This is a genomic window from Chishuiella sp. (genome assembly GCF_032109125.1).
GTDB lineage: Bacteria > Bacteroidota > Bacteroidia > Flavobacteriales > Weeksellaceae > Empedobacter.
On sequence record NZ_DAMCLZ010000001.1, the window covers coordinates 115,344 to 173,014 of the forward strand.

General features: G+C 27.4%; 46 protein-coding genes (2 of these 46 cut by a window edge). 29 read left to right on the forward strand and 17 right to left on the reverse strand.

From position 1 onward, the window contains the following. The 17 genes from RT575_RS00535 to RT575_RS00615 form a co-directional block, all read left to right on the forward strand. Positions 1-45, forward strand: partial view of a hypothetical protein gene (locus tag RT575_RS00535; RefSeq protein ID WP_313577969.1) — the 3' end only. The gene continues 309 nt to the left of window position 1, outside the view; 45 of the gene's 354 nt are visible here — the last part of the coding sequence; the start codon falls outside the window, past its left edge; the stop codon is at positions 43-45. Positions 46-178: 133 nt separating this feature from the next. Continuing rightward, positions 179-481 (forward strand): urease subunit gamma, encoded by a 303-nt coding sequence (gene ureA, locus RT575_RS00540; RefSeq protein ID WP_313384548.1) that lies wholly within the window; start codon positions 179-181, stop codon positions 479-481. Between the two features lie 16 nt (positions 482-497). Then, positions 498-866: an urease subunit beta gene (gene ureB, locus RT575_RS00545; protein WP_313577971.1), complete on the forward strand. Its 369-nt coding sequence runs from the start codon at positions 498-500 to the stop codon at positions 864-866. A 2-nt stretch (positions 867-868) separates the two neighbouring features. Further along, complete coding sequence (ureC, locus tag RT575_RS00550; protein ID WP_313577973.1) at positions 869-2,590, forward strand: urease subunit alpha; 1,722 nt, start codon at positions 869-871, stop codon at positions 2,588-2,590. Positions 2,591-2,668: 78 nt separating this feature from the next. Beyond that, a complete protein-coding gene (locus tag RT575_RS00555) occupies positions 2,669-3,310 on the forward strand; it encodes a hypothetical protein (RefSeq protein ID WP_313577975.1) in 642 nt (213 codons plus the stop codon). Beyond that, positions 3,307-3,819 (forward strand): urease accessory protein UreE, encoded by a 513-nt coding sequence (locus RT575_RS00560; RefSeq protein ID WP_313577977.1) that lies wholly within the window; start codon positions 3,307-3,309, stop codon positions 3,817-3,819. Before RT575_RS00555 ends, RT575_RS00560 begins: the two co-directional genes overlap by 4 nt. 2 nt (positions 3,820-3,821) lie before the next feature. Continuing rightward, positions 3,822-4,511, forward strand: coding sequence for an urease accessory protein UreF (locus RT575_RS00565; protein ID WP_313577979.1), 690 nt, complete (start codon positions 3,822-3,824; stop codon positions 4,509-4,511). A 20-nt stretch (positions 4,512-4,531) separates the two neighbouring features. Beyond that, complete coding sequence (gene ureG, locus RT575_RS00570; RefSeq protein ID WP_313577981.1) at positions 4,532-5,170, forward strand: urease accessory protein UreG; 639 nt, start codon at positions 4,532-4,534, stop codon at positions 5,168-5,170. Between the two features lies 1 nt (position 5,171). Then, on the forward strand, positions 5,172-5,954 hold the full coding sequence (locus RT575_RS00575; RefSeq protein WP_313577983.1) for an urease accessory protein UreD: 783 nt from the start codon (positions 5,172-5,174) through the stop codon (positions 5,952-5,954). Between the two features lie 16 nt (positions 5,955-5,970). Next, a complete protein-coding gene (locus RT575_RS00580) occupies positions 5,971-6,846 on the forward strand; it encodes an urea transporter (RefSeq protein ID WP_313577985.1) in 876 nt (291 codons plus the stop codon). Between the two features lie 78 nt (positions 6,847-6,924). After that, the gene (locus tag RT575_RS00585) at positions 6,925-7,836 is read left to right on the forward strand and encodes a helix-turn-helix domain-containing protein (RefSeq protein ID WP_313577987.1); all 912 of its coding nucleotides are present in this window, start codon (positions 6,925-6,927) and stop codon (positions 7,834-7,836) included. A gap of 211 nt (positions 7,837-8,047) precedes the next feature. Further along, positions 8,048-14,104 (forward strand): alpha-2-macroglobulin family protein, encoded by a 6,057-nt coding sequence (locus tag RT575_RS00590; RefSeq protein WP_313577989.1) that lies wholly within the window; start codon positions 8,048-8,050, stop codon positions 14,102-14,104. Between the two features lie 373 nt (positions 14,105-14,477). After that, positions 14,478-17,414 carry a hypothetical protein gene (locus RT575_RS00595; RefSeq protein ID WP_313577991.1) on the forward strand — a complete coding sequence of 979 codons (2,937 nt, stop codon included), beginning with the start codon at positions 14,478-14,480 and terminating at the stop codon, positions 17,412-17,414. Positions 17,415-17,425: 11 nt separating this feature from the next. After that, positions 17,426-17,929 carry a hypothetical protein gene (locus RT575_RS00600; RefSeq protein ID WP_313577993.1) on the forward strand — a complete coding sequence of 168 codons (504 nt, stop codon included), beginning with the start codon at positions 17,426-17,428 and terminating at the stop codon, positions 17,927-17,929. A 347-nt stretch (positions 17,930-18,276) separates the two neighbouring features. Next, the gene (locus RT575_RS00605) at positions 18,277-19,479 is read left to right on the forward strand and encodes an ankyrin repeat domain-containing protein (RefSeq protein ID WP_313577995.1); all 1,203 of its coding nucleotides are present in this window, start codon (positions 18,277-18,279) and stop codon (positions 19,477-19,479) included. 6 nt (positions 19,480-19,485) lie between these two features. Continuing rightward, complete coding sequence (locus tag RT575_RS00610) at positions 19,486-20,817, forward strand: ankyrin repeat domain-containing protein (RefSeq protein ID WP_313577996.1); 1,332 nt, start codon at positions 19,486-19,488, stop codon at positions 20,815-20,817. Positions 20,818-21,008: 191 nt separating this feature from the next. Beyond that, positions 21,009-21,572: a DJ-1/PfpI family protein gene (locus tag RT575_RS00615; RefSeq protein WP_313577998.1), complete on the forward strand. Its 564-nt coding sequence runs from the start codon at positions 21,009-21,011 to the stop codon at positions 21,570-21,572. A 7-nt stretch (positions 21,573-21,579) separates the two neighbouring features. Here the strand turns inward: RT575_RS00615 and RT575_RS00620 are convergent, their stop codons facing one another. Further along, positions 21,580-21,963, reverse strand: a complete 384-nt coding sequence (locus tag RT575_RS00620) for a hypothetical protein (RefSeq protein ID WP_313384521.1) — start codon at positions 21,961-21,963, stop codon at positions 21,580-21,582. Continuing rightward, positions 21,963-22,184 (reverse strand): VF530 family protein, encoded by a 222-nt coding sequence (locus tag RT575_RS00625; protein WP_313384519.1) that lies wholly within the window; start codon positions 22,182-22,184, stop codon positions 21,963-21,965. The genes RT575_RS00620 and RT575_RS00625 overlap by 1 nt, the downstream gene beginning before the upstream one ends. 296 nt (positions 22,185-22,480) lie before the next feature. On the opposite strand from RT575_RS00625, the gene RT575_RS00630 reads away from it, so the two are divergent. From RT575_RS00630 to RT575_RS00645, 4 genes are all read left to right on the forward strand, one after another. Continuing rightward, positions 22,481-23,371: a DnaJ C-terminal domain-containing protein gene (locus RT575_RS00630; RefSeq protein WP_313578001.1), complete on the forward strand. Its 891-nt coding sequence runs from the start codon at positions 22,481-22,483 to the stop codon at positions 23,369-23,371. Positions 23,372-23,374: 3 nt separating this feature from the next. Then, positions 23,375-23,632, forward strand: coding sequence for a chaperone modulator CbpM (locus tag RT575_RS00635; protein WP_313384516.1), 258 nt, complete (start codon positions 23,375-23,377; stop codon positions 23,630-23,632). 66 nt (positions 23,633-23,698) lie between these two features. Further along, entirely contained in the window at positions 23,699-24,613 is a 915-nt protein-coding gene (gene rlmF / locus RT575_RS00640) for a 23S rRNA (adenine(1618)-N(6))-methyltransferase RlmF (RefSeq protein WP_313578003.1), read from the forward strand. 87 nt (positions 24,614-24,700) lie between these two features. Beyond that, positions 24,701-25,177, forward strand: coding sequence for a c-type cytochrome (locus tag RT575_RS00645; protein ID WP_313578004.1), 477 nt, complete (start codon positions 24,701-24,703; stop codon positions 25,175-25,177). Between the two features lie 46 nt (positions 25,178-25,223). Here RT575_RS00645 and RT575_RS00650 read toward each other — a convergent pair whose 3' ends face one another. Next, complete coding sequence (locus RT575_RS00650) at positions 25,224-25,760, reverse strand: NAD(P)H-dependent oxidoreductase (RefSeq protein ID WP_313384511.1); 537 nt, start codon at positions 25,758-25,760, stop codon at positions 25,224-25,226. Between the two features lie 74 nt (positions 25,761-25,834). Continuing rightward, on the reverse strand, positions 25,835-26,641 hold the full coding sequence (locus tag RT575_RS00655) for an AraC family transcriptional regulator (RefSeq protein ID WP_313384509.1): 807 nt from the start codon (positions 26,639-26,641) through the stop codon (positions 25,835-25,837). A gap of 197 nt (positions 26,642-26,838) precedes the next feature. Between RT575_RS00655 and RT575_RS00660 the strand changes: the two genes are divergently transcribed. The 3 genes from RT575_RS00660 to RT575_RS00670 are packed head-to-tail and all read left to right on the forward strand — an operon-like array spanning position 26,839 to position 30,785. Continuing rightward, entirely contained in the window at positions 26,839-28,167 is a 1,329-nt protein-coding gene (locus tag RT575_RS00660; RefSeq protein WP_313384508.1) for a TolC family protein, read from the forward strand. 4 nt (positions 28,168-28,171) lie between these two features. Next, entirely contained in the window at positions 28,172-29,218 is a 1,047-nt protein-coding gene (locus RT575_RS00665; protein WP_313376461.1) for an HlyD family secretion protein, read from the forward strand. Positions 29,219-29,225: 7 nt separating this feature from the next. Next, complete coding sequence (locus RT575_RS00670) at positions 29,226-30,785, forward strand: hypothetical protein (RefSeq protein WP_313384507.1); 1,560 nt, start codon at positions 29,226-29,228, stop codon at positions 30,783-30,785. A gap of 20 nt (positions 30,786-30,805) precedes the next feature. On the opposite strand, the gene RT575_RS00675 is transcribed toward RT575_RS00670, so the two are convergent. From RT575_RS00675 to RT575_RS00715, 9 genes are all read right to left on the reverse strand, one after another. Further along, on the reverse strand, positions 30,806-31,525 hold the full coding sequence (locus RT575_RS00675) for a formyltransferase family protein (protein ID WP_313578008.1): 720 nt from the start codon (positions 31,523-31,525) through the stop codon (positions 30,806-30,808). Positions 31,526-31,534: 9 nt separating this feature from the next. Then, entirely contained in the window at positions 31,535-32,392 is an 858-nt protein-coding gene (locus tag RT575_RS00680; protein ID WP_313578010.1) for an ATPase, read from the reverse strand. Between the two features lie 113 nt (positions 32,393-32,505). After that, positions 32,506-32,979 (reverse strand): DUF4625 domain-containing protein, encoded by a 474-nt coding sequence (locus RT575_RS00685; protein ID WP_313578012.1) that lies wholly within the window; start codon positions 32,977-32,979, stop codon positions 32,506-32,508. Between the two features lie 31 nt (positions 32,980-33,010). Then, positions 33,011-33,346 (reverse strand): hypothetical protein, encoded by a 336-nt coding sequence (locus tag RT575_RS00690; RefSeq protein WP_313578014.1) that lies wholly within the window; start codon positions 33,344-33,346, stop codon positions 33,011-33,013. Between the two features lie 9 nt (positions 33,347-33,355). After that, positions 33,356-35,740, reverse strand: coding sequence for a TonB-dependent receptor (locus RT575_RS00695; RefSeq protein ID WP_313578016.1), 2,385 nt, complete (start codon positions 35,738-35,740; stop codon positions 33,356-33,358). A 45-nt stretch (positions 35,741-35,785) separates the two neighbouring features. Then, positions 35,786-36,094, reverse strand: a complete 309-nt coding sequence (locus RT575_RS00700) for a hypothetical protein (RefSeq protein WP_313384498.1) — start codon at positions 36,092-36,094, stop codon at positions 35,786-35,788. A 23-nt stretch (positions 36,095-36,117) separates the two neighbouring features. Next, positions 36,118-36,756 (reverse strand): hypothetical protein, encoded by a 639-nt coding sequence (locus RT575_RS00705; protein WP_313578018.1) that lies wholly within the window; start codon positions 36,754-36,756, stop codon positions 36,118-36,120. After that, positions 36,756-37,256 carry a sigma-70 family RNA polymerase sigma factor gene (locus RT575_RS00710; RefSeq protein WP_313578020.1) on the reverse strand — a complete coding sequence of 167 codons (501 nt, stop codon included), beginning with the start codon at positions 37,254-37,256 and terminating at the stop codon, positions 36,756-36,758. The genes RT575_RS00705 and RT575_RS00710 overlap by 1 nt, the downstream gene beginning before the upstream one ends. A 72-nt stretch (positions 37,257-37,328) precedes the next feature. Then, positions 37,329-38,522, reverse strand: coding sequence for a Pycsar system effector family protein (locus RT575_RS00715; protein WP_313578022.1), 1,194 nt, complete (start codon positions 38,520-38,522; stop codon positions 37,329-37,331). 24 nt (positions 38,523-38,546) lie between these two features. Between RT575_RS00715 and RT575_RS00720 the strand changes: the two genes are divergently transcribed. Beyond that, the gene (locus RT575_RS00720; RefSeq protein WP_313578024.1) at positions 38,547-42,260 is read left to right on the forward strand and encodes a metallophosphoesterase; all 3,714 of its coding nucleotides are present in this window, start codon (positions 38,547-38,549) and stop codon (positions 42,258-42,260) included. A 58-nt stretch (positions 42,261-42,318) separates the two neighbouring features. Here the strand turns inward: RT575_RS00720 and RT575_RS00725 are convergent, their stop codons facing one another. After that, positions 42,319-44,604, reverse strand: coding sequence for a hypothetical protein (locus RT575_RS00725; protein ID WP_313384489.1), 2,286 nt, complete (start codon positions 44,602-44,604; stop codon positions 42,319-42,321). 256 nt (positions 44,605-44,860) lie between these two features. Between RT575_RS00725 and RT575_RS00730 the strand changes: the two genes are divergently transcribed. After that, positions 44,861-48,592, forward strand: a complete 3,732-nt coding sequence (locus tag RT575_RS00730; RefSeq protein ID WP_313578026.1) for a metallophosphoesterase — start codon at positions 44,861-44,863, stop codon at positions 48,590-48,592. On the opposite strand, the gene RT575_RS00735 is transcribed toward RT575_RS00730, so the two are convergent. Then, positions 48,593-49,474: an AraC family transcriptional regulator gene (locus tag RT575_RS00735; RefSeq protein ID WP_313578028.1), complete on the reverse strand. Its 882-nt coding sequence runs from the start codon at positions 49,472-49,474 to the stop codon at positions 48,593-48,595. An 89-nt stretch (positions 49,475-49,563) separates the two neighbouring features. Between RT575_RS00735 and RT575_RS00740 the strand changes: the two genes are divergently transcribed. Then, on the forward strand, positions 49,564-50,622 hold the full coding sequence (locus tag RT575_RS00740; protein ID WP_313578030.1) for a patatin-like phospholipase family protein: 1,059 nt from the start codon (positions 49,564-49,566) through the stop codon (positions 50,620-50,622). 360 nt (positions 50,623-50,982) lie between these two features. Here the strand turns inward: RT575_RS00740 and RT575_RS00745 are convergent, their stop codons facing one another. Further along, complete coding sequence (locus tag RT575_RS00745) at positions 50,983-53,997, reverse strand: SMC family ATPase (protein WP_313578032.1); 3,015 nt, start codon at positions 53,995-53,997, stop codon at positions 50,983-50,985. A 257-nt stretch (positions 53,998-54,254) separates the two neighbouring features. Beyond that, a complete protein-coding gene (locus tag RT575_RS00750; RefSeq protein ID WP_313384480.1) occupies positions 54,255-54,872 on the reverse strand; it encodes an N-acetylmuramoyl-L-alanine amidase in 618 nt (205 codons plus the stop codon). Positions 54,873-55,060: 188 nt separating this feature from the next. On the opposite strand from RT575_RS00750, the gene mnmE reads away from it, so the two are divergent. Both mnmE and RT575_RS00760 read left to right on the forward strand, forming a co-directional pair. Then, on the forward strand, positions 55,061-56,458 hold the full coding sequence (gene mnmE, locus RT575_RS00755) for a tRNA uridine-5-carboxymethylaminomethyl(34) synthesis GTPase MnmE (RefSeq protein ID WP_313578034.1): 1,398 nt from the start codon (positions 55,061-55,063) through the stop codon (positions 56,456-56,458). 183 nt (positions 56,459-56,641) lie between these two features. Further along, positions 56,642-57,671 carry the 5' portion of a site-specific integrase gene (locus RT575_RS00760; protein WP_313578036.1) on the forward strand. 113 nt of this gene lie beyond the right edge of the window, so 1,030 of the gene's 1,143 nt are visible here — the first part of the coding sequence; the start codon lies at positions 56,642-56,644; its stop codon lies beyond the right edge, outside the window.

The window sequence follows — 57,671 nt, forward strand, 5'->3', positions numbered from 1 at the left end:
CCAAAATACATATTATTTCATTCGCTTCAAATTGATTATATATAAAAGAACCTTGGTGACTTCATTCAAGGTTATACTTTAATCAAATACTTCTATAAATATTTATTGAAAAAATACACACACACTCATTATATCATTGAGTGCAGGTCAATAATATCTAATTTTTAAAAAATACAAAATGCATTTAACACCGCGTGAGATAGAAAAGCTGATGTTACATACAGCTGGAGAACTTGCTTTGAAGAGAAAAGCAAGAGGGGTAAAATTAAATTATCCAGAGTCAATTGCTTTAATTAGTCATTTCTTATTAGAAGGAGCTAGAGATGGTAAAAGAGTAGCTGACTTAATGCAAGAAGGAGCAAATTTACTAACTGTAGATGATGTAATGCCAGGAGTAGCAGAAATGATACATGATGTACAAATTGAAGCTACATTTCCTGATGGAACTAAATTAGTAACTGTTCATAATCCTATTCGCTAATTCTAAAAAAAAGAAAATGAAACCAGGAGAAATTTTTGTAAAAGAAGGAATAATTGTTTGTAACGAAGGACGCAAAACAATAAAATTAAATGTAATCAATACAGGAGATAGACCTATTCAAGTAGGATCTCATTTTCACTTTTTTGAAGTGAATAAAGCAATGAGTTTTGATAGAGAACAAGCTTTTGGTATGAGATTAAATATTGTTGCAAGTACAGCTGTACGCTTTGAACCAGGAGAGGAAAAAGAGGTAGAGTTAGTAGAAATTGGAGGAACTAAAAAAGCAATGGGATTTAATAATCTTGTTGACGGACAAACAGATTCTGAAGATCAGAAAAAAGCAAGTCTTGCTAAAGTTGAAGAGTTAAACTTTAAAAATAATTAATCATGAGCTTAAAAGTAGATAGAAAACAATACGCTAATATTTTGGGACCTACAGCTGGAGATAAAATCAGATTAGGAGATACTGAAATAATTATAGAAATAGAAAAAGATTTTACACATTATGGAGACGAAGCTGTTTTTGGCGGAGGAAAAACAGTACGTGATGGAATGGGGCAAAACGTTACAGCAAAACGTAATGAAGGAGTTCTTGATCTTTGTATTACAGGTGCAGTTATTATTGACCATTGGGGAATTGTAAAAGCAGATATTGGTATTAAAGATGGTAAAATTGTAGGCATTGGTAAAGCAGGTAATCCAGATACTATGGATGGTGTTTCACCAAATATGATTATCGGTGCATCAACAGAGGTTCACGGTGGTAAAGGTTACATAGTAACTGCGGGAGGTATAGATACTCACATTCATTACATTTGTCCGCAACAAATAGAAACTTCATTATATAGTGGTATTACAACTATGATTGGAGGAGGTACAGGACCAAATGATGGAACTAATGCTACAACTGTTACTCCAGGTTCTTGGAATATGCAAAAAATGTTAGAAGCAGCAGAAGAATATCCAATGAACTTAGGTTTTTTTGGTAAAGGAAACTGTTCTGCAGAAGAGCCAATTATAGAACAAGTGGAAGCTGGTGCATTAGGTGTAAAAATCCACGAAGATTGGGGGGCAACTCCAGCAACAATTGATACAGCTTTAAAGGTTGCTGATAAATATGATGTACAAGTAGCTATCCACACAGATACATTAAATGAAGGAGGTTTTTTAGAAGATACAATGAAAGCTATTGATGGTCGTGTAATCCATACTTTCCATACAGAAGGAGCAGGAGGAGGACATGCTCCAGATATTATCAAAGCCGCAATGTATCCTAATGTTTTACCAGCATCTACAAATCCAACTCGTCCTTATACAGTGAATACAATTGATGAGCATTTAGATATGTTAATGGTATGTCACCACTTAAGTAAAAATATTCCAGAAGATGTAGCTTTTGCAGATTCTCGTATTCGTCCAGAAACTATTGCAGCTGAAGATATTTTACACGATATGGGAGTATTCAGTATTATGAGTTCAGATTCTCAAGCAATGGGTAGACCAGGTGAAGTTATTACTAGAACTTGGCAAACTGCAAGTAAAATGAAAGACCAAAGAGGTTTATTAGCAGAGGATGAAGGTACAGAAAGCGACAATTACCGTGCAAAAAGATATGTTGCTAAATATACTATCAACCCAGCTATAGCTCATGGTATTTCTGAGTACGTAGGTTCAATCGAGCCAGGTAAATTAGCAGATTTAGTAATTTGGAAACCATCATTATTTGGTGTTAAACCAGAAATGATAGTAAAAGGAGGTTTTGTAATCGCAGCTAAAATGGGTGATCCTAATGCTTCAATTCCAACTCCACAGCCTATCGTTTATAGAAATATGTTTGGTGCCCATGGAAAAGCTAAATTCGGAATTTGTGCAAACTTCGTATCTCAAATTTCTATTGATAATGGAACTATAGCAAGTTATAATTTAGAAAAAATGGTTCTTCCAGTTAAAAACTGTAGAAACATTGGTAAAAAAGACTTAATACACAATGATAAAACTCCGTTAATTGAAGTAAATCCAGAAAATTATAAAGTAACAGTAGATGGTGAATATGTAACATGTGAACCAGCTGATAAATTACCTTTAACACAGTTGTATTATTTATTTTAATAGTATTTATAAGGCTCAGGTTAGTCTGAGTCTTATTTAAAAAAATTAATTATTAAAAATAATATTTCTCAATATAAAATGAAAAATTTAAATAAAGTATTGATCTCTTTGGCATTCACAGGAATGTTTGTAATATCTGGTAAGATGTATGGTCAAACAATGGGAGGTTTAAGATTAAAAGATAGTGATGATGGTCCAAAAGGACAATTTATGTTATATGGTTCTTTTGATTATTCAAAAAGCTCAACACCAACTAGTAGTGGTAGTGCAGTATCAAGTTCTCCAATTGGAGCTGGATATTGGATAAATAACAATGATCTTATAGGGGTTAATTATGCATATTCTCAAGATAAATTGAATAAGAATGTGATTAGTAAACAAAATGAAGCTGGTTTATGGTATAGTCCTTCAGTACAAATAGGAAAATACTTTTATTTAATAGCTCAGGTTGATGCACATTTTGTATGGGGACAACAACAATCTACTATTGATGGATCAATGGAAAACTTCAATGGATTTCGTTTAAGAGCATATCCAATGATTGGAATCGTTGTAGGAAGTGGATGGGCATTAAAATTCAAATTTGCTGAACTTTCTACATTACAAACTAAAGCTAAAGATGGTTGGTCAAAAAGTTATGTTGCAGGTGTAAGTGGATCAACTTTCGGCGTTGGAATTTCTAAAAACTTTGATTTTAGAAGAAAAAATAAAAAGTCATGATAATTCATGAAGCCATAGGAAATATTCGTCAAAATCAAATTGAAGATAAAATAATTGATTTTCTTGATTTAGAATGGTACGAGACTTTTCGTAGAATTCAAAGAAAGAAAACTAGAGCAGGTAAAGATATTGCTATAAAATTTTTAAAAGAGAAACAGCGCATTTTAGATGGTGATATTCTTTTTATTGATAATGAATTAGCAATTGTTGTAAATGTTTTACCTACAAAATCTATTATTCTTACTCCTCAATCAACTATAGAGATGAGTGCTGTTTGTCATGATATAGGAAACAAACATTTACCTCTTTATTTTCAAGATGAAATATTACTTATGCCTTTTGAATTAACAATTTATAATTGGCTGAAATCTAATGGTTTTAATCCTATTGTAAAAGAAGAAAAACTTCTTAATTTACTCAATGCTAACGTAGATCATCACAAAGAAAGCAAAATAGGAACATCATTATCCACAAAAGGTTTGAAAATAAAATTATCTAAAGAAGATTAATTATGAAACAAGATTTTTTAGCAAGTTTATTGCATTTATCTGATCCTACATTACCTATTGGTGCTTATACTCATTCAAATGGTCTAGAAACATATATACAAAATAAAATTGTGCATGATAAAAAAACAGCGCAAGAATTTGTAGAAAATATGGTACAGTACAATTTAAAATACAATGATGGAGTTTTTGTAAAGCTTGCTTATGAAGCAACGCAGAATAATGATTTGAGTGAAATTTTGAAATTAGATGAAGAGTGTTCTGCACTAAAAGCTCCTAAAGAAATAAGACAAGCTAGTAGAAAATTAGGTTTACGTTTAATCAAAATTTTTAAACGTAGAGTTGATTCAGATTTGGTAAAAGAATTTGAACTGAAAGTAAAACAAAACGAAGCTAATTCAAATTATGCAATTGTTTATGGAATATATGCTAGCTTATTAAATATTCCACTTTTTGAAACATTATTTTCATTTTATTATACTTCCGTATCAGGAATTGTAACAAATGCAGTAAAATTAGTGCCTCTAGGTCAATTGGATGGTCAAGATATATTATTTGATTTATACCAATTGATTGAAAAAACAGCAGAAGAAACAATAGAATTAAATAGAGATTATGTTGGTCTATGTAATACATCATTTGACATAAGATGTATGCAACACGAAAGATTATATTCTCGTTTATATATGTCATAATTTTTTTTAAAATAAATAAAATGGAAAATAGAAAATATATAAAAGTTGGTGTTTGTGGACCTGTGGGTTCAGGTAAAACAGCTTTATTAGAAAAATTGAGTAGAAAAATGCTTAATGATTATAATTTAGGAGTAATCACTAACGATATTTTTTGTCAAGAAGATGCAAAATTCATGGCTAAAAATAGTTTATTACCAGAAGATAGAATTATAGGTGTAGAGACAGGAGGATGCCCTCATACAGCAATTAGAGAAGATGCTAGTATGAATTTAGAAGCTGTTGAAGAATTAGCTGATCGTTTTCCAGATATCGAATTAATTTTAATAGAAAGTGGGGGAGATAACCTTGCTGCTACTTATAGTCCTGATTTGGCAGATGTTACAATTTTTATTATTGATGTAGCTGAAGGAGAAAAAATTCCTAGAAAAGGAGGTCCTGGTATCCAACGTTCAGATTTATTAATTATAAATAAAATAGATTTAGCTCCTTATGTTGGTGCAAGTTTAGAAGTTATGGAAAGTGATACAAAACGTATGAGAAATGGTGCTCCATTTGTGTTTACAAACTTAAAAACTGAAGAAGGCTTAGACAGTGTAATCGGTTGGATTAAAAAATATGCACTTTTAGAAGATATCGAAGAACCAAATCTTGTAAGATAAGATGGAATGTAGACTAGATATTGTTGCAGGATACAAAGAAGGCAAATCCTACGTAAAAAATTTATACGTAGGAAAACCTTTTCGTGTTGTATCTGTAGCACAAAGAAAAACAGATAATAAGCTTTATCAAATGATTATGACTTCTTCTCCAGGTATTTTGGATGGAGATGAATACGTATTAAATATTGATGTTGAGGATAACGCAGCTTTACAGTTACAATCTCAATCTTATCAAAGATTATTTAATATGGGCGATGAAGCAACTCAACAGTTAAGGATTAATATTCATGATAATTCATCGTTTACTTATGTGCCACATCCTGTAGTTCCACATGAAAATTCTAATTTTAAAAGTAAAGCTTCAATAAGTATTGGAGATCAAAGTCAACTTATAATTAGTGAGATTATTACTTGTGGTAGAAAGCATTCTGGAGAAGTATTCAAGCTAAAATGTTTTCAGAATCTTACAGAGATTTATCATCATAATAAATTGGTTGTAAAAGATAATATATTAATTCAACCAGATCTTATTCCAATAGAAAGTATTGGTATTTTAGAAAATTATACTCACCAAGGAAGTTTAATTTTTTATAGTACAAAAACAAATGTAGAAAAAGATGAATTAGTCAATAATTTATTTGAAATTTCTAAAAATCATACAAATATAGAAGTTGGAATTTCTGCATTAGATGATAATGGTTTTATAATAAGGTCTTTAAGTCAAGGAGGAGAAGCAATGTATAAATATTTCTTAGAAGCACAAGATTTGCTTTGGGAATTGTAATAACTATTAAATAATCATGGAAAAAATTATAGCAAGAGTTCCATTTGTAGATAATGTCTTAAAAGGGATTGGACAAATTATGTTACAAGAAAATAGTGTTACAGGTTTACTATTTTTAATTGGAATTTTCTTAGGAAGTATAGAGGGAGGTATTGCAGCATTTGTAGCGACATCAGTAGGTACATTAACAGCAATACTATTAAAATTTGATAAAAAAAATATAAACGCAGGGTTGTATGGTTTTAGTGCAGCATTGGTCGGTGTAGCATTATTATTCATTTTTCAATCAACATTTATATTATGGATATTGTTAGTAGTAGGATCTGCTTTGGCCGCAATTATCCAAAATTTTTTTATTAAAAAGAATATTCCAGTTTTTACATTACCTTTTATTCTTATTACTTGGGTATTATTTTTTATAATTCACCAGTTTAATATTGTAAGTAATGCAATTTCTACAGATTCAGAATCAATTTTAGAATTACATGATTTATGTACTTCAACAAATGGATTTGGAGAAGTAATATTTCAGGGTGGATCAATATCAGGAATTATATTTTTTATAGCAGTTTTTATTTCTTCTCCAATTGCAGCTTTATATGGTCTAGCAGCTTCAATATTTGGAGCCGAAATATCAGATTTTTTTGGAGAACCAATAGAACAAATACACATGGGATTATTTGGTTTTAATGCGGTTTTAACTGCAATTGTTTTTGCAGGGCCAAAGAAAATAGATGGTCTTTGGGTATTTATAGGACTTGTAGTTACCGTTATAATTGATATATTACTTGTAAAATCTAATGTTTTAAGTATCTTCGGAGGTGTATTTACATTTCCATTTGTAGCTGGAACTTGGATTACATTATTTTTAAAAAATAAGATAAAAATTTAATTATGTTTAATATATAATTTTATTAATCTTAATTTCTGTCGCAATATTAGACTTTTTATAAAATCTCATTATCAAGATATGGAAGTATTATCAAATTCTCAATATAAAGAACTTTTTCTGAATAATCTTACAGATCAAGTTTTAGGTAATAATGAAGATATACAATTATATCGATTGGAATACTACTTGAGAGGTATTTTAATGCCTGTTATTCCGTATAGAACAACTTTTAATTTTATTATTTTTGTTACAAAGGGAAGTATTAAGCAATATTTAGAAAATAAAGAATATCATGCTGAAGCAAATGAAATTATTTTTATAAAACAAGGAACAATAACTGCAACATTAGAAATGTCTGAAGATTTAGAAGGTTTTTACTTAGCTTATGAAAATCATATATTATCTGAGCAAGAATTACCAAAATATAAATCAAGTATTTATTTAATGTCTCCATATTTGAAATTTGATAAACTTACTTTTACAATGATTGAACAATTATTAATTTTAATGGAGAAAGAAATTTTTTTGAATAATCTACTTTTAAATGATATTGTAATTGCAATGTTACATGTTGTGTTACTTAAATTACTTAAACATGAGAATAAAAAAATTCCTAATTTCTCTACACGTCCAATGGAATTATCTCTACAGTTTAAAGATTTATTGTTTAAACATCATATAGAAGAAAAAAAAGTAAGTTTTTATGCAGATAAATTAAATGTTACAGAAAATTATTTGAATAAATGTGTTAAAGATGTCACTCAAAAAAAACCAAAACAATGGATTAATGAGACAGATATTAATTATAGTAAAGCACTACTACATTCCAGTAGAAGAATAGCAGAAATAGCTTATGAGCTTAATTTTCAAACAGCATCACATTTTACACAATTGTTTAAAAAAATAGCAGGAATTACTCCAACAGAATATAGGGATAACATTTGGTTAAATCAACCAGATAGAAATGATGGTATTCCATCAAATCAATAAAAAAATAAAATATTATATAAATTGTATAAAATCATTTAAGCAGGAGTAATCCTGCTTTTATAGTTTAATGAATTTTAATTTTATTAATTAAGATTATTTTTTATAAAATATAAGTTTGTAAATCAGATGATTAATCAATAATTCATGTTTTTTTTATACTGTCAGGCAACCATTTTTCCGTATATTGCATCTATTCATAAAAGAACAAACTATGAAACAGATTCTGTACTTAGTATTTATATTAACCAATACAATGCTTATGGCTCAGTCGCAACAGATTGATCAAAAGTGGAAAGAAATTGATAAGGAATTGGCAAGTGGTCAATTTAAATCAATTCAACCTAAAATAGATGTAATAAAAGATTTATCACGCAAAGAAAATAATGAACCAAGCTATTTGAAAGCTTTATTTTATGAGTCGAAGATAAAAGTTGTAACATCAGACGAAAAAGATGATGTAAATTTTGTATTCGATTTATTCAAAAAAGAATTAAATGGAAAATCAAAAGTAAATGATGCAATTGTAAATTCTTATTTAGCACAATTATATAGTTTATATTTTGACGAAAACAGATGGGAAATACAAGGTAGAACAAATGTAGAAAATCAATCTACAAATGATGTTCGCTTTTGGACAGAAGATACTTTTCATAAAACAATTAATAATTATTTTGAAAAATCAATTGATCAAAAAAATGAATTAATTACAACAAAAGCAATTAATTATAAATTGATTTTAAATATATCAGATGAACTAAAAACAGCGAATAAACAATTAGATATTACACCAACTGTTTATGATATATTAGTTAATGAGTATATAAATTATTTGAATACAGATGATCAACAAAACAAAGTAAATGCTTTTTATTCTGATTTGTCATCGATTAATCAAAAAAGCAATCACCTAAATGCTGTTTTATATAATGAACTGAATCTGTTGAATGCAAAACGTTCTACACTTTCTTCAGATGAATTTATAAAACAAAAAGAAGCATTGGCAAAAAAGTATACTAGTGCATGGTATTCAGCTTATGTATATTTATCATTAGCAACAGATTTATATGCTTTGCAGGATAATAAATTAGATAACATCAATCATATTTTTGCGATTCAGAAAATAGTTGCACAAACTTATCCAGATGCTACAGATAAGAATGCAATAGATAGTTTGGTAGAGAAAATAAAATCAAAAGAATTTAGTGTCGATGCAGAGAAATATATTTCTGTAAATCAAAATACACCAGTTAAAGTATCACATAAAAATTTAGATAAAATTTATGTAAAAATTTTAGCATATAATGTTGGTTTTGATAAAGACTCTAAACAACAAGCATTATATGTATATAATGATAATAATGTAAAAAAAGCACAAGATTTTTTGGATAGCTTAAAAGTTGTTGAAGAATATTCGATTGATTTAAAATTGTTTGATGATTATCAATTTCATTCTACAGTAGTAAAATTGAATCCATTAGTTAATGGAAGATATATTGTTTTATTCTCTAACGATCCGTCTTTTAAGATTGCAAAAAAAGAAGATATAGATTATATTGATATAGCTGTTTCTAATTATGCTTTAAACTCTCTGAATGGAAAAATATCTGTAGTCAATAGATTAACTGGAAAACCAGAAAAAAATGTTGCAATAGAGTTTTTAAATACAACGAATTACAATAGCAAAGAAACTAAAGTTTTAACATCAGATAAAAATGGAGAAATTAGTGTACCACAAGGATGGAGAAGTTTTAGTTATAGAGTAAAAGATGAAAATGCAATTTATTCATCATCTTATTATAATGACAGGTATATTAAAGATGTAGATTTCACAAACTCAGTAAAACTATTTACAGATCGTGCAATCTATCGTCCAGGACAAACAGTTTATTTTAAAGGAATTTTTTATAAATCTACAGATAAAAACAGAAATGTTATTCCAAATAAAAAATTAAAACTTGTTTTAAAAGATGTAAATAGAAAAGAAGTATCTCAAGTAGAATTAACAACAAATGAATTTGGTTCTGTGAATGGAAATTTTGTTTTACCAGTTTCTGGTTTAACAGGTAATTTTAGAATTTATGTTACCGAAGGAAATGATGATGTAGGAAGTTATTCTTTTAAAGTAGAAGAATATAAACGACCTAAATTTGAGGTTGAAATCGAAAAAAATAAAGGCGTTTATAGTTTAAATGATAAGGTAAAAGTAGAAGGAAAAGCAATTGCTTTTTCGGGTGCAAATATAGATAACGCAAAAGTAAGTTACAGAGTTTATCGACAAGAAATATTTACTTTTTGGCCTTGGTATCGTACTATTCCTAGTAATCGTGGACAACGTGAAGAAATATCATTTGGAGAAGTTACGACAGATTCAGAAGGTAAGTTTTCGTTTGATTTTGTTGCTAAACCAGCATCAGAAAAAAAGAAAGATGAAACAAGAGTATATTCTTATTCTATAGATGTTTCTGTGACAGATATCAATGGAGAAACTCAATTTACGTCTTCAACTGTAAAAGTAGGAGATACAAGAATGGTATTGAGTGTAAATTTAGGAAATAAGATAAATGTTGATGAATTAAAATCATTTACAGTTAATGTTAAAAATTTAAACGATGAAAAATTAGATGGAAAAGGTCATTTAGAAATATATTCATTAAATGCACCTAAAGAAGTTGTTCGTCGTCAGAAATTTACAACAGATTATAATTTTTATTCAAAAGAAGAATTCAGAAAATTATTTCCTCATGAACCTTATGGAGACGAAATGAATCCAAAAACATGGGAATTGAATAAAAAGGTTTTTGAAACAGATTTTGATACAGCAATTTCTGATGAAATTAAATTTAATCAAGCAAATAATCTAGAAGAAGGTTATTATGTTGTAAAAGGCTATGTATTAGATGGAACACAAAAAGTGGAAGTAGAACGATTAATTTATATTTCTAATGAGAAAAAAGCAAAAGAAATAAAAACAATTTTAACTGTTTCTCAAGATAAATCATCTTATCAGCCAAATGATATTGCAAAAATAGATTTTAAATCTGGTTCAAAAGGAACATATGTTTATTATGAAATAGAAGCTAATCAAAAAATTATAGAAAAAGGATTTTTAGAAATTGATAAAAAATCAAGAATAGAAATTCCAATTAAAGAAGAATATCGTGGAGGAATTTATATGAATTATGTAATGACAAAATTCAACGATGTTCAGTCTGGTAGTTTAACATTAGCTGTTCCTTATACCAATAAGGATTTAAAAATTACAACTGAAGTTTTAAGAGATAAATTAACACCAGGAGAAAAAGAAAAATGGCAATTAAAGATAGAAGGAGCAAACAAAGATAAAGTTTCGGCTGAGGTTTTAGCAGGAATGTACGATGCTTCTTTAGACCAATTTGCATCAAATTCTTTTGATTTTAATGTATACAACATTACAAATCCTCGATTGAATTATCAATATTATTTAGCAGGAATTTATTCAACAAATGGTTCAAGAACAATATATTATCAAAATAAATATGATTTTTATAGAGATGATTACAGAGGATTGAATCTTAATTTATTCGATTTTGGTTTTAATAATTACAGAATGAATTTCATGAGAATGAAGGTTGCTGCTCCTATAGTAAATGCTGAAGGAAGGGAAAGTGCTTTGTCAGGAAGTGTTTCAGGAATAGCATTAGAAAAATCTGCTGATTTAGGAGAAGCTGTAATTACTGATAAATTCGCTATTCGTGGTTCATCTTCATCAGAAGTAAATGAAAATGCAATTTATGTTATTGATGGAGTTGTATTTGATAAAATGCCAACAGATATCAATCCAACGGATATTCAATCTATGAATATTCTAAAAGATGCAGCTGCAACATCATTATATGGTGCTAGAGGAGCAAATGGAGTAGTAGTTATTACAACAAAAGCTGGTGCAAACAAAGCCTTAGATAATGTGCAAGCACGTACAAACTTAAATGAAACAGCATTCTTTTTTCCAAATCTTAAAACAGATGCAGACGGAAATGTAATTATAGAGTTTACAGCACCAGAAAGTTTAACAGAATGGAAATTTATGGCTTTGGCTTATACAAAAGACCTTAAAACGGGTTATTTAGAGCAAAAAGTTCGTACACAAAAAGAATTAATGGTTGTACCAAATATGCCAAGATTCTTAAGAGAAGGAGATAAAATTTCTATCTCATCAAAAATTAATAATTTATCAGATAAGGTACTTAATGGTTCGGCAAAATTAATGTTATTCGATGCATTTACAAATCAACCAATAGATGCAAAATTTAATTTAACAAATGCAATTCAGAATTTTACGGCAGCAAAAGGAAATTCAACACAAGTTACTTGGACAATAGAAATTCCTCAAAATATTTCTGCTGTTGTTTATCGTGTTGTAGCAACTGCTGGAGAATTTTCAGATGGAGAAGAATCTGCATTACCAATCTTAACAAACAGAATGTTGGTAACAGAAACATTACCAATCTATGTAAAAGAGGGGCAAAACAAAACATTTAAGTTTGACCACTTAATCAATAATCAATCAAAAACGTTAGATAATTACAAGTTAACGTTCGAGATGACGACTAATCCAATTTGGTATGCTGTTTTCTCATTACCTTATTTACGTGAATATCCTTACGAATGTGCAGAACAAGTGTTTGCTCGTCTATATGGAAATATGGTTTCAGAAAAAGTGATAAATTCTAATCCAAAAATAAAAGCTGTTTTTGATGATTGGAATAAAAAAGGGGAATTGAAATCTAAATTACAATTGAACCAAGAATTAAAAAATATTATTTTAGAAGAAACACCTTGGTTAAGAAATGCAGAAAGCGAAGAAGAACAAATGAAACAAATTGCAGTTTTATTTCAATTGAATCAAATGCAAAATGAAATGAAAGCTGCTTTCCAAAAATTATCAGATAAACAGCAAAGTAATGGAGGATTCTCTTGGTTCGACGGAGGAAAACCAAACGAGTACATTACAACTCATATCGTTGCAGGATTCGGAAATCTGAAAAAAATGGATGTTAAGTTTGATGCTTTTGGAATAGATGTAAATCCATTAATCAAGAAATCGATTCAATTTATCGATAGCGAAAATTTAAAACGTTTCAATGAATTTAAAACAAATGAAAAAGCATTTAAAAATGTAGTTTATTCAGATGGATTACATTATTTGTATGCACGTTCTTTCTTCTTGAACGATGTTCCAATGTCAAAAGAATTGGATGAAATGAAAAATGCAATGTTGAAAAGCTTAAACGATGAAAAACTAGATTTATCATTACAACAAAAAGCAATGGCAGCAATTGTAATGAATCGTTTTGGTATGCAATCTTCAGCTAAGGTAACATTAAATGCTGTGAAAGAAAAAGCAGTTCTTTCAGATGAAATGGGAATGTATTGGAAAGAAAACCAAGCTGGTTGGTTCTGGTATCAAGCTCCAGTAGAAACACAATCTATTTTGATAGAAGCGTTCGACGAAGTTTTAAAAGACGAAAAATCTATCGAAGAAATGAAAGTTTGGTTATTAAAAAATCGTCAAACAAATCAATGGAATTCAACAAAAGCAACAACAAAAGCAGTATATGCATTAATGAACTTTGGTAAATCTTGGATAGATGCAGACAAAGGAATTGTTGTAAAAGTAGGAAACCAGACTATAGATTTAGATAATAATCCGCAAGCTGGTTCTGGTTATGTGAAAACATCTTGGAACAAAGAAGAAATAAAACCAGATATGGGGAAAATAGAAGTTACAAAAACTTTTCCAGGAGTTGCTTGGGGAGCAATGTATTGGCAATATTTCGAAGATTTAGATAAAATAAAATCTGCTGAAACAGGAATCCAATTCAATAAAAAATTATATCTAAAACAGAACACTACAAATGGACCAGTTCTTAAAGAAATTACAGCTCAAACGCCAATAAAAGTAGGAGATGTAGTAACAGTTCGTTTGGAAATTTCTATCGATAGAACAATGCAGTTTGTACATATAAAAGATATGCGTGCAAGTGGTTTCGAGCCAGTTAATGTATTATCTGGTTATAAGTGGAAAGGAGAATTTGGTTATTACGAAAGTACTCGTGATGCAGCAACTAATTTCTTTGCAGATTCTATGCGAAAAGGAACGTATGTTTTCGAATACGATTTAAAAGCAAATAATGCAGGTAATTTTTCTAACGGAATAACATCAATGCAAAATATGTATGCACCAGAATTAAGTGCACAAAGCGAAGGAATTCGTGTTGAGATTAAATAGTAATTAGCTCAACAATTTTTAGAAAAATCAGTACAATATATTTTGTACTGATTTTTTTTTGATAAAAATGCAACAAAAATGTTGCTTCTCGTGCGAGTTGTTATCTCAAAGTACCTAGCAATAGCAACTTTCCAAGATTGCAATTGTTAGCTAAATCATTCAGTGACAAACAATGTTTTTTCGGATTACTACAAATCCTTTTAGTTTTTTTATTGAATAAAAATATTTTCATACACTATATTGTTTTTTTTGTAAATTTGATAAAATCAAAAAAATATAGATATTATTATTTTGTAAAGTTTTAATAAATAAACTTTTATATAATATTTAAATTCCAGCTATAACTAAAAAAACTAATTAAAAACTAATTTATATGGAAAAAAGAATTAACTATTTATTGCTGTTTTTTTTTACATCAATTAACAATATACTATTTGCACAAACAAATTGTTCTTTACCTATTTCTTGGACAACTAATAATTATAATGTTGCTGTTACCTCCTCCACAGCACTTGGGGTAGATCGGTTTAGTAATAAAAACGTTATAATAGATAACGATTTAAATAATGCTTCTAGTTGGACATCAGCACTTCTTCCTGCAACTGAATATGTAGAAGTACAAAATAATTCAGGACAATTTCCAGCAGGAACTTATGCAGGTGTAGTTTTATCTGAAACTAGTCTTGCATCTATTTCCACAACTTATAAGGTAGAGACATTTTTAAATAATACCCCTACTAATGATGTTATATCAATGCAGGTTCCAATAAATTTAGCGAGTGCTACAAATAGGAATTTAGGATTAATAACAACAAAACCATTTAATAAAATTAGATTAACTGTAAGTACAATTGGAATAACAACTACTTCCGTGAATAATTTTTATGCAATTACACCTTGTACCAATACTCAAAGTTTGCAATGTAATCAGGATACAAAGATTTCACAAGGTAATTCTGCAGTAATCAATTCACAAGATAATTTTTCTGCAGTAATCAATTATAGTGATAATAAAACCAGTCTAAGTGGTTTATCTGTAGGTAAAATGAATAATCTTGGAAATATTGTTAATAGTAATTTGAATGATTATGGAACAATAGATTTAGGTATTTCAGCATTTGGTACTGCTCAAGTTTCAGTAAGAGATTTAAATCAAACTTATAGTATAGGTAATTTTGCAGGTTTTGAAATATCAAACAATAATTTGTTAGATTTAAGTATACTGAGTGGTATTACAATAAAAACTTATTTAAATGGTACATTACAAGAGGAATCTAATTCTAATACATTATTATCAAATGTAACAGCTTTAGGTACTAATCCTCGTTCTGTAATTGGCTTTATTACTACAAAACCTTTTAATGAGGTACAATTTAGTTTATCAAGTTTATTAAATGCTAATCTTGTAGGAGAAACAAGAATTTACAATATGATTGTTAAAAAATATTGTAAAGGAGAAGATCCTGCTTGTAATATAGATACTAAAATAATAAATCCTAATTATCCTGCTTTTGTTCAACCTTTAAGAACTGGTACTTCCGGTATTACATCAGCTTCTATTAATAATCCAAGTAATTTAATTAATAGTAATACAGATGATTATGCGTCATTGAATATCACAGCATCTGTTTTAGGAAATGTTTCTTTATCTGTTGGACTTGTAGAACAAGTGTTTAATGCAGGACATTTTGCAGGTTTTGAAATATCAAACAATAATTTGTTGAATTTAAGTTTATTAGGGGGGATTACAATAAAGACTTATTTAAATGGTTTATTACAAGAAGAATCTAATTCTAATACACTATTATCAAACGTAGAAGGCTTGGGAGGAAATCCTCTTTCTATAGTTGGATTTATAACAACAAAAGATTTTGATGAAGTTCAGTTTAATTTATCAACTGGATTAAGTTTAGATCTTATTGGTGAAACAAGAATTTATAATATGATTGTTAAAAAATTGTGTGAAGGACCGTCAATAGCTTGTAATCAACCAACAATAATTAATAAAAATGAATATCCTGTAAATATAGGAAAAAACACAAATCTTCAAGGAATATCAATTGGAGGAGTAACAAATTTAAATAATATTTTAGATGGTAATTCAGATACTTATGCAACTATAAATATCCCTGTTGGTATACTTAGTACTGCTACTATAGCAATAGAAAAACAATTAAGTGCTATTAGTGCAGGAACATATGTTTCTTTTGATATAGAATTAACTAGTTTAGTAAATGTTAGTGCTTTACCGAAGTTTAAATTAAAATTATTAAAAGATAATGTACAAACAGAAATAATAGAAGGAGGAAATTTCCTTTTAGGTGCTAACATAGCATCTCGTATTCGTAAAACTTTAGGGTTTAAATCTACTAAAGATTTTGATGAAATACAGTTTATCTATGAACAACCTGTAGGAGTATCTTTAGGTGAAGTAAGACTCTATGATTTAACAATTCTTAATCCTTGTCAAAAAGCAATAGACTGTAGTGTTGAGAATACAATTGATAATACATCTAATCATCCGGTTGTTATTAATCAATTCAGAACAGGTATCGAAGGTTTGGTTTGTGCTCAATGTTCTGTAACAAATGAAATGAATCTGATTACAACATCTGAAACAGATTTTACAACTTTAAATTTAGGTATAGGTGTTGCAGGAAGGGCAGGAATAAGTATTCTAGATCTTGCTAATATATTTCCAAGTGGTACTTATTTAGGATTCACAATTGAAGATGTTCAACAAATAATACAAGCAGATCTTTTAGAAACTTTTTACATTAAAACTTACTTAAATGGTATACAGCAAGAAGTAGCAAATAGTACAAGTTTACTTGATTTATCATTAATTCTTTCTATCGGAACGGGAAAAAAGAATTTTGGTTTTCGAGCGACAAAACCTTTTAATGAAATAAGATTAGAAGTAGGATCATTAGTTAGTGCTATAAACACAATTAAATTATATAATTTGAAAGTAGATGCTAGTAATCCTACAAACAATGATGGTAATTTAATCTGTAACAATAGTATTTGTGTAAAACCAGGATATTTTAATACTAATGAGGCTATCTTAAATTCTGATACTGGTATTTCTTCATTGCAAAAACCTAACTCTACATGGCCAAAAGAAATACCAAATGGTTTCCTTGTTTTAGAATCAAAAAACAAAGGATTTGTAATATCAAGGATTCCAAGTTCATCAAATATATTAGATCCAAAAGAAGGAATGATAATTTATGATTTGGCTGATAATTGCACAAAAATTTATAATGGAGATAATTGGAAATGTATAACACAATCTTGTAACGAATAAATGTATTAATTATGAAAAAACTTATTTATATAATTTTATTATTTGGTATTTATTCTAAAGCGCAAATATCTATAGGAAAACCAAATGTTGACGGAAGTAGCACAATATTAGATTTTGACCAAACCTCTACAAACTCAAAAGGAATTATTTTACCTGCTGTAACTAATACTACAACTGTTATTCCAACAAATGGAACATTTTTATTTGATACTCAAGAAAAAAAAATTCGAATGTATGAAAATAATTCATGGAAAAATTTGAGTGAGACTGGGGATGATTCAAAAATTTTTATGAATAGTTCAGAAGATATAGGTAATGGAGTAATTATAGGATCCGAGTCATCATCTGCAATTGGAATACTAGTTTTAGAATCAGTCGATAAAGCAATGATTTTGCCTAAAATAGAAAATCCTCATTTAACAGTTAAAAATCCTTACGTAGGAATGATATGTTATGATACAACTAGTAAATCAATGGCTGTTTTTGATGGTTTAAATTGGAATTATTGGAAATAACCTTAACCATTTTACAAATTTTCATAAAAAAGATAGGATTAATCCTATCTTTTTTTATGATTATATATAAATTTATTGAAATAAAATTACAATAAATTTAACTTTTTAAAATTCATTTAATAAAATGTATTGTTTATCAATTAACTACATTTTATTTATTACTATTTTTTTCGGCTTTTTATTTGTAACAAAGAATTTTACATAAAAAGAAATTAATATTCTTTTGTAAATTGCATAGACTTCATTCATAATAAATAATGATTTATTGAATGAATAAATTGATTTTAAAATGGTTATGATTTATTTTTTTTTCGCCATTTTTTAGTAAGAATATAAAATAAAAAACAATGTCAACATTTGATCAACAGATATTTTTTGATGCTATATATAAATTCACAGAAGAAGAGTTAATTGTTTATTTAAAAGAAAATTTTAACGTTATTCCAAAACAGAAAAGAGAACAACTTTTAAGTGCTGTTATGCAAAATAAAAAATGGAATGTTTTTGATTATATGGTAAACGAAGAATTAATTAATACAGAGTTGTTTGAATATGATTCTTTTAATGATTCTTTATTAAATCCTATTATTTCACAAACTAAATTCTTTAACTCAGAAGAACTAACTGAATATTTACCACATTTCGAAAACTTTTTAGAAGCATTAGATGATATTGATGAAGAATTAGCGGGATATAATTTATTATCTTATTCTCTCGAAAATGGATTTCCAAAAGAAATAATAGAATCAATAATTAATAAAGGAATCAAACTTGAATATTATAATAAAGCTGAACAAAATTATCTTCACATAGCTCTAGGACAAAGACAAAATAGAGTAGAAGGGTACACACATGATATTGTTAGTTTTTTAATTGATAGTGGAGTTGATGTTAATAAACAAGATCTTGCAAAAAAATCACCATTATTTACAGCCTTAGAAAATAGTTTTATTGTAAAATCAAATACAATACAATTATTATTAGATAACGGTGCAGATGTAAACTCAGTCGATAATAAAGGAATTACACCTTTATTTTTTGTAACAGCATATAATAAAAATTTAGATTTATTACGCTTGTTATTAGAATATGGTACACCAGATTTTTACCAATTAAATAACGAAGGAGAAAATTTGTTGAACAGTTTTTTAAAATATTCACAAGCAAGTGCAGCAGATCAAGAAATGCTAACTGTTCTATTGGAGAATGGAGCATCTCTCTCTACAACTTCCAAATATTATGACAAAGAAAAATCAGGTCTTGATTGGGTTGTAGAAAAACCTTCAGAATTATTGAAATTTTTATTAGACAAAGATTTTATTGATGTCAACGAAATAGATAATGATGGACAAACAGCTTTAATAAAAGTTTGTAAAATAAATCCAAATTTTGAAGAAGCAGTAGCAAAAGATTTATATAGAAAAGTAAAATATTTATTAAAGGCTGGTGCCGATGCTTCCGTAGAAGATCGTTTTGATAAAAAAGCAATAGATTATGCGATGGAAGATAATATGAAATCAAAAATTGTAGAAACTTTATTCGAAAAGTAGAAAAATATGTCACAATCATTTTTAGTAGCCTGCGAAGGAGGAAAAAGAAAAATAGCAGAAATTCTTCTTGAAAATAATCAAGTAGATGTAAAATATACAGATGAAAAAGGTCGTACAGCCTTGCATTATGCAGCCTATCAAGGATACACTGATGTTGTAAAAAAACTTGTAGAAAATGGTGCAGATATTAATTATGAAGATCATCAAGGAGAAACACCATTATTTTTTTCAATAATTAACAAACAAAAGCAAACTTCAAATTATTTATTAGACCAAGGAGCAAATTGGGATATAAATGATTTTAAAGGTAACTCATTATTACACATTGTAGCCGAAACTGGTCAACAAGATATTGCAGAGAAATTAATTTCGCTAGGATTAGATGTTAATGGATTGAATCAAAATGCTATTTCACCATTGTTAGTTGCCATTGAAAATAAATTTGTTCCAGTTGTAAAAGTTTTAATTCAAAATGGTTCAGATAATAATTATACAGATAAAAACGGAAATACGCCTTTAAATTTAGCCATTCAAAACAATAGCATTCCAATCGTAACATTGCTACTAGAGAGTGGTTCACAAGTAAATCAATTAAATGATTTAAACGAAGGTCCATTATTGTTAGCAGCAAAATTGGGTAATCGTATTGTATGCGAACGATTAATAGAACAAGGAGCAGATATTTTTACAGAATCTAATGAAGGTATTTCGCCTGTTTGGTACGCAGTAGGGGCAAATTTAAAAGAATTAGTAGCCTTGTTTCTAAAGAAAGGTTTGTCTCCAGATTATGCTAGAAGTGTTGATGCATGGGATGGAAAAGATGGACATTATATGCAAAAATTAATAGCAAATACAGGAACTAGAACTTTTATTTTAGGTTTCGAGCCACATTATGCAGGAGAAACACTATTGCAAACAGCATCTAAATTAGGTTATCTTTCATTAGCAAAATTATTGCTAGACAGTGGAGTAGAAATAGACAAACAAGATGCCTCTGGTAACACAGCATTACATTACGCTTCTGCTTATGGTAAAAAAGATATTCTACGCTTTTTATTGACAAATGGGGCAAAAACAGATATAGCAAATGTTCTAGAACAAAAAGCAATAGATTATTCTAATATGAATGGATTTAATGAAATTACAAGTCTTTTAATAGAATTTGGAGCAAAAACAAATGCAATAGAGGACGGAGAAGTAAGTAAACCTGTTCAACCTACAATAAAAGATATGGCAGATAAAAAGAAAGCTCTTTTAGATATGAAAGAACTTTTAGACGCAGGAATTCTTACTCAGGAAGAGTTCGATGCCGAAAAGAAGAAAATTTTAGAAGCATAATAGTATAATCCTTACCTTTATTTGGTAAGGATTTTTTTTGGCAATCCCTTTCAGGTCGCGCTTTTCACTCTCAATCTTTTTACTTCGCTAGTACGCTTCGCAAAAAGGATTTCCGCTACAATCACTATTGCAAATTCATTTTTAAAAACAAATTGAAAATAATTAATTTTACTTTATTAATTCAGAATAAAATGAAAATAGGATATATAGTTTTCGAAGGAATAACTTGGTTGGACTTTATAGGTGTTTATGACCCAATTAGTCGATTAAAATCATTGAATTATATTCCAGATTTATCTTGGGATATTTGTTCTTATACTGATGAGGTCTCAGATAATTTTGGACTTAAAATACAGCCTACAAAAATATGTGAAACATTAGAAAATTATGATGCTATAATAATTCCAGGAGGTTTTGGAACAAGAAGTTTACAATTCAATAATGAATTTATAGAATGGATAAAAACTTCTAAAGATGTAAAACATAAAATATCTATATGTACCGGAAGTTTAATCTTAGGTGCTGCTGGATTTTTAAAGGATAGAAAAGCAACTACAAATTATCAGGAATATGAAACTCTGAAACCATATTGTAAAGAAGTTATAAAAGATAGAATAGTAGAAGATAACGATATTATTTCCTCTGGAGCTGTAAGTGCATCAATAGATTTGGGATTGTATTTATGTAATGAATGGGTAGGAGAAGAAGCTAAAAATAAAATAAAAAAACAAATGGATTATAATTGTAACCAATAGCTATTAACTAATCTAAATTGATGTGGTATACATCTGTTTTATTTCTAGGTATTTTTCTGTATTCAAAACCACCTGCTTGTGGTATTATCTCTACCAAATCAAAAGATTTACAAGATTTTGGTAACCCTCCAAAAATAAGCGTAAAATTGAGAGAAGAAAATTCTTTGATATATGTCCAAGTAGGATACATAGTTATTCCATCAGCAAATAGTAACTGATTTCGTTGTCCACTTTGATTATCTATAATATATGTAGAAGGCCAAATTCTCGCTGCATTAGAATATTCATCGGCAATCATGTGACAATGTATGATAACTTGTTTTTCTTCTTCAATTTCATGAAGAAGTTCATGCTCAATAAAAATTTTTTCTTCAACAATAGTTTGTGTCATTATTTAACAATCTTTTTAATGTATAATTCTTCAACTTTTTTTCTTGCCCAATCAGTTTTTCGTAAGAATTTTAGAGAAGACTTTAAACTAGGATTATCATTAAAGCATTTAATACTTATTTGGTTTCCCAATCCTTCCCATCCACCATAAAATACAACTAATTCTTCTATAATATCATCTAAGCGTTTTCCGTGTAAAGGATTATTTTTTTGATTTTCCATTCTGCAAATTTACAGATAAATCTTTTTAAAGTTCTTATAAATTATAATATCGAGAACCTGTTACAAGTTTTGAATTAAAATTCGTCATTTTAATTTTTGTTTACAAATTCAAATTGTATTAAGATTAGAATTTTAATTGAATAAATATTTTATTAATAAATAAACAAAATACACAATATGTAATAAATATTATTTTTAGAATCAATATGTTACTTTATATTTTATAAATACAAAAAGCTAATGATTATTTACTTTATTTTTACTAAATTAGGGTATACAAAAAAGTATAAATTATCATGGCTTTTATAGATTATTATACAGTTTTAGGTATATCTAAAACAGCAACTCAAGACGAAATAAAAAAGGCTTATAGAAAATTAGCCCGTAAGCATCATCCAGATTTAAATCCTAATAATGAAGAAGCTGCTCAAAAATTTAAAGAATTAAATGAAGCCAATGAGGTATTAAGTGATCCAGAAAAGCGTAAGAAATACGATAAATATGGAGAAAATTGGCAACATGGTGAGGAATATGAAAAGGCTCGTCAGCAACAGCAAAGTCAACAGCAATATAGCGATTTTGATGCTGGACAAGGTTTTGGTGATTTTGATGGTTATTCTGATTTCTTTGGTTCTATGTTTGGACGTGATGGAAGAAGTAAATCAACTGGTTTTAAAGGACAGGATGTAAATGCAAGTCTTTCTCTTAATTTGACTGATGTACTTACTTCTCAAAAACAAACTTTTGCTGTAAATGGTAAAAACATTAGAATTACAATTCCTGCTGGGGTTCAAGATGAACAAACTATAAAAATAAAAGGTCATGGAGGAAAAGGTTATAATAATGGTCCAAATGGGGATTTGTATATAACTTTTCATATCAATAATAATACATCATTTGATGTAGATGGAGCAGATTTATATAAAACTGTTGAGGTTGATTTATACGATGCAATTTTAGGAGGGGAAGTAGTTGTTGATACACTTTCAGGGAAAGTAAAAGTACCAATAAAAGAAGGAACAGAAAATAGTAAAAAAGTAAAGCTAAAAGGTAAAGGATTACCAATTTACAAGAAAGAAAATGAATTTGGAGATTTATATGTTACTTTTTCTGTGAAAATACCAACACAATTAACTTTAGAAGAAAAAGAATTATTTGAAAAATTACGTGAAATAAAAAAAGGTTAAACCATGAAAAATGTTACAATTTCAGTCGTAAAATATTGCGAGTATCATAAAATAGAACCTAAGTTTTTAATCGATTTATACCAAAATGATTTGGTTATTCTACATGAGCGTAATCAAGAATATTTTATAGATGAGGAAGACTTAACAAAAGTAGAAAGATATATAGAATTTCATTATAATTTAGGTATAAATATAGAAGGCATAGAAGTTATTCACCATCTTCTTGACCAAATAGAAACATTACAAAAACAATTAAAATAATTAAAACCTAGACAACCTTTGTAATAAAATACAAAGGTTGTCTTATTTTTGCATAAATATTTTTGTATGAATACTCCAGAAAAGAAGAGTAAATTAAAAAAACTACACTCAAGAAATCGTCATATAACAGCTTATAATTTCGAGAAACTTTGTGCAGTTTATCCTGCTCTTACCAAATATATAAAGCCAAATAAAGAAAACGAACCGACAATCACTTTCTCTGATAGAGAAGCTGTAAAAGCATTGAATAAGGCTTTGTTAAAAACATATTATGATATTGATTATTGGGAATTACCAAAGGCTAATCTTTGTCCGCCGATTCCAGGTAGAGCAGATTATATACATTATGTAGCTGATATTTTAGGAGAAAAATTTGATGGAGTTATTCCTCGTGGTAAGGACGTTAAAATTCTAGATATTGGAGTTGGAGCAAATTGTATTTATCCTATTATTGGAAATTATGAATATGATTGGAATTTTGTAGGTGCGGAATTAGATTATGAATCTTTTAAGAATGCAGAAGAAATTGTAAAAAAGAATTCTAGATTACGTAATAAAGTTGATATCAGAATGCAATTTAATCCAAATAATATATTCAAAAATATTATTAAGCAAGGAGAAAAATTTGATATGACAATTTGTAATCCTCCATTCTTTAGATCAAATCAAGAAGTAATGGAACAAACAATGCGAAAATTAAAGAATTTAGGGCAAGAATCTGATCAAAAACCTATTCAAAATTTTGGAGGAAATAATTCTGAACTTTGGTGTAGAGGAGGAGAGAGATTATTTATTACAAAGATGATAAAAGAGAGTGCAGATTATAGAAATCAAGTAAAATGGTTTTCTACATTAGTTTCTAAAAAAGAAAATCTTAGAATTTTAGAATCAGTACTAAAAAAAGAAAAAGTAAGAGATTATCGTATTGTTGATATGCAACAAGGTAATAAAGTATCTCGTTTATTAGTTTGGAAATTTTAATAATTATTTAAAATTATTCCAAATTTTTAAAAAGTTATAATCTATAACCTTATTGTTTTAAATTGTGTGTAACAAAAGAGACACATAATGAAAACAAAAAAAATTACAATTACGTTAGCTATTTTAGCTTTTTTGACTGTGGTATTTTCTTTTACTAATTCTAGAAATATAGATACAGGTAAAGAATTAACTACATTTCAATGGAAAAATTTAAAAGTATTACCTCAAACTATTTCGGAAGATAGCTTAAAAGGATTGATGAGAGGATACAATGAGGCTTTAGGTGTTAAATGTTCTTATTGTCATGCTAGTGATGCAACAACTAAAAAAATGGATTTTGCAAGTGATGACAAAAAAGAAAAAGGTTTTGCTCGTCATATGATTTTGATGACAAGAGAAATAAATGCTAAAAACTTTAATTGGGAAAATTCAAAAAATCCTGAATTAATAAATGTTGTTACTTGTACAATGTGCCATAGAGGAAATGAAAGCCCTACTAAATCATTAGATGATACAGCACTATTAGAAATTAAATCTGCGACACAAGAAGCAGCTAAAAAATAATTATAAAAAAAGGTTGTCTATTAAGACAACCTTTTTTTATAGTATATTATTTTGATAAAGCATCTTGAAAAATTTCAATTTTTTCTAAGATTGTAGCTTTTAATTCTTCATTAGTAATTTCACCGTTTTGGAAATTATCATTAAAAAATGGGAAAGTAGAGCTTGCAATAATTTCACCTCCAGCAAACATACTGAAATATTTTGTAGCAACTTCCATTACATTTCCTCCACCATAACTTCCTGGAGAAGTACTTAATAATAAGATTTTCTTTTCTTTAAGAAATGACATATCTATTCTAGAAACCCAATCCAAAATGTTTTTTAATGCAACAGAAAAATTTCCATTATGCTCAGCTAAAGAAACAACGATACCATCTGCTTCTTCTATTTTTTTATAAAAATCTTCTGCTTCTTTTGGAAAACCATTTTCAATTTGTCTATCAATAGAGTAAATAGGCATTTCGTAATCATTAATATCAACTAAATCAATATCAACGTTTTTTAATTGTTTTAGTGCAAAATTTAATAATTCTTTATTGATAGATTTTTTGCTGTTACTTCCAGCAAATGCAAGTATTTTCATTCTTATTTGTTTTATTTTATACAAATGAACTACTTTTTTTTAAAATGATTCTTAACCTATGTTAAGAAAAAAAATTATTTCTTTTTCTGTGTTATTTTTGAATATTCTGTAGGACGTATACCTGTTACTTTATAAAATACATTACTAAAAGAAGAAAGAGAATTATAACCAACAAGCATTGCTATTTCGTACATATTAAATTGATTTTTACTAATTAATTCTAATGACCTTGTAATTCTTAAAGATCTTAGAAAGCGAACATAATTGATACCTAATCCATCTTTAAACTTTCTTGATAAAGTTCTAGAACTTAAACCAAATTTTTTAGCTATATCATCAATTGTGAGATTTTTTTCTAAATTATCTCTCAAATAATCTGCAATTTCTAATAATTTTTTGTCTTTTGGGAAAGCATGTTGTAAGATAACAGGAATTTTACTAGATTCCATTTCAGGGAGAATAGATTTTATAGTTTTTAAAAAATTATATTTAACGATGTCATTTGATGTAACAGCTCCATTCCATTTTTTGGTAAATAAGAACATTTCTCTTAATAAATCGTCAGCATAATAAATATTATATTCTTTGTAGAAATCACCTTCATCAATTTCTGTTTTAAAATAGAAGTTATACATGTCTACTGACTTACTGTAAGATAAAATAGAATGTGGAGTAAAAGCTGGTATCCAAATAAAACATCTTGCAGGTAGATACCAATGTTTTCCATTTATAAAAATATGTATTATACCACCTTCAGCATATAATAATTGAGATTTGTTATGTTCATGTGTGCCAACTTCAATTCTATAAGAATTTAAATTTCTAATATAGAAGTCAACTTCTTCATTATTAATATCAGGAAAATAATCAGTATTTAGCATGGATTGAATAATTATTACTTAAATATTTTAGATTAATTATAAATAAAAATGAATATTATTATTTTTATAACAAAGTAAGAATATTTGGCGAGAATGAGCAAATTATTTTCTTATTTTAATATTTATTTTCAAATTCTTTATTTGACATTTGCATTACAAAGAAATCAGAATAACAACCAGAATTGAATACAAAAACGATGTTTAAAGTTATTAAATATCAATTACTTGCGTTTTTTTTAATGTTAAGTGTAGATATTTATGCTCAAACTGAAATTGATTATAATCAGTTAAAATTGAGCGAAGCAATTGAAATAGGGATTAATAATAATAAAAAATTACAGATTAACTCTATTAAAAGTCAACTATCCGAACTAAAAGAAAAAGATCTAAAAAATGAAAGATACCCTGATGTTAATTTTTTGACGGGTTTTCATGTTTTATCTACTTTAAAACAGTTTGAACATGGACTTCTTCATCCAGCAACGGACTACAAAGTGCCTAATAAAAAATATAATTTTACTTTGTCTGCTGAGATTCCTGTTTATATGGGAGGAAAAATTAAAAATGAAGAGAAAAAGGCAGCAATAGAAACTGAGATTTCTGAATTAAGGGTTAAAAGGAATGTTCGTGAATTACGAATGGAAATTATTACAGCTTATTTACAAATTCTGCATTTGCAAGAACAAGAGAAGCTGATACAAGATAAAATGCATGAAGACTCTGCTGTAATTAAACAAACTCAACTTTTAAGAAAAAATGGATTGGTAACTAATAATGAAGTTCTTAGAACAGAATTACAATTGTCAAATCATAAAATGTCTTTTACAGAATTAGCAAATGATATTGCAATTGTAGAGCATCAAGTAAAAACTATATTGTCATTACCTGAAGATCAAGATATACATATTGATACAAGTGAACTATTTACAACGAATGATCAAATTGGTTTAGTTGATGAAATGATTTTAGAAGCTACAACAAAAGATGAGGAATTGAAAATAGTTAATCAAGATTTAGAACTTAAAAAATTAGATAAAAAAATAACCCAAGCGAATGTTCTTCCTAAAATAACAGCAGGAGGAGAGTATGGTTATAATTATCCTAACTTTATGTTTTTTCCTCCACAGCCACATATGTATCGTTTTGGAATGGTAGGTGTTAATGTTACTGTGCCATTGAGTAGTTTTTTTAAAAATAAACAAAAAATGAGAATGGCAGATACTAATATATCTATAGCAAAATTGGAAATTGAAGAAAAAGAAGAACAAATTAGACACGATGTTTTCGCTTCTAATAGAAAATTGGAAGAAGCTATAGAAAAAATTAAAATAGCAGAAGAGGCTATACAACAAGCTCAAGAGAATTATAGAATCGTGAAAACAAAGTATATTAATAAATTAAGTTTAATTACTGAGTTAATAGATGCAGATAATTCTTATTTAGAAGCTGAATCAAACATGATATCACTACAAATCAACAAACAATTAAAATACTATCAATTACAATACGTTTTAGGAAATTTATAAAACTATGGGAAAACAAATAACAAAAGGGGAGAGAAGACTTAATAGAACACTTTCTATAGTCGCATGGGGTTTCATATTAATTGGAGTTTCAACTGTTTTTTGGTTTTATTTATTTTCTAGAAGTCATGTCAATACAAATGACGCTCAAGTAAGACAATATATAACACCAGTTGCAAGTAGAGTTCCAGGTTTTATTGATAAAATAAATTTTGAAGAAAATCAATTTGTACACAAAGGAGATACGTTAGTTGTGATTGATAATAGGGAGTTTAAAAATCAAGTGGATATAGCAACTGCAAATTTAGAAAGTACTACACAAGCTGTAAAAACAGTAGAGGAGTCGGTTGTAACAAAAGCAAGTGATGTAAACGTAATTGATGCAAATATTGAAGCTGCAAAAATTGAAGTTTGGAGAACAGAAAAAGATTTCGATCGTTTTAAAAATTTAGTAAAAGAAGATGCAGCAACTGAACAACAGTTTGAAGAAATTGAAGCTACTTATAAGCAAGCAAAAGCTAATCTTAGTGCTTTAGAACAAAAAAGAAGATCAATTAATATCGGAACTTTTGCAGAACAAACAAAAGTTGCTCCAGCTAAAACAGAAGTAGAACAAAGACAAGCTCAGTTAAATAATGCAAAATTAACATTATCATATTCTTACGTAATAGCTCCTTATGATGGTTGGGTTGGTGTTAAAAATATACAAGTAGGACAGCTAATAAAAGAAGGACAAACTTTAGTACAAGTTGTTTCTGAAGAGAAATGGGTTATCGCTAACTTTAAGGAAACTCAAATTGGTGAAATTGATCTAAATAAGGAAGTTATTTTGAAAGCAGATGCTTTTCCAGATATAGAATTTAAAGGAAAAGTACAATCTTTATCACCTGCTTCTGGATCAGAATTTTCATTAGTTAAACCAGATAATGCGACAGGAAACTTTGTAAAAATAGAACAACGTTTTCCAATAAAAATCATCTTAGAAAAATCAAAAGATAATGAAAAGCTAAGAACAGGAATGAATGTCAATGTATCTGCAGGAAAATTAGATTAAAAGAATTATGTTAGAACAAGCTTCTATATTCAAAAAATGGGTTCCAGAAAAGTTAATTGTACCTTTTCTGGGAATAGCCATGATGCCTTATCTAATGGTGTTAATGATATTCAACATGAATAGTACATTTACTGCATCATTTTTAGATTTAGAGGTTGATGATTTACAATTTTTATTTTCTTTAGCTTATGCTACTATTGTTTGTGGATTTTTTGTTCATGAAAGGTTATTTCATTTTTTTAATATAAGAAATTACTTATTGGTAATGACAATGCTTAATATATTGGTATTGTTTGCAATGACTTTAACCAAAAATACAGAATTAATTCTAATTCTCAGATTTATTCAGGGTCCTATATCTTTATTTGAAGGAGTGATATTAGTTCCAATTATAATTTCAAGGATAAAGCACGAGAATGCTAAGCTAATTGCTTATTCTATGTTTTATTGTGTGATTTTATGCGGAGATAAGATAACTACATTAATGGTGAAATTCGCTATACAGAATTACAATTACAATATGATTATTTATACAATTATGAGTTTTCATGTTTTATCATTAAGTATTTATGTTTTATTCTTTAATCAAAATAGAATGTATCCACAGAAACCTCTTTATCAATTAAATTTGGGAGGAGTATTTTTAATGAGTATTACATTAATTTCAGGCGCATTTTGGTTAATTTATGGGAAAAAATATTTTTGGTTTGAATCTCCTTTGATTGTAATATCATTTGTTACAACCTTTATTTTTAGTGGATTATTTATTTATCATCAGAAAACATCAAGAAGACCATTATTTCATTTTGAAATTTTAAAATCCAAACGATTAGTTATTGGTTTGCTTTTATTTTTTGTATTTTATACTCTAAGAGCAAGTATGAGTAATATTTACCAAATAATGGCAGTTGTATGGAAATGGCCTTGGGAATATGTTCTTAATATTCAATTTTATAATGTAGCAGGAACTGTTACAGGAGTAATGATTTCTTTTCTATTAGTTAAAAATAAAATTGAATTTCGTTATATATTTTGTTTAGGATTTTTGGTACTATCTGCAAGTATGTTATGGTTTAGTTATTTGTTTTTTCCAGATACACGTACATCAGCAGTTGTTCCAGTATTATTTTTAGAAGGAGTAGGACAGGGAATGCTTTTTACACCTTTAATATTGTTTATTATAGGATCAGTACATCCAACATTTTCAGGTAATGCAGCACATGCAGGTATTGCAATACGTTTTTGGACTACTACAATAGCTTTCTCAATTATGCAAAATGCTGTTTTACATCTTACAACAAAGCATCAATTTTTGATGACAAAAAATTTGGATAAATCAAGTCCTATATTTCAAGAACAATGGTCTGCTTTATATAATAAAAATATTTCAAGTCATTTAGCGAATGAAGCAGAATTATTATCATTTGGAACATTGAAAAGTAGGCTTTTTAATCAAGCATTATTGGTTTCGAATATGGAAATATTCCGAGTTTTATTTATAGTAGGATTATCGGTAGCAATAATTTTAATTTTGAAACCATTAAAAACGAAAATTTATAATCGTTGATTTTTTTGTATTTACTTAATTTAAGTAATAGATAAGTAGTTTTTAATTTTAAATTTTTGCTTATAGTCTTCAAAAGCTATGAGCAAATTTTTTTCTATTAATTTGGGCATTCTTCGAGTAGCTGGATGTTCTGAAGAAGATAGAGATTTAAATTCTGTTATAGTAGGTATTATTTCTAAAGAATTGACTAACATTTCAATTTCCATTTCATATTGTCTTTGAGCAACAGAATGAAAAGTATCATTTTCATAAACAGGAACATGTTGCTGTTCTATTAAAAAACCAGCATCAGCTTCTTCATTAATAAAATGAGTGGTTACACCTATTTCTGTTTTATTAGTAATAGCCCATTTTAGAGAATCTAATCCGCGTGTAAAAGGTAAAAAACCAGGATGAGTATTAATTATTTTATATTTTTCTACTAATATACTAGGTAATAAACCAGCTCCAGCAATAATAATATAATCTGGTTGATAAGATTCTAATTGAGAATAAATTGTTTCAAAGGAAGTTAAATCAAAATCGTATCCAAAATTTTCACAATAATTTTTTGGTGTTATTTGTATTGCTTTATTTGGTCTATGCTGATAAATAGGAATAAAAGGATTTTCTCTTTTTACAAAAGGTAAAGCCAATAGCTTTACATTTTTATAACCTTTAGCTTTTAAACCATGTAAAACATCTTGTGTTTTACGATGAGGTACATTATAACTAATTACTGCAATTTTGGATACGATCATTCAATATTTTTAATTATTGATTAAATATTTTTTATGATAATCAACAATATTATCTATTGGCTTTCTAATAATATGACCTACATTCAAGTGATATTGAGCAGCTACAGAGCGTATAATATCTTCATAAATATAAGCAATTGATCCAATGAAATTTAATTCGGATTGACGAGATTCTTCGTAAGGAAGAATTTGATATTCAATAAATGAAGACATAGCATCATAAATTATTTTTTGAACAAAAGGGTCATTTCTATGTTCAAGAACAAATTTATTGAATGATGCTAAATAAGTGTTTGCAAACTTATTATTGTATACATTATGATTTAATTCTTCTACAGTAAGTTTGTAATAATCGTCAAATGCTTTAGCTAAGTGAGGAGGCATTTTCTTTGTGAAATAAGCTCTTAAAAGTCGTTTTCCTAAATCATTTCCAGATCCTTCATCTCCTAGAATATAAGCTAAAGATTTTGTTTCTTCACGAAGGCTAACTCCATCAAAATAACATGAATTAGAACCTGTACCTAAGATACAAACCATAGCAGGTTTTCCCATATATGATGCATAACAAGCAGCAAGTAGGTCATGGTCTACAACTAATTCAGCATTTGTGAAAAAATTGTGTAAGCCATTATATACAATTTCTTTTAATTTTTCACTAGATGTTCCAGCACCATAAAAGAATACTTTTTTAAATTCACCAGCGATAGGATTTAAATCTTCATTTTTTTCTAACTCAGATGAAATGTCATCAGCAGTTACAAAATATGGATTGAAACCTATTGTACTTGTTCTTAAAACTTCATTAAGATTATCATCTAAAATAACCCAATCAGTTTTTGTAGAACCACTATCAGCTATTGCTATCATTTTTTTGTGTTTTAATAAAAATTACTGCTAAAATAATAATCTTTTGTACAATAGACATAAAAAAAACGCTTGAAAATTCAAGCGTTTTTAAAATTTTGAAAGATAATTTTTTTTTAGTGATCGTGATCGTGATCATGGTCATCATCTTCATCATGGTTTACAACTTCAATTTCAATAAATTGCTGTGTTTGATTTCCTGCTTGATCAATTACATACAATCCTAAATGGTAATGTCCACCTGTAATACCTTCAGCAGGAATTTGTACTTTATGGCTTAAAGCAAATTCTTTTGTGTTTCCAGAAATATTAATTTCTTCATTATATTCCCAACTAATATTAGCTGTTTTATGTTGATGACCATCTTCAGCAGAATGGATGTCAATTTTTATACTTCCTAATGCTGTATTATCTTTTAATATAGCTTCAATAGATATTTCATCACCTAAATGGAAATGAGCATCATCTTTTGGAGATATTAATTGAATTTCTGGTTTTGTTGTATCTAAAGAATCATCATCACTAGAACATGAAGTTATAAGTAATGTAGATAAAACGATTAGTGTATATTTTAATATTGATTTTTTCATTTTTATAATTTTAATTAATTCAGATAAAATTCTAGGTATTGGTTGATAATATGAATAAAAAGTTATCTGGAGGTCCTCTAGTAAAACAATAGTTTATTGTAGAACTTTTTTCATTATTTTTTAGATACGAGTTATTTTCTTTATAATAATAATATTCTTCAACTATTACTATTATAGGTTCATCATGTGTATCAATAAAAATTGAATGAAAGGTATAATGATTACATTGATGATGTATAACTTCCTTCTTTTTAAGATCAATAGTTTCTTGATGATCTACTAAAATAAAATGAAGGAGATTAAAAATAGGTATAGCAATAAGTATAAGACCAAAGAAAAAACCAAAAAAAGATTTTTTACTGTTCATAGTCAACATCTATTTTCCAAATGGTATTCCTAACATAATTTGTATATTTCGAGCTTGTTCAGGTAATTGTAATGCTCTATAAAAACTAGTATGGTTATAATATCTTTTATTTAATAAATTAGAAGCTTGAATATTTAAATTTGCACGGAAATTATTTATTTTCAGAGATGTTTTAAGTCCCATTCCTAGTAAAAAATATGGAGAGGTAATATCTTCATTTTGTGCAATTTTATTTTGCTCAAATGTATATTTACCATTTACGAAAAAGTTTAGATTTTCAATAACTCCAATTTCTTTTTTTGTACTGTAATTTAATTGTCCGAAAATATTATTTGCAGGAGTAAAAGGTAAATAATTACCTAATTTATTATTGTCTTTAATTTGTCTATTATATAAATATTCATAGATAAAGTGAACATCAAAATTTCCATTAATTTTTTTTCTTATTTCAAATTCAAATCCAGTTAAAATAGCTTTACTTTGTGTATATTCATAGATTTGACCTCCATGAGGTAATATAGAAAATTGACCAGATGGTTTTAAAAATATGTAGTTACTAAAATAATAAGCATAAGGGCTTAAGGATATATTCCAATCATTTTTATGAAAAGTTGATTTAAAATCTAAAGCAATACCTTTTTCAGCATCTAAATTAGGATTTCCTCTTTCATGTCGAAAACTACCATGGTGTATACCATTAGAACCAAGTTCTATAGCTGTAGGTAAACGAAAATTAGTACCAATATTTAAATTGAAATCCCATATATTAGTTGGTTGATAGGTAGCACCAATCATTGCGTTAAGATTGTTAAATTTTCTATCAATTTCTGAACTTCTATTGGCATAATAATCTGCAATACCTATAGAATTTCCTTTTTCCAAAAGATAATTATATAAAAATTTATCAAAATATCCTTCAGATTTAAAAGTAGAATAATCATATCGTAAACCTACATTTGCTTTCCATTTATTTAAATGTTTAAACTCTTCAATAAGAAAAGCACTAAAAATATTTCTATTATATTTTGGTAATAAATAATTATATCCAGCAATATTATTTGATTGTAATTGACTTTGAACACCAACAATTGTTTTAAAATTTTTATTATGATTATGTTCAAATTTTAATTGCGAATCGTAAGTAGAAAGTTTAAAATCTAATTCTAAATTAGGATCTTTTTCAGGTGCTTTTTGGTTAGCATAGTGAGTGTGAAAAGCACTTATTTCTTGTCGATGATTGTTTTGATAACTACTAATAAATTTAATAATATTTTTAGAATTTATACGAAATTCATTCTCTGATATCACTTTAAAATGATTAGATTGTTGATAAGGAAAATCAATATTACGATAATTACCATCAGGTTGTAACCTGTCTACTGATGGTATTCCGTGAGAACCAGGAAAAAATCCCATTTTTTGATTTACGTTTGAAATTGTTAAAATAGATCGAAATTTTTCATCAATATAACCAACTTGAACTTCAGCATTAGCATCTCTTCCTGCTGTATTTTTTACTCGCTTATTATATATAGGTAAATATCTATTCAAATAATAAATACGATCTGTTGTTGTTCTATAATCACCAAAATTTCCGTAAGTTCCTTTTATTTTATAGAATAAATGATTTTCTCTAGACTTTACATTAAATCCTATTCTATAATCATCATTTACAGATTGATATAATCCTTTTACTTCTCCTGAAGTAGAATATTTTGCAGGAATATTATTGTTATTGATTCTTATAACACCGGCTATAGCTTCATTTCCATATTCTAATGCTGCAGGACCTTTTATAATTTCAACATCTTCTACATTTAATGCATCAATTTCTAAACCATGATCAGCTCCCCATTGTTGTCCTTCTTGTTTTACTCCATTTTCACTAACAATTAACCGATTAAATCCAAGACCTCTAATGATAGGTTTTGAAGCAGATGAACCTATTCCAGAGGCATTAACACCTGCAATATTTTCTAGAGATTTAGCAAATGAACCAGCATAATTTTCTTTTATGAAGGATTGATCAATTCTTTCAATATTTGCTGTTGTAAAATCATGATGATGACCAGCAACAGTAATTTCATCTAAATGGTAAGTCTTATGAAATGTTAAAGTAAATATATATTTTTTATTTGATTCAAAAGATATGGTTTGATTCAATGGTTCATAACCTTGCTCATCAATTTTTATTTGATGATTACCTTTTGCTAAGTTATCTATTTTGAATTTTCCTTCAGTATTTGTAAGTATTTCTTTATTATCAAAGAAAATAGTTACAAAAGGAATAGGTTTTTGGTTTTTGTCAATAATTTGACCTTCAAAAATATTTTGAGCAAATGTACTACTACACAATAATGTAGTAACAATTCCCCATTTTATGTGAATTGACATGAATACAATAATTTAATAACGTAAAAAAAACTTTATTTTTTGAGATTAAATTATGTATGGTGGTGCTCGTAAACTTTTGTGAGTTAATAAAACAGATTGTTTAACCTGTTTAGAGAAAAGTATTTTATCTTTTTGAATGAAAGTTTGTATTTCATCCTCAATTTCAATTGTTATATCATTATCAACAAACTGCTGGTTATAATGACATATATTACAAGTATCGTGAATATTAGAAAAACCTTCTTCTAATTCTATATCTTCGTTATTTGATGAATGCTCCAATATATGCAAAGACTGAAACACTGTCATAAACAGTGAAATCAAAATCATGATATATTGAATGTACTTTTTCATTTCTAATGACAAAAATATAATTTTTATTTAATTTCTCTTAATTCTTTTAGGTTTTGTTGTAGTTTTCTAAGAAAAAGCAAGTGAATTAAAGCATAATAAATACCACCAATAAAAATAATAAAAACAATAGAAACAATTATTGCTATCCATCCAAAAAGGCTAGAGTTACCAATAGGATTAACATCTTTAATATGTTTTGTAAGGTATATTGATTCTCCTAATTCATAATAAAAAGGAGCTGAAAATAGGATTAAACTTAATATAGTTATTAGTATAAATAGATTAACTAATTTTCTGAATGCAACAATATTTTTTATAAGATTAACAACAGATTGATTGAGGTTAATATTTCTATAATAACGATAAGCAATAACCAAAAAAGCAACTGTAATTGTGATATTAAAAATAGATGCAATTTCGTAATTATTTATTGTTGTTCTTTTTACAAGAGTTTTTACATCATTATTAAAAAAATTTTCTCCAGAAATTATAACATAAGTATTATAAAAAAGGAAAAGTATAAATTCACAAAAAGTAAAAATAAACAACCATTTAATAGTTGTTGAAGATTTTTTCTTCAACATATTGAAAATTTGATTTTTATCAAATTTATCTTCTTCTTTTATGGAACTCCATATTGATTTTAAGTCATCTAACTCCATTATTGTTCCATTTTAGTCATTATTTCTTTTAATTTGATTTTTACTCTATTCATTTTAACCCGAGCATTTACCTCAGAAATACCTAATGTTTCTGCGATGTCTTTATAAGGTAAATCTTCTAAATAGAGTAGAACAAGTGCACGTTCTATATCATTTAAAAAATGTATAGAAGCGTATAGAAGTGTAATTCTTTCTTCTAGACTTTCGTCTTTATCGTCAGATTTTATATTGATGAAATTAGATTCTGCGTAATCTATTTCTTTTGATTTCGTTTTTTTTCGTATTAATGTAATTGCTGTATTTAGACTAACACGATACATCCATGTTGTAAACTTTGAATCCCCCTTAAAAGAATCATAAGATCGCCATAATTGTAAAACAATTTCCTGAAAAAGATCATCATGAGAATCTTTGTCATCTGTATAAACACGACAAACCTTATGTATTATCCCTTGATTTTTTTCAACTAATTCAGTAAATATGTTTGCTTTATTGTCCAAGTTTGTTATAATCTACTTTCCTTTTAATATGTAGTTTATATTTACAAAACGTTACATTATTAAATAGATTTTTTAAAAGATATTAGTAAGTAGAGCAACAGCAAATGTTAATACAGATAGAATTGTTCCAATCATAAATATAGTATATGTAATACTTAGTATACGGTATTTCCTTTCTAAAACCTTTCCTAAATAATATAAATCTCTTGTAAGTGAGTTGTATAAGTAATCTTTATCTTCCATTAATTCTTTCATAGCATCTTCATAGGCATCTAAACCCATTTGATAAAAATTACCAAAAAAAAGTAAATTGACTTTTCTATTTTTAATGTCATCATCATTAAATTTATTATAAGTAACGTTTGGTTTTGTAGCCATTATTGCAAATACAATTGATATAACACTAGAAAGTAACATTACAGTTGCAGGAATAACAAGATGATGATTTTGTGGGTTTCCTAATTTAGGTACTAATGTGGATAAAGCGATTGAGATAATAATAGCATTAACAGATAATAAAATATTTGCTTTACTATCAGCAATATCACTTAGTCTAGTATGATTACTTAATGTAACTCTAAAAAGTGTATCAACACCACGATTTGGTTGTTGAATTTTATCACTTTTTTTCTTTTTTAGTTCAAATTTATTAGGAATTTCACCAATAAGATTAATTTCTTTAATATTATTTTGTATTGTAACTAAATTATCTTCCTTCCCTTTGAGCCATAGTTTTTTAGCAGAATCTGTAAAATAATGGTGCATATTCAAAAAATAATTTCTATTTTGTAAATTCCATTCGTAGTCAGAAAATTTTTTTTCACAAGTTTTTGAAATTTCATCTCGTAATAACTCAGAAATTTTGAAATAATCTTTTTGTGCAAGATGGTAATTATCAGCATCTCTTATAATACATTCTTCTATATTTTCAGGTGTATATGTAATTTCTGTTGCTAATATTAATTTTTTTATATCATTGATATAATCTTCAGAAAAATTTATATTTTTTAAATAATCACTTGCAATTTTAATACTTTCATGTTCATGATTTTTTATTGATTTTGTATAACCTGTATCATGAAACCAACCAGCGATTAGTAATTTTTCTACTTTTTCTTCTGAAATATTTTCATTTAATACTAAAACTTTTATAGCTTCAACAACCTTTGCTGTATGCATAAAATTATGATAGGTATAATCCAAAGAAAGATTATCTTTGAATAGATTGAAGATATAGTTTTCTATTTTTAATAAAGCTTGATTCATTACAAATATTTAACGCTTAAATGTATGAAAATATTACCGACTCTAAATAAAAAAATAAATTATCCGTTTCTTACTTTTTTAGGTCTTTCCTTATCTATTTCTTCATGTGCAACACATCATGCACAATATGGGAAAAATATAAAGCAAGAAAACATAGAAGGGAAAAAAATACAATCATTATATCTTGTAGGAGATGCAGGAAATTTAGATTTAATAGAAAATAAACAAAATTTATCTGTTCTAAAAAATCAACTTTCAAAAGCAGATTCAGCTGCTTATTTAATTTTTTTAGGAGATAATGTTTATGAAAATGGTATAGTTGTAGATTCTACTAAAGATGATTTTAAAAAAAGTAGAGAAAAATTACAACTTCAAATTGATTTAGCTAAAGATTTTAAAGGAAAAACCCTTTTTATTCCAGGTAATCATGATTGGAGAAATGGAATAAAAGGATTAAAAGAACAAGAAAAAATTGTAAAAAAACAATTAAGTGGTAAAAAAAGTTTTTTACCTAAAGATGGTTGTCCTATTGATAAAATAAATGTAAATGATAGTATAGGAATTATTGCTATTGATTCTGAATGGTATTTACAAGATTGGGATAAACATCCTAAAATAAATGAAAATTGTGATATAAAATCTAGAGAAGATTTTTTAGAAGAATTAGAATCTCAATTAAATAAATATCAAAATAGAACAACTATATTAGCAATTCATCACCCTTTATTTTCAAATGGATCTCATGGAGGACAATATGATTTAAAAAAACAATTTTATCCTTTTGGAGAATCTTTTAAAATTCCTTTACCAATAGTTGGATCATTTATTAATTTATTAAGAAGTAGTAGTGGACTTAATCCTCAAGATTTAAGTAATTATAAATATAGAGAGCTTTCATCAAGAATTGCAACATTAATACAAAATAGGGATAATGTTATAGTTGTCTCAGGACATGATCATAATTTACAGTATGTTCAAGATCATAATATAAAACAGATTATAAGTGGATCAGGATCTAAAAGTGAATCAGCTAAAATAGTTGGTAAAAATGATTTTTCTTACGGAGGAAAAGGTTATGCAGTTTTAGATTTATATGATAATGGAGCTTCTAGAATTAATTATTATGCTTTTAAAGATAATAATGTAAAACTTTTACTTTCTAAACCTGTTACTGAGAAGAATAAAGTTTATATAGAAAAAAAATATATTGAACAAATCCCTAATAAAGTTGAGACTTCAGTTTATCCAATAAAAGAAACAGAAAAATCTAATACATATAAATTCTTTTTAGGCAAGCATTATCGCTCTGTTTATTGGCAATCAATTTCTGCAAATACTGTCGATTTAGATAGTTTACATGGAGGTTTAAGAGCTTTGAGAAAAGGAGGAGGACACCAAACTCGAAGTTTAAGATTAATTGATAAGGAAGGCAGAGAATATAATATGCGCTCAGTTAAAAAAAGTGCAACACAATTTATACAACAAGTTGCATTTAAAGACAAATATGTAGCAGATGAATTTAATGGAACTTTTTCTGAAAAATTCTTAATGGATTTCTATACAACCAATAATCCTTATTATCCTATTGTTGCAGCAAATTTAATGAATCCTTTACAGATAATGCATTCAACTCCAGATTTATATTATGTTCCAAAACAAAATGCATTAGGTAAATACAATGAATTTTTTGGGAATGAATTATATATGATAGAAGAACGTCCTATGTCTCTTTTTCAGGATGAACGTTTTGGTTATCCTAAAGATATAGTAAGTACAGATGATATGCTTGCAGCAATCAATAAAAATAAAAATGTGATTGTAGATAAGAATGCATATATGAGAGCTAGGTTGTTTGACATGCTTGTAGGTGATTGGGATAGGCATGAGGATCAATGGAGATGGGGTATTTATAAAGATGGAAATAAAACGATTTATCAACCTATTCCAAGAGATAGAGATCAAGTTTTTCCAAAATATGATGGGTTATTATTAAAATTATTGATGAGAATTCCTGCATTGAGACATATGCAAGATTATAAAGATGATATAAGAAATGTAAAATGGTTTAATAGAGAACCTTATTCACTAGATTTGGCTGTGTTAGAATCTTCTAATCTTGACGCTTGGTTAGAACAAGCAAAATATATACAAAATAACTTAAGTGATGAATATATAAGAGAATCATTCCAGTTAATTCCTAATGAGGTAAAACGAGATTATGATAAAACAGTAATTGATAATTTAATTAAAAGAAAAGCTAAATTAGAGAAATTTACGAAAGAATATCATAAAGTTCTTAGAAAATTAATTATTCTAAAAGGTACTGATAAAAAAGATGATTTTTTAATTACTCGATTACCAGAAGGTAAAACAAATGTAAAAATATATTCTGGAGGTAAAAAAGATTTAATTTTAGATGAAACTTACAATAAAAAAGAGACCAAAGAAATACGATTATATGGTTTAAAAGGTAAAGATAATTTTACAGTTGATGGAAAAGGTAATAAAGAAATATTAGTTAGAGTTATTGGAGCTTCTGAGAGTAATAAGAGTGAAATAAAAAAAACAGATCGTATTAAAGTTTATGATAATTCTTTAAAACATTATAAATCAGATTCAATATTAGATAACAAAAGGGCTAATTATGATTATGAAGTTAACACATATTTATACAAACAACCAAAATATAATTATTACTCTGCTTTACCAAACTTTGGTTTTAATCCTGATGATGGTTTAAAAATAGGGATTTCTCCAACCTATGTTGTTAATGGATTTGATAAAGAACCATTTTCTCAGAAACATAGTCTACAAGCTAGCTACTTTTTTGCTACAGAAGCTTTAGAATTAAAATACAAAGGAACTTTTATAAAAGCTATAGGTAATTGGAATTTAGATATTAACGCATTGTATACAACACCAACTTATAGTACTAACTTTTTTGGATTTGGAAACGAAACAAAAAATAATCAAAAAACGTTAGGAATGAACTATAATCGCGTTCGATTGAGAAATTATGCTATAGGAGCGTCAGTTTTTAAAATTACAGAAAATAACGGTCGTATAGATTTCTATGGAGAATATAGCCATAAAACAGTTCAAGAAAATTTTGATAGAGTAGTTAAACAACCAGGAATAGGGATTAATGAAAAAGTTTTTGATGGGCAAAATTTTGGAGAAGTTGGTGCTAAATATGTTTTTAAAAATTATGATAATGAATCAATGCCAAAATCTGGAATGTTGTTTTTGACAAATGCAAAATGGGTTACTAATTTAGAAGATGTAGATAGAAATTTTTTCTACACAGAAATGAATCTTGGTTTTACACATAAAATTTCTGCAAATGGAAGGTTAACAATAGCTTCCATGTTAAAAGGTAAAGCTATTTGGGGTAAAAATGAAAATGTTGAGTTTTATCAAATGGCAACTTTGGGAGGTGACCAAGATTTTAGAGGTTATAGACCAGGTAGATTTACTGCAAATAAAGTATTCTTACAAACTTCTGATTTGCGTTTTGATGCATTTCGTTTCAAAGCGATTGTTCCTTTACGTTTAGGTGTGTTTGTTGGTGCTGATTATGGTAGGGTTTGGTTAGATGGTGAAAATTCTAAAAAATGGCATTCTTCTACAGGAGGAGGTATTTGGTTGAATGGAGTAAATACAGTTACAGCAACAATATCTTATTTTAAGGGAGATGATCCTGGAAGAATTGTATTTGGATTCAATTTCGGATTTTAATCAAAAAAAATAGCCTTCAGAAATTAGAAGGCTATTTTTTTGATTTTTATCAATAAGTTTATTTTAACGTATAATTTACAGATACTCTTAATGCTAATAAACCACTTATTCCTTGTAAATCATCAATTTCTAAATATTCTATATCATTATTCAATCGTTCTTCAGAAATCAATTTTTGAATGTATTCAATGTACTCATCTTTTAAAGAATCATCAGTATATACAATACAAATTTTTCCTGGTTGACTTATCCTTTCATGTGTACCTTTTACTGTAGCTTTACTAATTCTCTTTTTTATAATTTCGTATTTAGCGTTATTGTAACCATTAACATCAAAACGTTTTTCATCAAGTTTAAAAGTTATATCTAAAGTTGTATTAGTTGTAAAAATCAATGAACAAACGTCCATTTTTAAAGGAATATTATGTTGAATTGTTTTATACAACTGTTCTAAATTAATCATAGTTTCTAATTGCCAAAATCTAATTTTTTTGATTTTTTTGTAATTAAATTTTAAAAGCGGAGATATACTTTTTCCTACATACAAGTTATAGTCAATACCATCAGTTTTAAAGCGTTCATAATAATGAGGAAAAATTTTTTGAGCATTTGATTGATAAAAATCTAACTTATTGGATAGTAAAGTATTAATTGTTTGGATGGATTTGTCAAACTTTTTACGTTCTTTATAGAAAAGTCCAGTTATTTTATCAAGTTTTTTTAAATACTTTATAATAATAGATTTTTCTTCAGGTAGAACATGTTTTGGTATTTCTGTATGTATATTTTTAGTGATGTAATCAAAAATTTCACTTTCAAAATAAATTTTATCAACGTTATCTATTTCAGAAAGAAAATGATTTAAAACATTTATATTTTCTAAAAATTTATCATCATTACTTCTTATATGTAGTTCTTTACATATTTTGATGAGATAATTGATTTGATTTTGATAATCAATTTTTACAGCTTGATTTCGGATAATAGAAGAATTTCTAACATCAATTTCTCCATACATCGGATAAAGATTTTGAAAAGAAACTTGGGGTTTTTGTTTAGATTGAGAAAAATCTGTCAAATGCTTAATAGCTTTTTCTCTAAACTTCCAGTTAACACTAGGATGTAAAGAAGTGTATTCAGTTTGAATGTAAGCATTGATTTGATTTTCAAATTCTATATTGTATCTATTTAAAGATTCTTCGAAAAGAGGGATTATTTCTTTTAGAATATTAGCATTTACACGATTAAATACTTGAGTTTCTTTTGATGTTAATTCTAAAATCCCTAAAAAATTATCTCCTTTCTTTAAAGGACAAAGTATTGTGCTTTTTATACCATTGTCTTTAAAAAAAGTAAGTATTTCATCATTTGGATATTGCTCCAAAAATTTATCTAAATCAGATATTACATAGAAATTAGGTTCTGATGAAGTATCTTTATTAATATTATTAAAGCAAACAGAGTTTTTAAGTTTTAAAAATTTTCTTTGATCTAAAATACTATCAAATAAAGTTTTATTTTCTAGAATACTTTTATTTTCAAAATAAGCAGATAATCCAACATTTAGGTCTCCATTTCGGAAAACGGATCTCAAAGAAGAAATAATGTCATTTTTTACTTCATCAAAAGGTTCTCCATAGGTAATTAATTTAGATTTTAGATTAGACAATGCTATTTCAGTTGTATTATCGAAAAATGAGACAATATTAAAACCTTTTGCAATCCATGATCCAATAGGCATTTTTTCGAACCATAAAGCTGTGTTTTCATAATTGTTCAATAATTCATCAATTTCATTTTCGGTTAATTCAAATTTTTTATCTGAAGGAAAAATTCTAAAATAATCACTATTTATATCAGCACCTAAAAATGTTTTATAACCATGATTATTCTCTATTTCTAATTGATTTGAAAGATTAAAATCTAAATTAACTTTATAATATTTTGATAGAATAAAATAGCAACAGAATTTATATCTCGTTGTATAATCAATATTTTTATAATCAAATTTTAGATTTGTTTTATTGTTTTCTAATAAATCTTTTAAACGATTTGTGGTAAAAATAAATTTATCAGAAAAAGGAACAGTAATTGCCTTTAAGTTATATTTCATTAAAGGTTTTGGTATGATTTTATCTATAATAAGTTCTACATCTTTTAGTGAATTTTCAAAATTTCCAAAGTCTTCAACACCATCTATAAGTTCTGGTTTAACCTCTTTTAAATAATCTAAAAAAGCTTTGAATTCTCCATAATTATACTCAGAATCTTCTAATTCTTTGATTAGAGATTCTAAAGAGTAAACAATTCTTATGGGTAATTTATTGATAAAATTATCTTTCATATTATTTTTAAAAATAATCAAACATTTTTAAAAATAACATTGTTTTTTATATTTTTAATTGACTATTTCTTATTTCTTGTTTAGCTAAATTATCAAGGTTAAAATAGATGTTTTTCTGTTTAATTATTTTTTAATTGATTAAGTTAAATTATACATTAGATAAACGAAAGAAAGATTATCTTTGGTAAATTATAAAGCATAGTTTTCTATGTTTAATAATGCTTGTTTTCAAACAAGTTTTTAATGTTTAAAATTTATGAATTTATTGTTTTCTCTAAAGAAAAAAAAATTGAATTATCCTTTTTTAGCTTTAGTAGGTTCTTGTTTTTATTTATCTTCTTGTGCTACGCAACATCCGCAATTTGGCAAGAATATAAAAGTTGATGAGCCACTAAATATAGAAGGTAAAAAAGTTCAGTCTATTTACTTAGTAGGAAACGCAGGGAATCTAGATATTCCTGAAAATAAGAAAAATTTAGAAATTTTAAATGATGAACTATCAAAAGCTGATTCTTCTTCTTACTTATTTTTTTTAGGAGATAATGTTTATGATAAAGGAATTGTTATAGATTCTACAAAACAAGATTTTCAAAAAAGTAGAGAAAAATTACAACTTGAAATTGATCTAGCAAAGAAATTTAAAGGAAAAACACTTTTTATTCCTGGAAATTTAGATTGGAAAAATGGAATCAAAGGACTCTTAGAACAAGAAAAAATAGTAAGTAAAGAATTATCTAATGCTAGCTTTTTACCTAAAAACAGTTGTTCTATTGATAGAGTTAGTTTAAATAAAGATGTAGGAATTATAACAATAGATTCTGAATGGTATTTACAAAATTGGGATAAACAAACATCTATTAATGAAAATTGTTATATAAAATCTCGTGAAGATTTTTTTGAGGAATTAGAAAATCAATTGAATAATTTTCAAAATAAAATAACAATTATTGCCATGCACCATCCATTGTATTCTAATGGTATTCATGGTGGCTATTTTGATATTAAAAAACAGCTGTATCCTTTTGGTGAAGATATAAAAATACCAATGCCAATAGTTGGTTCTTTTCTGAATTTGTTGAGGAGTACCACAGGTTTAAGTACACAAGATGTCAATAATTATAAATATAGAGAGTTAGCTTCTCAGATTTCGACTTTAATAGAAAATAGAAATAATGTAATTGTTGTTTCTGCTCATGACAATAATTTACAGTATATACAAAACAATAATGTAAAACAGATTATAAGTGGATCAATTTCAAAAAGAGAATCAGCAAAAGCTGTAAGAGATAATGATTTTTCTTATGGAGATAAAGGTTATGCAATTCTAGATTTGTACGATAATGGAGAATCTAAAGTTAACTATTATGCTTTTACAGAAACTGGAGTAGAATTACTATTATCTAAACAGGTTACAGAAAAAAAGAAAATAGCTTTAGCAAAAGGATATAATGATAAAACATTTCCAAATAATGTAAAAACTTCTATTTATCCTAAAAAAATAACTGAAAAATCTAAAACATACGAATTTTTGTTTGGTAAACATTATCGCAATGTTTATGGTCAAGATATTTCTGTAAATACATTAAATCTTAATGAATATAGAGGAGGGTTATATCCTGTTAGAATGACAGGAGGAACTCAAACCAAAAATCTTCTTTTACAAGATATCCATGGAGATGAGTATAACATGCGTTCAATTAAAAAAAGTGCAACACAATTCATTCAACAATTTGCATTTAAAGATAAATATATCGCTAACGAATTTGAAGGTTCATTTTCAGAAAAATTTTTAATGGATTTTTATACAACAAATCATCCTTATTATCCTTTGGCTGTTTCAAGTATGATGAATTCTATTGATATTTTACATGCTAATCCAAATTTATTTTATGTCCCAAAGCAAACAAACTTACAAGATTATAATGAAAATTTCGGAAATGAAATGTATATGCTTGAAGATCATAAAATTTTAAATTTTGAGGATGCAGAATTAGGATTACCAGAGAAAATTGTTTCTACTGATGAGATGTTGGCTTTAATAACAAGAGATAATAAGACTTCAGTAGATAAAAATGCTTATGTACGAGCTCGTTTATTTGATATGCTTGTAGGTGATTGGGATAGAACTGAAAATAAATGGGATTGGGCAGGTTACAGAGATGGAGATAAAATGATTTATAAACCAATCTCTAAAGAGACTGATCAGGTTTTTCCTCGTTATGATGGTTTATTTTTTAAAATTGTTTTAAGTAGTTCACCAGCTCTAAAACATATGCAGGATTTTAAAGATGATATTAAAAATGTTAAATGGCTAAATAGAAAACCTTATCCATTAGATTTAGCTATTTTAGAAGCTTCTGATTTAAATTTATGGAAAAAAGAAGCTGAAATCATTCAAAATAATCTTACAGAAAGTGAAATAAGAAAATCATTTGATTTATTACCTAAGGAAATAAAACAAGAATATGATGATGTAATTATTCAAAACTTAATGGATAGAAAATCTAATCTTGAGAAATATGCAGAAGAATATAATAAAGTTTTACGTCGTTTGGTGATTTTAAAAGGAACAGATCAAGATGATGAGTTTATTATAACTAGATTACCTGAAGGAATTACGAATATAAAAATATATTCTTCAGCAAATCAAAAATTGATTTTCGACCAAGATTTTGATAAAAAAGAAACAAAAGAAATTAGATTATATGGTTTGAATGGAAAAGATTATTTTAAGGTAGATGGTAAACCTAATAAATCTATTCTTATTCGAATGATAGGTGGTTTAGATGATGATATTTATGAAGTAAAACGCTCGTCAAGAATAAGAATTTATGATTATGCAAATGGGAGTGATATTTCTCAGTCGAGATTTTTAACGTTTAAAAAATTTGAAAATGATTATGATATAAATACTTATTCATTCAAAGAACCAGAATATAATTTTTTAACAACAGCTCCAACTGTTGGTTATAATCCAGATGATGGTCTTAAATTAGGTCTTTCTCCAACATATACAATAAACGGTTTTGATAGAAACCCATATTCTCAAAAGCATAATTTACAACTTAATTATTATTTTGCTACTGGAGGTTTTGAAGCTAAATATAAAGGGACGTTTGTAAAAGCTATAGGAAAATGGAATTTAGATTTAAATGCAACATATACCAGCCCAGCTTTTAGTGCAAACTTTTTTGGTTTAGGTAATACAACAGCTAATTATCAACGAAGATTAGGAATGGATTATAATCGAATAAGATTACATAGCTACAGTTTTGGTCCATCTTTAATAAAATCAACAAATAATATAGGTAGTTTAGATATTTCTGCCTTATATAGTTATAAACAAATTGAGGAAAATTTAAATCGAATTGTTGGAGAACCTGATCAAAATATCAATAGAGATGTTTTTAAAGGTCAAAATTTTGGTGAATTAGGAATAAAATATATTTTCAAAAATTATGACAATGAATCATTGCCTAAATTAGGAATGACATTTTTCGCTAATGGTAAATATATTACGAATCTATCTGATTTTCATAGACATTTTTTCTTCACCGAAGTTAATCTTGGATTTACTCACAAAGTTTCTGCAAATGGAAGATTAACAATAGCTTCTATGTTAAAAGGTAAAGCAGTTTGGGGACAGAATGAAAATATAGAATTTTATCAAATGGCATCTATGGGTGGTGATTCAGATTTTAGAGGTTATAGACCTGGACGATTTAGTGCAAATAAAGTTTTCTTGCAAAGTTCTGACTTGCGTTTTGATGCTTTCGGTTTCAAAGCTATTGTCCCACTTCGTTTGGGTGTTTTTATTGGAGCAGATTATGGTCGAGTTTGGCTAGATGGCGAAAACTCTAATAAATGGCATACTTCTACAGGTGGTGGAATTTGGTTGAATGGAGTACAATCTGTTACAGCATCTATTTCATATTTTAAAGGTGAAGATCCAGGACGTGTTGTTGTTGGATTTAACTTTGGATTTTAATTATACATAATATTTTTTCCTAAATTGTTCAGGAGTAAAATCTGTGTATTTTTTAAAAAATTTCACAAAATAAGATACATCCTGAAAATTCAATAAATAAGAAATTTCAGTAACTGAGATTTCTTTATTTACTAATAATCGTTTTGCTTCTAAAATAACTCTATTACGTATTATAGTTCCTGCTGGAAGTCCAAAAATATCTTTACACAATGCATTTAAGTGATTTGGTGTTATATATAATAATTCAGCATATTCTTTAGGTAATTTTTTTGTTTTGAAATTTTCTTCTATTAACATCTGAAAATTATCAAGTAAAACCGATTGATAATGCGTATTCTTTTCTTTTTCAGTTTCTAAACTTCTATTTACATCAATAAATAAATTCATTAAATCAAATCCTATTTTTAGATTAGAGAAATGATTATTATTTGTATTTTCAGCAATCATTGACTGGAAATAACCAGTTATTTTATCAACTAAATTATCAGGAATTTGTACAACATGATCTTTTACTTGTATCGATTGTAAAAATCTAAATTCATGTAAAATAGAAGAATTAATCCCAATCCAATCGAAAAAATTTTCATAAAAATTAACTACAAATCCATCATATTCTTCTTTAAAATACCATTGATGTACTTGCCCAGGTTTCATAAAATACATAGCTCCTTTTGTAACATCAAATTTTTCGAAATCTATTAAATGAGATCCACTTCCTTGTGTAAAATAAACCAAATGATAGTATTTATGACTATGTACTTGTAATAAATGTGGATTACTGTTTACATATCCTCTAAAACGATCAACAGTTAATAATTCATTACTATTTTTTTCTGCATTCAGATTGCAAATATCAAAAGTAGGAAATAGGTCTTTGCTCATGCTTTGTATTAAATATTAGTAAAAATAGTCACAAAAGCTAATATTTTAAAATGAAAGTTCTAACTTTAAAAAATGAGATAATCAACTAAATGGAATTCAAAGAGAAAAAAATAATATTATTATCATTAGATGGTGGAGGTATACGAGGAATAATTACATGTGTTATTCTAAAATATATAGAAGATCAATTAAAACAATTGGATAATGAAGAAGCTAAAATAGGGGATTATGTAGACTTTGTAAGTGGCACAAGCACAGGCGCTCTCATTGCTTCATTGTTATTAATGCCAGATGATAATCATCCCAAAAAAGCAAAACATTCCATTACCGATGCGCTTAATATTTACTTGGGCGAAGGTAAAAATATATTCTCTAAAACATTTTGGACACTTCTCAACAATCCTCTTTCGGTATTCAAAGGTAATTTAGTTACAATAGTTTTAGAAGAACAACTTAATATTGTTTTCAAAAATACAGAACTTAAACAGCTTATTCGCCCTTGTGCATTTGTTGCTTATGATACGATCAATCAAAAACCAAAAATCTTTAATTCTATCGATGCAATTTCACCATTCAGAAATTTCTATATAAAAGATGTCTGCCGCGCCTCATCTGCTGCACCAACATATTTTGAGCCAGTTAATATACAATCTTTTGCTAAAGAAGAATTTTGCTGTATTGATGGAGGTGTTTTCGCTAATAATCCAACGTTTCTAGGTTACATCGAAACACAGAAAATAAATTTTAATAAATACCTGAAAGATGAATCAAAATTTAACGGTATTGCTCCGTTAAAAGAGTTTGTCGTTATTTCTATAGGAAATGGGTCTCGAGCAAAGTCATACACATATCAGGATTTATATGGAATTTCAAAGTCTAAATGGGTAGATCCGCTAGTAGATATTTTTATATCGACAGGTGTTGATATGGTTGATACTGAAATGCAAAGTTTATATTCACTTTTAAAACCTAAATACCAACAAAACTATTATCGTTTCAATCCTAAAATTCCAGAATCTGCAATTGATTTAGGAAATGTTTCTGATGACAATATAAAAACCTTATTGAAAGTAGCAAAAACCTATGTAGCAAATCACAAAGAAGAATTAGATGAGGTTGTAAAGAAATTAATAGAAAATAAAACATAAAGTATTTTTTATTAAGTACAGAATAAACTCTACTTTTAAAGTTATTATATTATTTGGACAATCCCTTCGGGCAGGCTTTCCGTTCCAATCTTTACTAATTGGTTAAAGAGCTGAATTTCAAATGTATTCAATTAGCAAAGGATTTTCACTTCAATCCTTATTGCAATAGAAACAATTAGAGAAAAAGGATAAAAAGAAAAGTTTGTATAATTCAGAAAAAAATGTTTTTTACATAACTTTTTAGCTTATAAAAGCAATCGTTTTTTTATGTTGTTTGTTGTATAACAATTCAGTTAAAGATCAAAAATTATATAACATTATTTTATTAAATAAATTAGTTTAAAACTTCTATTAACTAAATTAGTTTAAAACTTCTATTAAACTTCCTCTTTCTTCATCTTTTGTTATGGCTAAAGACATTGGAATTCTATCTTTCAGTTCTTCGACATGAGATATAATCCCGACAATTCTATTTTCTTTTTGTAAACTAAGCAATGTTTCGAAAACAATATTTACCGAATCCAAATCCTGAGTACCAAAACCTTCGTCAATAAAAAAGAAACTTTTATCTGATTGTGCATTCGACTGTACACTCTCCGCCAAAGCCAACGCAAGGCTAAGTGAAACCTGAAAAGCTTGTCCTCCAGACAGCGTTTTTACACTTCTGCTTTTTCCTTCGTTTAGATAATCAATTATTTCGAAATCATTCGTTTCATTAATTTGAAGACTCAATTGATTTCTTGTCATTCGATGAAAACGAACATTAGCATTTTCACATAATTGTTTTAGATAAATTGACGAAACATATTGTACAAAACCAGCTTTGTAAAACATATTTTGCATGATTTTGAGATTTTCTGCTCGTTTTTGTAATTTTTCTAGTTCAAGTAAAAGTTCTTTCTTTTCTTCGAATGCTTTTTTTAGTCGAGCTATTTCTGTCTTCAATTCAATAACTTTTTCATTTGCTAACTTATAACGTTGTTCTAATTCAGCTAATTTTAGTTGTTCATTTTCAAATGTTTGTTCATCAAAATAGACATTCTCCAATTTTGATTCTAATTCTTTAATCGAGTTTTTTAAAGTCTCAAAATGAATGGTGAATTGTTGTATTTCAGCACGTATTTTTGCTACATTAAGTTCTAAAGCTAAAATAGTTTTTACATCCTCAACAGAAGTTATTTTTTGTTCTTCAAGAACTAATTTTAGTTTTGCTGTCAATTTTTGTAGTTCAGTATTTAATGTTACAATTAATTGGTCTGAAATTTCAATTGACTTTTTATGTGCAAAAACTTTCGGATTCAATTCGTTGAATTTTTCTGTTAGCTCCTTGAATGACTTTTCTAAATTAGAGTTTTTTAACTGTAATGCTGTAAGTTGTTCTTTGATTTCAGTAGAATTTTTACTTATATAATCTTCAAAACGAAGAGTTTTCAGTTGAGAAATATTTTGTTTTATTTGTGCTTGTTTCTCAATTTCTTCAATTTTAATTTCTTCTAATTTTTTTGAATAACGCTCTACATTTACTTTAGATTTTTCTAAATTTTCTCTAAGAACAAAAAGTGAATTATTTTTTTCGTCAATCGTTTTGTCGAGTAGGAGAGAAGCGTTTCTTTTTTCTTCGAAATCAGCAAAATTATTTGGATTAAAATTCTGCCAAACAAAAGTTTTTAAATGATTTGATAATTGATTTTCAATTATTTTATATTCATCAGATTCAGCTTTCAATTGTTCATCAATAAAACTTTTTTCAGAGAAAATTGTTTTTAATTCATTGTATAAATCGTTTGTCGATTTTAAATCATAATTGATTTTTGTTAAATGAACAGAAACATCTTTTTCTTCAATAATTTGTGGATGTTCTAAAGCGCCACAAAGCGGACAAGCTTCGCCGTTATGTAAGTTATGAGCGAAATGAGATAATTCTTGCTGAACTTCTAATTTTGTTTTGTTGGCTTCTAATTGTTTCTTCTTTTCATCCAAATCAATTAAAATAGTATTTAATTGATTTGTTTCAGTAAAATCAGGAATAAGTACTTTAATTTTAGATAAAATCTGTTCTATTTTTTCATTTAGTTTATCAATTTTTTGCTGTTGATTAGCTAAAGCTTTTGTGTTATTTTGCTGTTGAGAAAACCAATTTCCAATTTCTATTAATTCAGAAGAATTAATTTTATTTTTCTGAATTTCTTTTATTTCATTTTCAGTTTGTTTTATTTGGTTTTCAATTTCTTTTTCAGCTAATTTAACTTCTTCAACTTTTTTCAAACCATTTTCTGTTCGAATTTTATTGTCATCAATTGATTTTTGAAGAGAAATACATTCATCAATTAATTGTAAATCATTCTCTTCTTGTCTTTTTTTAGGAAGATTTTCAAACTCAGGTTTTATTTCATTAATTTTTTCAGATAATGTAGAAAGTTCATTTTCTAAAAGAATAAGTTCCTTTTTTAAACTTTCATTATTTGATTGATTGACTTGTATTTCTTTTTCAGTTTTAGAAAAATCGTACAATAATTGATGAAAAGCTTGATAAACTGTTTCATATTCTTGCAATTGAATTTGTTGTTTATCAACTTCAATTTTTTGTTCAGTAAGATGATTAAATTCATCTTTTTTTATTTTTAAATTTTCAACATCATTTTTTAATGCTTTAAGACGTTGAAAATTATCATTAACTGTTTTGTATTCATTCTGTAAAGCAGAAGCAATTTCATTTTCTTGGAGAAAAATATCTTCAGTATTTTTGATATTTTCTTCAGAAATTTCTTCAAAACCAGAAAGTTTACCTTTTAGAATATTTAGTTGCGTAAGATTTTTACTGTTGAGTGCAGCAACTTTATCTTGTAAATCATAACGATGAAGATTAAAAATCTCTTTCATCATGTGAGTACGTTCAGTTGCTTTCAATTGTATAAATTCCTGAAATTTACCTTGAGGAATAATAATTGTTCGACGAAAGTTTTCTGAACTTAATCCAAGAATAGGTTCAACGTCGGAACTTTCTTTTGGAATCCATTCATCATTGATGCTTTCATATAAAACAACACCAGAATTGATTATTTTGTCAAATTTTTTGCTATTTCGTTTATATTCCCGTGTAATTTTAAATAACCTATTCTCATGATTTAGAAATTCAAATTCGATGTATAACTTATTCGATTTTAAATTCATCATGTTGTAAGCAAAATCAGTTTTACCTAAACGATCAGAATTACCATATAATCCAAATGTAATAGCTTCTAAGATAGAAGATTTACCAGATCCTACATTTCCAAAAATGGCAAAAAGTCCAGCTTCGGTTAGAGAAGAAAAATCGATTGTTTGTCTTTCTTGATAGGAATATAAACCTTCTATAGTAAGTTTTACAGGAATCATATTTTGTTAAGCTAAAAAGTTTTCTGATATAAATATCCTCAAATTTATAAAAACTAAAGAGAATTTTAGACTTGATTTATCAGTATTTATAGATTAATTATTATGATTTTTTATGAAACGATTGTTATTGTTTCTTTTAGAATATCTTGCTATTTGCAATAGCGATTGTAGCGGAAATCCTTTTTACATTGTAAAAAGATTGGGAGCGATAAAGCGCGGGCCGCAGGCATTGCCCCCAAAAAAACTTTTACTATAATTTAATTTAAACCTAATGCTTTATAGATTTGATTAGCAATATTTATGTAATTCTTTTGGTTAATAAGATATGTTCTATCCTTATCATTTGTTAAATAGCCTATTTCAATCATAACAGTAGGTGTTTTAGAATCTCTTAAAACTTTTGAATTTGTATCAATTACACCTAAGTTTTTAAACCCTAAAGAACTAATGTTGCTTGAAATCTTTTCAGCTAATTCTTTTGCCTTATCATAAAAAGCATTCATTGGTGATACATGTGTTTCAGTACCTTCTACAGTTTCTTTTATATTATAATTGACGTGAAGAGAAAGAACCAAATCAGGTTTTAATTCATTGATTTTATTTGCTCTTTGCGTATTGATAATTTGCTCGTCGCCATTACGAAGCATCACAAAGTTAACTTTAGAAGAAGGATTATTGTTTTTGATTACATTGGCAATGTTTAGTACAATATCTTTTTCTTGAAATTCGTCTGTTTTTACACCCGTATCATCTCCTCCATGACCAGCATCTAGAATAATTGTGTATTTATGAGTAAAAATTGAATCCGCATTATTTGTTTGAGCGAATGTAACTGTTGTAATCAACAGGCAAAAAATTCCAATAATTTTTTTCATTTTGATTTTTAAAACTTTGATGTGGTAAATTCAATTACAAATATTATGCATTTTTTCTATCATTTTAAATGTTAAGAAATAAAAAATGTATAAATAGCTGTAAAACAATATTATAGTCGATTAGATTTTTCTTGTTTTTTTATTTTTATCATGATTTTCATTTCATGAAAATCGAGTAACTTTGTACAATGTTAAATAATGATACAATTTGTGCATTAGCTACGGCTAATGGAATGGGAGCAATAGCTGTAATTCGTGTTTCTGGACCAGAAGCAATTACAAAGGTTGCTCAGATTTATCAATCTAAATTTAATTCATCAAAATCGTTAACTGATGCAGAATCTCATACTATTCATTTAGGATACGTAATGGATGGAGATATGATTATTGATGAAGCTTTATTTTCTATTTTCAAAAATCCACACTCATATACAGGAGAAGATGTTGTAGAGATTTCTACACATGGTTCCATTTACATTCAACAAAAAGTATTAGAATTATTGAATAAAATAGGAATTCGTAATGCAAATCCTGGAGAATATACTTTTCGTGCGTTTTGGAATGGAAAAATGGATTTGACACAGGCAGAAGCTGTCGCAGATCTTATTTCGTCGGATTCTAAAGCATCACACGAAATAGCAATTAAGCAAATGCGTGGAGGTTTTTCTAATCAAATTAAAGACTTGAGAGATCAAATGATCAATTTTGCAGCTTTAATGGAGCTAGAATTAGACTTTTCTGAAGAAGATGTAGAATTTGCAGATCGTACACAATTTTATGCTTTATTGAATCAATTACAGAATATTTTGAAACGTTTGGCAGATTCTTTTGCCTTTGGTAATGTAATAAAAAATGGTGTTCCTGTTGCTATAGTTGGTGCTCCAAATGCAGGAAAATCCACTTTACTAAATGCGTTGTTGAATGAAGAACGTGCAATAGTTTCTGACATTGAAGGAACAACACGTGACACGATAGAGGAAACGTTATATATAGACGGAGTAGGTTTCCGTTTTATAGATACAGCTGGTATTCGTGAGGCAGGTGATACGATAGAAAGAATCGGGATCGAAAAGACTTTCGAGAAAATAGATAATGCTTCTATTGTTATTTATCTCTATGATGCTAATATAACAGCCGATAACCAGATTGCACAACAATTGGACGATTTACAACAGCGTGGTAAAATATTGTTTAATGTTGCCAATAAAATAGATGTAACGAATAATGAATCTGTTATTTCGGATGCTATAAAACATGAGTTTAAAGATGTTGTACATTTAGAAATATCTGCTAAAGATCAGTTTAATATTGATGCGTTAAAAGAACAATTAATTCATCAAATAAAACTAAAAGGTACTAATCAGGACGATACTATTGTTACGAATTCTCGCCATTTGGAAGCATTACAAAATACACTTTCGCAAATTGGTAAAATAAAACAAGGAATGGACATGGGACTTCCTGGTGATTTATTAGCAATGGATATCCGCGAAGCTTTAACATATTTAGGTCATATTACTGGTGAAATAGATGTGGATCAGGATATTTTAGGAACTATTTTCGGTAAGTTTTGTATCGGTAAGTAATGGAGGTGATAACGGACAATGAAAACCTAATAAGTGCTTAATATAGTGCTTGTTAGGTTTTTTTGTTTTATATTTGGAATGAGTTAAAAAGTTGTTATTAGTACTTTATTTGTACCTTATCTACACCTTTTTATTTACAGAATTTAAAAGATGTAGAATTCTACATCTTCAAATTTATCCACTATGAAAATAAGTCTGAAACAAAAGAAACTAAACTCTGGTAAAATTAGTCTTTATATTGAATATTATAAAGGTTCGAAGAAAGATGAGAACGGAAGAGAAATTCATAACCGTGAATTTGAATATTTAAGTAAGCAAATAGGCTATTTAATTATTGATCCTAAGAATGCTAGTGAAAAGAAAGAAAATAAAGAGAAAATAGAATTAGCCGAAAATATAGTAGCAATTCGTAAAACGGAATTCCTGCAAGGTAAATTTGGTATTGTAGATCGTGAAAAATCTAAGATTAAATTATTTGATTACTTCGAAATTTTAAAAGAAAATAGATCCTCATATCTTTCTAATTATGCTACTTGGAAATCTGTAAAAAGATATTTAGATCAATATTTTCATCCATCAATTACTTTAGCTGAATTAACTGTAGAATCTGTGAGTGGTTTCAAACGATTTTTGGATGTAGATGCAATAACAAAACATGGGTTGCCATTAAAACATGGTTCTAAATATGGTTATTTTAATCGATTTAGAGCAACACTTAAACAAGCTTACGAAGAAGGTTACCTTACGAATCCAAAACTTCTAAAAATAAAATCATTCGAACAAAAAGAATCACAAAGAGAATATCTTACTTCTGAAGAATTACAAGTATTAGCTTCTACAGAATGTAAATACAGTATACTAAAAAAGGCATTTTTATTTAGTTGCTTAACAGGTTTACGCTGGAGCGATATATATAAATTGACTTGGAATGAAGTACGTGATGAAAATAATGAACATCGAATCTTTTTCACTCAACAAAAAACAGATGATTTAGAATATATGTATATCAATAATCAAGCTCGTGAACTATTAGGTGAAAGAAAAATAGGAAATTCGAGAGTTTTTGTAAATCTAAATTATGGATCAGCTACTAATACGGAACTATTACGATGGTGTATGAAAGCAGGAATTACAAAACATATTACTTTTCATTGTGCTAGACATACAGCTGCTACACTTTTATTGGAAGCTGGAGCAGATTTATATACTGTAA

Coding starts and splice junctions, on each gene's coding strand:
- RT575_RS00605 (WP_313577995.1), top strand. CDS start 18,277: ATGTCAACATTTGATCAACAGATATTTTTTGATGCTATATATAAATTC.
- RT575_RS00555 (WP_313577975.1), top strand. CDS start 2,669: ATGAAAAATTTAAATAAAGTATTGATCTCTTTGGCATTCACAGGAATG.
- RT575_RS00645 (WP_313578004.1), top strand. CDS start 24,701: ATGAAAACAAAAAAAATTACAATTACGTTAGCTATTTTAGCTTTTTTG.
- RT575_RS00610 (WP_313577996.1), top strand. CDS start 19,486: ATGTCACAATCATTTTTAGTAGCCTGCGAAGGAGGAAAAAGAAAAATA.
- RT575_RS00625 (WP_313384519.1), bottom strand. CDS start 22,184: ATGGAAAATCAAAAAAATAATCCTTTACACGGAAAACGCTTAGATGAT.
- RT575_RS00740 (WP_313578030.1), top strand. CDS start 49,564: ATGGAATTCAAAGAGAAAAAAATAATATTATTATCATTAGATGGTGGA.
- RT575_RS00665 (WP_313376461.1), top strand. CDS start 28,172: ATGGGAAAACAAATAACAAAAGGGGAGAGAAGACTTAATAGAACACTT.
- RT575_RS00695 (WP_313578016.1), bottom strand. CDS start 35,740: ATGTCAATTCACATAAAATGGGGAATTGTTACTACATTATTGTGTAGT.
- RT575_RS00745 (WP_313578032.1), bottom strand. CDS start 53,997: ATGATTCCTGTAAAACTTACTATAGAAGGTTTATATTCCTATCAAGAA.
- RT575_RS00600 (WP_313577993.1), top strand. CDS start 17,426: ATGAAAAAACTTATTTATATAATTTTATTATTTGGTATTTATTCTAAA.
- ureG (WP_313577981.1), top strand. CDS start 4,532: ATGGAAAATAGAAAATATATAAAAGTTGGTGTTTGTGGACCTGTGGGT.
- RT575_RS00675 (WP_313578008.1), bottom strand. CDS start 31,525: ATGATCGTATCCAAAATTGCAGTAATTAGTTATAATGTACCTCATCGT.
- RT575_RS00580 (WP_313577985.1), top strand. CDS start 5,971: ATGGAAAAAATTATAGCAAGAGTTCCATTTGTAGATAATGTCTTAAAA.
- RT575_RS00575 (WP_313577983.1), top strand. CDS start 5,172: ATGGAATGTAGACTAGATATTGTTGCAGGATACAAAGAAGGCAAATCC.
- RT575_RS00715 (WP_313578022.1), bottom strand. CDS start 38,522: ATGAATCAAGCTTTATTAAAAATAGAAAACTATATCTTCAATCTATTC.
- ureC (WP_313577973.1), top strand. CDS start 869: ATGAGCTTAAAAGTAGATAGAAAACAATACGCTAATATTTTGGGACCT.
- RT575_RS00650 (WP_313384511.1), bottom strand. CDS start 25,760: ATGAAAATACTTGCATTTGCTGGAAGTAACAGCAAAAAATCTATCAAT.
- RT575_RS00590 (WP_313577989.1), top strand. CDS start 8,048: ATGAAACAGATTCTGTACTTAGTATTTATATTAACCAATACAATGCTT.
- RT575_RS00635 (WP_313384516.1), top strand. CDS start 23,375: ATGAAAAATGTTACAATTTCAGTCGTAAAATATTGCGAGTATCATAAA.
- RT575_RS00680 (WP_313578010.1), bottom strand. CDS start 32,392: ATGATAGCAATAGCTGATAGTGGTTCTACAAAAACTGATTGGGTTATT.
- RT575_RS00560 (WP_313577977.1), top strand. CDS start 3,307: ATGATAATTCATGAAGCCATAGGAAATATTCGTCAAAATCAAATTGAA.
- RT575_RS00595 (WP_313577991.1), top strand. CDS start 14,478: ATGGAAAAAAGAATTAACTATTTATTGCTGTTTTTTTTTACATCAATT.
- ureA (WP_313384548.1), top strand. CDS start 179: ATGCATTTAACACCGCGTGAGATAGAAAAGCTGATGTTACATACAGCT.
- RT575_RS00705 (WP_313578018.1), bottom strand. CDS start 36,756: ATGGAGTTAGATGACTTAAAATCAATATGGAGTTCCATAAAAGAAGAA.
- RT575_RS00690 (WP_313578014.1), bottom strand. CDS start 33,346: ATGAACAGTAAAAAATCTTTTTTTGGTTTTTTCTTTGGTCTTATACTT.
- RT575_RS00720 (WP_313578024.1), top strand. CDS start 38,547: ATGAAAATATTACCGACTCTAAATAAAAAAATAAATTATCCGTTTCTT.
- ureB (WP_313577971.1), top strand. CDS start 498: ATGAAACCAGGAGAAATTTTTGTAAAAGAAGGAATAATTGTTTGTAAC.
- RT575_RS00630 (WP_313578001.1), top strand. CDS start 22,481: ATGGCTTTTATAGATTATTATACAGTTTTAGGTATATCTAAAACAGCA.
- RT575_RS00725 (WP_313384489.1), bottom strand. CDS start 44,604: ATGAAAGATAATTTTATCAATAAATTACCCATAAGAATTGTTTACTCT.
- RT575_RS00655 (WP_313384509.1), bottom strand. CDS start 26,641: ATGCTAAATACTGATTATTTTCCTGATATTAATAATGAAGAAGTTGAC.
- RT575_RS00565 (WP_313577979.1), top strand. CDS start 3,822: ATGAAACAAGATTTTTTAGCAAGTTTATTGCATTTATCTGATCCTACA.
- RT575_RS00670 (WP_313384507.1), top strand. CDS start 29,226: ATGTTAGAACAAGCTTCTATATTCAAAAAATGGGTTCCAGAAAAGTTA.
- RT575_RS00685 (WP_313578012.1), bottom strand. CDS start 32,979: ATGAAAAAATCAATATTAAAATATACACTAATCGTTTTATCTACATTA.
- RT575_RS00660 (WP_313384508.1), top strand. CDS start 26,839: ATGTTTAAAGTTATTAAATATCAATTACTTGCGTTTTTTTTAATGTTA.
- RT575_RS00615 (WP_313577998.1), top strand. CDS start 21,009: ATGAAAATAGGATATATAGTTTTCGAAGGAATAACTTGGTTGGACTTT.
- mnmE (WP_313578034.1), top strand. CDS start 55,061: ATGTTAAATAATGATACAATTTGTGCATTAGCTACGGCTAATGGAATG.
- RT575_RS00700 (WP_313384498.1), bottom strand. CDS start 36,094: ATGAAAAAGTACATTCAATATATCATGATTTTGATTTCACTGTTTATG.
- RT575_RS00735 (WP_313578028.1), bottom strand. CDS start 49,474: ATGAGCAAAGACCTATTTCCTACTTTTGATATTTGCAATCTGAATGCA.
- RT575_RS00585 (WP_313577987.1), top strand. CDS start 6,925: ATGGAAGTATTATCAAATTCTCAATATAAAGAACTTTTTCTGAATAAT.
- RT575_RS00730 (WP_313578026.1), top strand. CDS start 44,861: ATGAATTTATTGTTTTCTCTAAAGAAAAAAAAATTGAATTATCCTTTT.
- RT575_RS00620 (WP_313384521.1), bottom strand. CDS start 21,963: ATGACACAAACTATTGTTGAAGAAAAAATTTTTATTGAGCATGAACTT.
- rlmF (WP_313578003.1), top strand. CDS start 23,699: ATGAATACTCCAGAAAAGAAGAGTAAATTAAAAAAACTACACTCAAGA.
- RT575_RS00750 (WP_313384480.1), bottom strand. CDS start 54,872: ATGAAAAAAATTATTGGAATTTTTTGCCTGTTGATTACAACAGTTACA.